This is a genomic window from Kitasatospora sp. NPDC005856 (assembly GCF_040629945.1).
Classification (GTDB): Bacteria; Actinomycetota; Actinomycetes; order Streptomycetales; family Streptomycetaceae; genus Kitasatospora.
In genome coordinates, this window is record NZ_JBEXWT010000047.1 from 1 (window position 1) to 57,671 (window position 57,671).

42 protein-coding genes and 3 tRNA genes (1 of these 45 running past the window's edge) are annotated in these 57,671 nt (G+C 73.2%); 24 read left to right on the forward strand and 21 right to left on the reverse strand.

The genetic code is table 11. The features are described from left to right. Window positions 1–159: 159 nt before the first annotated feature. Complete coding sequence (gene pgi / locus ABZ449_RS25470; RefSeq protein WP_360350094.1) at window positions 160–1,821, reverse strand: glucose-6-phosphate isomerase; 1,662 nt, start codon at window positions 1,819–1,821, stop codon at window positions 160–162. Between the two features lie 174 nt (window positions 1,822–1,995). Beyond that, on the reverse strand, window positions 1,996–3,579 hold the full coding sequence (locus tag ABZ449_RS25475; protein WP_360350096.1) for a Na+/H+ antiporter: 1,584 nt from the start codon (window positions 3,577–3,579) through the stop codon (window positions 1,996–1,998). 190 nt (window positions 3,580–3,769) lie between these two features. On the opposite strand from ABZ449_RS25475, the gene ABZ449_RS25480 reads away from it, so the two are divergent. The 4 genes from ABZ449_RS25480 (at window position 3,770) to ABZ449_RS25495 (ending at window position 6,609) form a co-directional block, all read left to right on the forward strand. Continuing rightward, window positions 3,770–4,678, forward strand: a complete 909-nt coding sequence (locus ABZ449_RS25480) for an NADP-dependent oxidoreductase (RefSeq protein WP_360350098.1) — start codon at window positions 3,770–3,772, stop codon at window positions 4,676–4,678. 74 nt (window positions 4,679–4,752) lie between these two features. Then, window positions 4,753–4,826 (forward strand) — tRNA-Lys (locus tag ABZ449_RS25485). A gap of 182 nt (window positions 4,827–5,008) precedes the next feature. Beyond that, complete coding sequence (locus ABZ449_RS25490; protein ID WP_360350101.1) at window positions 5,009–5,980, forward strand: GlxA family transcriptional regulator; 972 nt, start codon at window positions 5,009–5,011, stop codon at window positions 5,978–5,980. Further along, window positions 5,980–6,609: a DJ-1/PfpI family protein gene (locus ABZ449_RS25495; protein ID WP_360350103.1), complete on the forward strand. Its 630-nt coding sequence runs from the start codon at window positions 5,980–5,982 to the stop codon at window positions 6,607–6,609. The genes ABZ449_RS25490 and ABZ449_RS25495 overlap by 1 nt, the downstream gene beginning before the upstream one ends. A gap of 34 nt (window positions 6,610–6,643) precedes the next feature. On the opposite strand, the gene ABZ449_RS25500 is transcribed toward ABZ449_RS25495, so the two are convergent. Both ABZ449_RS25500 and ABZ449_RS25505 read right to left on the reverse strand, forming a co-directional pair. After that, a complete protein-coding gene (locus tag ABZ449_RS25500) occupies window positions 6,644–7,846 on the reverse strand; it encodes an MFS transporter (RefSeq protein WP_360350106.1) in 1,203 nt (400 codons plus the stop codon). Window positions 7,847–8,020: 174 nt separating this feature from the next. Continuing rightward, the gene (locus tag ABZ449_RS25505; RefSeq protein WP_360350109.1) at window positions 8,021–9,721 is read right to left on the reverse strand and encodes a glycosyl hydrolase family 18 protein; all 1,701 of its coding nucleotides are present in this window, start codon (window positions 9,719–9,721) and stop codon (window positions 8,021–8,023) included. Window positions 9,722–9,921: 200 nt separating this feature from the next. On the opposite strand from ABZ449_RS25505, the gene ABZ449_RS25510 reads away from it, so the two are divergent. Beyond that, the gene (locus ABZ449_RS25510) at window positions 9,922–13,143 is read left to right on the forward strand and encodes a S41 family peptidase (protein WP_360350112.1); all 3,222 of its coding nucleotides are present in this window, start codon (window positions 9,922–9,924) and stop codon (window positions 13,141–13,143) included. A gap of 112 nt (window positions 13,144–13,255) precedes the next feature. On the opposite strand, the gene ABZ449_RS25515 is transcribed toward ABZ449_RS25510, so the two are convergent. After that, complete coding sequence (locus tag ABZ449_RS25515; RefSeq protein ID WP_360350115.1) at window positions 13,256–13,468, reverse strand: hypothetical protein; 213 nt, start codon at window positions 13,466–13,468, stop codon at window positions 13,256–13,258. 187 nt (window positions 13,469–13,655) lie between these two features. On the opposite strand from ABZ449_RS25515, the gene ABZ449_RS25520 reads away from it, so the two are divergent. From ABZ449_RS25520 to ABZ449_RS25530, 3 genes are all read left to right on the forward strand, one after another. Beyond that, window positions 13,656–14,462, forward strand: coding sequence for a phosphoribosyl-dephospho-CoA transferase MdcG domain-containing protein (locus tag ABZ449_RS25520; RefSeq protein WP_360350118.1), 807 nt, complete (start codon window positions 13,656–13,658; stop codon window positions 14,460–14,462). A gap of 152 nt (window positions 14,463–14,614) precedes the next feature. After that, window positions 14,615–15,154, forward strand: a complete 540-nt coding sequence (locus ABZ449_RS25525; RefSeq protein ID WP_360350121.1) for a carboxymuconolactone decarboxylase family protein — start codon at window positions 14,615–14,617, stop codon at window positions 15,152–15,154. Between the two features lie 247 nt (window positions 15,155–15,401). Beyond that, complete coding sequence (locus ABZ449_RS25530; RefSeq protein ID WP_360350124.1) at window positions 15,402–16,385, forward strand: hypothetical protein; 984 nt, start codon at window positions 15,402–15,404, stop codon at window positions 16,383–16,385. 128 nt (window positions 16,386–16,513) lie between these two features. Here ABZ449_RS25530 and ABZ449_RS25535 read toward each other — a convergent pair whose 3' ends face one another. The 3 genes from ABZ449_RS25535 to snpA form a co-directional block, all read right to left on the reverse strand. Further along, complete coding sequence (locus ABZ449_RS25535; RefSeq protein WP_360350127.1) at window positions 16,514–18,592, reverse strand: phosphocholine-specific phospholipase C; 2,079 nt, start codon at window positions 18,590–18,592, stop codon at window positions 16,514–16,516. Window positions 18,593–18,771: 179 nt separating this feature from the next. Next, on the reverse strand, window positions 18,772–19,431 hold the full coding sequence (locus tag ABZ449_RS25540) for a pentapeptide repeat-containing protein (protein ID WP_360350129.1): 660 nt from the start codon (window positions 19,429–19,431) through the stop codon (window positions 18,772–18,774). Between the two features lie 254 nt (window positions 19,432–19,685). Then, the gene (gene snpA / locus ABZ449_RS25545) at window positions 19,686–20,312 is read right to left on the reverse strand and encodes a snapalysin (RefSeq protein ID WP_360350132.1); all 627 of its coding nucleotides are present in this window, start codon (window positions 20,310–20,312) and stop codon (window positions 19,686–19,688) included. Between the two features lie 435 nt (window positions 20,313–20,747). On the opposite strand from snpA, the gene ABZ449_RS25550 reads away from it, so the two are divergent. Then, the gene (locus tag ABZ449_RS25550; RefSeq protein WP_360350135.1) at window positions 20,748–21,725 is read left to right on the forward strand and encodes a LysR family transcriptional regulator; all 978 of its coding nucleotides are present in this window, start codon (window positions 20,748–20,750) and stop codon (window positions 21,723–21,725) included. Here ABZ449_RS25550 and ABZ449_RS25555 read toward each other — a convergent pair. Next, entirely contained in the window at window positions 21,722–22,945 is a 1,224-nt protein-coding gene (locus ABZ449_RS25555) for a low temperature requirement protein A (protein WP_360350138.1), read from the reverse strand. The two genes, ABZ449_RS25550 and ABZ449_RS25555, sit on opposite strands and share 4 nt — an antisense overlap. 499 nt (window positions 22,946–23,444) lie before the next feature. Further along, the gene (locus ABZ449_RS25560) at window positions 23,445–25,148 is read right to left on the reverse strand and encodes an ABC transporter family substrate-binding protein (RefSeq protein ID WP_360350141.1); all 1,704 of its coding nucleotides are present in this window, start codon (window positions 25,146–25,148) and stop codon (window positions 23,445–23,447) included. A 328-nt stretch (window positions 25,149–25,476) separates the two neighbouring features. Between ABZ449_RS25560 and ABZ449_RS25565 the strand changes: the two genes are divergently transcribed. From ABZ449_RS25565 to ABZ449_RS25580, 4 genes are all read left to right on the forward strand, one after another. Continuing rightward, the gene (locus ABZ449_RS25565; protein WP_360350149.1) at window positions 25,477–26,457 is read left to right on the forward strand and encodes an ABC transporter permease; all 981 of its coding nucleotides are present in this window, start codon (window positions 25,477–25,479) and stop codon (window positions 26,455–26,457) included. A 16-nt stretch (window positions 26,458–26,473) separates the two neighbouring features. Continuing rightward, window positions 26,474–27,466 (forward strand): ABC transporter permease, encoded by a 993-nt coding sequence (locus tag ABZ449_RS25570; RefSeq protein ID WP_360350152.1) that lies wholly within the window; start codon window positions 26,474–26,476, stop codon window positions 27,464–27,466. Beyond that, a complete protein-coding gene (locus tag ABZ449_RS25575; protein ID WP_360350155.1) occupies window positions 27,463–29,544 on the forward strand; it encodes an ABC transporter ATP-binding protein in 2,082 nt (693 codons plus the stop codon). Before ABZ449_RS25570 ends, ABZ449_RS25575 begins: the two co-directional genes overlap by 4 nt. A gap of 60 nt (window positions 29,545–29,604) precedes the next feature. Further along, window positions 29,605–29,678 (forward strand) — tRNA-Lys (locus tag ABZ449_RS25580). A gap of 181 nt (window positions 29,679–29,859) precedes the next feature. Here ABZ449_RS25580 and ABZ449_RS25585 read toward each other — a convergent pair. Continuing rightward, window positions 29,860–30,744: an alpha/beta hydrolase gene (locus ABZ449_RS25585; RefSeq protein ID WP_360350158.1), complete on the reverse strand. Its 885-nt coding sequence runs from the start codon at window positions 30,742–30,744 to the stop codon at window positions 29,860–29,862. A gap of 178 nt (window positions 30,745–30,922) precedes the next feature. Between ABZ449_RS25585 and ABZ449_RS25590 the strand changes: the two genes are divergently transcribed. From ABZ449_RS25590 to ABZ449_RS25600, 3 genes are all read left to right on the forward strand, one after another. Beyond that, window positions 30,923–30,996, forward strand: a tRNA-Lys gene (locus ABZ449_RS25590). 223 nt (window positions 30,997–31,219) lie between these two features. Further along, complete coding sequence (locus ABZ449_RS25595; protein WP_360350161.1) at window positions 31,220–33,640, forward strand: transglycosylase domain-containing protein; 2,421 nt, start codon at window positions 31,220–31,222, stop codon at window positions 33,638–33,640. A 202-nt stretch (window positions 33,641–33,842) separates the two neighbouring features. Beyond that, the gene (locus tag ABZ449_RS25600) at window positions 33,843–34,919 is read left to right on the forward strand and encodes an EamA family transporter (RefSeq protein WP_360350164.1); all 1,077 of its coding nucleotides are present in this window, start codon (window positions 33,843–33,845) and stop codon (window positions 34,917–34,919) included. On the opposite strand, the gene lepB is transcribed toward ABZ449_RS25600, so the two are convergent. Next, complete coding sequence (gene lepB, locus ABZ449_RS25605) at window positions 34,882–35,667, reverse strand: signal peptidase I (protein ID WP_360350167.1); 786 nt, start codon at window positions 35,665–35,667, stop codon at window positions 34,882–34,884. The genes ABZ449_RS25600 and lepB overlap by 38 nt on opposite strands. Window positions 35,668–35,878: 211 nt before the next feature. Beyond that, window positions 35,879–36,214: a chorismate mutase gene (locus ABZ449_RS25610; protein ID WP_360350169.1), complete on the reverse strand. Its 336-nt coding sequence runs from the start codon at window positions 36,212–36,214 to the stop codon at window positions 35,879–35,881. Between the two features lie 273 nt (window positions 36,215–36,487). Here ABZ449_RS25610 and ABZ449_RS25615 point away from each other — a divergent pair, with 273 nt between their 5' ends. Together ABZ449_RS25615 and ABZ449_RS25620 are read left to right on the forward strand one after the other, a co-directional pair. Next, on the forward strand, window positions 36,488–36,913 hold the full coding sequence (locus ABZ449_RS25615) for an OsmC family protein (protein ID WP_360350172.1): 426 nt from the start codon (window positions 36,488–36,490) through the stop codon (window positions 36,911–36,913). A 433-nt stretch (window positions 36,914–37,346) separates the two neighbouring features. Next, a complete protein-coding gene (locus ABZ449_RS25620; RefSeq protein ID WP_360350175.1) occupies window positions 37,347–39,473 on the forward strand; it encodes an EAL domain-containing protein in 2,127 nt (708 codons plus the stop codon). 332 nt (window positions 39,474–39,805) lie between these two features. On the opposite strand, the gene ABZ449_RS25625 is transcribed toward ABZ449_RS25620, so the two are convergent. Beyond that, window positions 39,806–40,897 carry an LLM class flavin-dependent oxidoreductase gene (locus ABZ449_RS25625; protein WP_360350178.1) on the reverse strand — a complete coding sequence of 364 codons (1,092 nt, stop codon included), beginning with the start codon at window positions 40,895–40,897 and terminating at the stop codon, window positions 39,806–39,808. Between the two features lie 628 nt (window positions 40,898–41,525). Here ABZ449_RS25625 and ABZ449_RS25630 point away from each other — a divergent pair. Together ABZ449_RS25630 and ABZ449_RS25635 are read left to right on the forward strand one after the other, a co-directional pair. Further along, entirely contained in the window at window positions 41,526–42,113 is a 588-nt protein-coding gene (locus tag ABZ449_RS25630; RefSeq protein ID WP_360350246.1) for a VTT domain-containing protein, read from the forward strand. Between the two features lie 476 nt (window positions 42,114–42,589). Then, window positions 42,590–43,864, forward strand: coding sequence for a hypothetical protein (locus tag ABZ449_RS25635; protein WP_360350181.1), 1,275 nt, complete (start codon window positions 42,590–42,592; stop codon window positions 43,862–43,864). Window positions 43,865–43,987: 123 nt separating this feature from the next. Here ABZ449_RS25635 and ABZ449_RS25640 read toward each other — a convergent pair whose 3' ends face one another. From ABZ449_RS25640 to ABZ449_RS25665, 6 genes are all read right to left on the reverse strand, one after another. Then, complete coding sequence (locus ABZ449_RS25640) at window positions 43,988–44,893, reverse strand: alpha/beta hydrolase (protein WP_360350183.1); 906 nt, start codon at window positions 44,891–44,893, stop codon at window positions 43,988–43,990. Then, on the reverse strand, window positions 44,890–45,975 hold the full coding sequence (locus ABZ449_RS25645; protein ID WP_360350185.1) for a branched-chain amino acid ABC transporter permease: 1,086 nt from the start codon (window positions 45,973–45,975) through the stop codon (window positions 44,890–44,892). The genes ABZ449_RS25640 and ABZ449_RS25645 overlap by 4 nt, the downstream gene beginning before the upstream one ends. 251 nt (window positions 45,976–46,226) lie before the next feature. Further along, the gene (locus ABZ449_RS25650; RefSeq protein ID WP_360350188.1) at window positions 46,227–47,093 is read right to left on the reverse strand and encodes a branched-chain amino acid ABC transporter permease; all 867 of its coding nucleotides are present in this window, start codon (window positions 47,091–47,093) and stop codon (window positions 46,227–46,229) included. Next, complete coding sequence (locus ABZ449_RS25655; RefSeq protein ID WP_360350249.1) at window positions 47,093–47,896, reverse strand: ABC transporter ATP-binding protein; 804 nt, start codon at window positions 47,894–47,896, stop codon at window positions 47,093–47,095. The genes ABZ449_RS25650 and ABZ449_RS25655 overlap by 1 nt, the downstream gene beginning before the upstream one ends. Before the next feature lie 56 nt (window positions 47,897–47,952). Then, window positions 47,953–48,786 (reverse strand): ABC transporter ATP-binding protein, encoded by an 834-nt coding sequence (locus ABZ449_RS25660; protein WP_360350190.1) that lies wholly within the window; start codon window positions 48,784–48,786, stop codon window positions 47,953–47,955. Between the two features lie 5 nt (window positions 48,787–48,791). Continuing rightward, entirely contained in the window at window positions 48,792–50,063 is a 1,272-nt protein-coding gene (locus ABZ449_RS25665; RefSeq protein WP_360350193.1) for a substrate-binding domain-containing protein, read from the reverse strand. Between the two features lie 553 nt (window positions 50,064–50,616). Between ABZ449_RS25665 and ABZ449_RS25670 the strand changes: the two genes are divergently transcribed. From ABZ449_RS25670 to ABZ449_RS25685, 4 genes are all read left to right on the forward strand, one after another. After that, on the forward strand, window positions 50,617–51,378 hold the full coding sequence (locus ABZ449_RS25670; RefSeq protein WP_360350196.1) for a CoA transferase subunit A: 762 nt from the start codon (window positions 50,617–50,619) through the stop codon (window positions 51,376–51,378). A 4-nt stretch (window positions 51,379–51,382) separates the two neighbouring features. Further along, window positions 51,383–52,102: a 3-oxoacid CoA-transferase subunit B gene (locus tag ABZ449_RS25675; RefSeq protein WP_360350199.1), complete on the forward strand. Its 720-nt coding sequence runs from the start codon at window positions 51,383–51,385 to the stop codon at window positions 52,100–52,102. Between the two features lie 600 nt (window positions 52,103–52,702). Further along, window positions 52,703–54,850, forward strand: coding sequence for a glycosyltransferase family 2 protein (locus ABZ449_RS25680; RefSeq protein WP_360350202.1), 2,148 nt, complete (start codon window positions 52,703–52,705; stop codon window positions 54,848–54,850). Between the two features lie 173 nt (window positions 54,851–55,023). Continuing rightward, window positions 55,024–56,883, forward strand: a complete 1,860-nt coding sequence (locus ABZ449_RS25685; protein WP_360350252.1) for a kelch motif-containing protein — start codon at window positions 55,024–55,026, stop codon at window positions 56,881–56,883. A gap of 24 nt (window positions 56,884–56,907) precedes the next feature. On the opposite strand, the gene ABZ449_RS25690 is transcribed toward ABZ449_RS25685, so the two are convergent. Then, window positions 56,908–57,671 carry the 3' portion of a glycoside hydrolase family 6 protein gene (locus ABZ449_RS25690; RefSeq protein WP_360350205.1) on the reverse strand. Its footprint extends 304 nt past the window's final position, so 764 of the gene's 1,068 nt are visible here — the last part of the coding sequence; its start codon lies beyond the right edge, outside the window — the gene reads right to left on this strand; it ends in the stop codon at window positions 56,908–56,910.

The window sequence follows — 57,671 nt, forward strand, 5'->3', positions numbered from 1 at the left end:
GCACCCCGGCGGAGCAGGCCGAGCCCGTCGAGCACTCGATGCCCTGGGTCGAGAGCGAAGGGCCTTCCGGCGTTTCCGGGTCCGTCCCGCCCGGCGCGGTTCCGGGCGGGACACCAGGCCCGTCGGGCCGACCGCCGGAGCGGACGGCCCGACCCGGGCTCAGCGGCCGCGCAGCGCGCGGTAGCGGGCGACCAGCTCCGCGGTGGAGCTGTCCAGCTGCTCGGTTCCCTCGCCGGTGAGCAGCACCGGCTCGATCCGCTTGGCGAGCACCTTGCCCAGCTCGACGCCCCACTGGTCGAAGGAGTCGATGTTCCAGACCGCGCCCTGGACGAACACCTTGTGCTCGTAGAGCGCGACCAGCTGGCCGAGCACCGAGGGGGTCAGCTCGCCGGCCAGGATGGTGGTGGTCGGGTGGTTGCCCTTGAAGGTCTTGTGCGGGACGAGCTCGGCGGGCACGCCCTCGGCCACGACCTCCTCCGGGGTCTTGCCGAAGGCCAGCGCCTGGGTCTGGGCGAAGAAGTTGGCCAGCAGCAGGTCGTGCTGGGCGACCAGACCGGGGAGCAGGTCGGCGACCGGCTCGGCGAAGCCGATGAAGTCGGCCGGGATGACCTTGGTGCCCTGGTGCAGCAGCTGGTAGTAGGCGTGCTGGCCGTTGGTGCCGGGGGTGCCCCAGACCACGGGGCCGGTCTGCCAGCCCACCGGGGTGCCGTCGCGGGTCACCGACTTGCCGTTGGACTCCATGTCCAGCTGCTGGAGGTAGGCGGTGAACTTGGACAGGTAGTGCGAGTAGGGCAGCACCGCGTGGGCCTGGGCGTCGAAGAACGCGCCGTACCAGACGCCGAGCAGTCCGAGCAGCAGCGGGACGTTCTGCTCGGGCGGGGCGGTGCGGAAGTGCTCGTCGACCAGGTGGAAGCCGTCCAGCATCTCACGGAAGGCGTCCGGGCCGATGGCGATCATCAGCGAGAGGCCGATCGCCGAGTCGTAGGAGTAGCGGCCGCCCACCCAGTCCCAGAACTCGAACATGTTGGCGGTGTCGATGCCGAAGTCCTGCACGCCCTGGGCGTTGGTGGACAGCGCGACGAAGTGCTTGGCCACCGCGTCGGTGTCGGCGCGCAGCCCGGTGAGCAGCCAGTCGCGGGCGGAGACCGCGTTGGTGATGGTCTCGATGGTGGTGAAGGTCTTCGAGGCGACGATGAACAGCGTCTCGGCCGGGTCGAGGTCGCGGACCGCCTCGTGCAGGTCGGCGCCGTCGACGTTGGAGACGAAGCGGACGTCGAGGTCGCGCCTGGCGTACGAGCGGAGCACCTCGTAGGCCATCGCCGGGCCGAGGTCGGAGCCGCCGATGCCGATGTTGACGACGGTGCGGATCGGCTTGCCGGTGTGGCCCTTCCACTCGCCGCTGCGGACCCGGTCGGCGAAGGCGGCCATCTTGTCGAGGACCGCGTGCACCGCGGGCACCACGTTCTCGCCGTCGACCTCGATCACGGCGCCGCGCGGGGCGCGCAGCGCGGTGTGCAGGACGGCGCGGTGCTCGGTGTTGTTGATCTTCTCGCCGCGGAACATGGCGTCCCGCAGCTCGGCGACGCCGGTGGCGGCGGCCAGCTCGCGCAGCAGCGCCAGCGTCTCGTCGGTGACCAGTTGCTTGGCGTAGTCCACGTGCAGGTCGCCGACCTGGAGGGTGTAGCGGCGGCCGCGCTCGGGGTCGGCGGCGAACAGCTCGCGCAGGTGGGTGTCGCCCAGTTCGGTCCGGTGCTTGGCCAGGGCGGCCCACTGCGGGGTGCGGTCCAGCGGGGTGCGGGCGTCGGCGCGGGTCTCCGACATCGGTGGGTCCTCGATTCATCTGGGTGCAGAAACCGGCAGGGCCAGGCGTGAGGGTTCGCCGAGGTCGTGCGGGTACTGGTGGTGCGCCGACTCCGTTGACGGCCTGCCCGGGTTCAGCCTATGCAACCCCGGAGCCGGTCCCGCACATTCCGCCCCGCGGGCGCGGACAGTCCGTCACTTCCGTTCGGACCGCAGGTCGAGTCCGCGCAGCACCTGGTCGACCAGCTCCGGATCGGCGCCGAGTTCGCTGCGGGCGGCGAGCATCTCGCGGCGGGAGGCGGCGATCATCTCCTGTTCGACGTCCCGGGCGGCGCGCCACTGGGCCATCCGCAGCTTGGCCTCGGCGGCCTCCTCCTCGGCGTAGTTCTCCGGGCAGAGCCGGGCCAACCGGTCGTGCTGACGGTCCCGCAGGCGGTCGGCGACCTCGGCGGGCAGCCGGTCCTGCTCCTCCAGCTCGCCGAGCCGCTTGAGCCCGGCCTTGGCGGCCCGCCACCAGAGCCGGCGCACGGCCTGCTCGTGCTGGTCCTGGTCGATGTCCAGTTCGAACCGCTTGGCCAGCCAGGGCAGGGTGAGGCCCTGCACCAGCAGGGTGAAGAGCACCACGCTGAAGGCGATGAAGACCAGTCGGCCGCGCTCGGGGAAGTCCTCGCCGGAGTGCAGGGTGAGCGGGATGGCGAGCGCCAGGGCGACGGTGGCCACGCCGCGCATGCCGGACCACCAGAGGATCACGCTCTCCTTCCAGCTGAACGGCGTGTCCTCGTCGTCGCCGGAGCGCAGCTTCTTCGACAGCCAGCCGGCCGGCAGCAGCCAGAGCAGCCGGACCAGGACGACCACCGCGATGACCACGGCGGCGTCGCCGAGGAACCCGGTCCAGCCGCTGCCGGCCTCCTTGAGGACGGTGGCCAGCTCCAGGCCGATCAGGCCGAAGGCGACGCCGGTGATCAGGATCTCGACCACCTCCCAGAAGGCGTTGCCGACCAGCCGGTAGGAGACGGCGTCCGCGTCGGAGGCCCGCTCGGCGAGGTAGAGCGCGCAGATCACGACGGCGAGCACGCCGGAGCCGTGGATCTCCTCGGCGATGGTGTAGGCGGCGAAGGGCACCAGCAGGTTGAGCGCGACCTGCTGGGTCGGGTCGTCCAGGCGCTCGGCGAGCTTGGTGTTGACCCAGCCGAGCGCGACGCCGACCACCACGGCCAGCACCGCGGACAGCACGAAGCGCAGCACCGCGTCGCCGGCCGAGAAGTCGCCGCTGACCATGGCCTCGATGGACAGCGAGTAGATGACGATCGCGGTGACGTCGTTGAACAGCCCCTCGCTCTCCAGGATCGCCACCAGGCGGCGGGGCAGCCCGACGCTCCCGGCCACCGCGACGGCGGCGACCGGGTCGGGCGGGGAGACCAGGGCGCCGACCGCGATGGCGGCGGCCAGCGGCAGGGTGGGCAGCAGCCAGTGCACGGTGCCGGCCACGGCGATCGTGGTGACCGCCACCAGGGCGACCGCCAGCAGCAGGATCGAGCGGGCGTTGGCCTTGAAGTAGCGCACCGAGGAGCGCCGGGCCACCGCGAAGATCAGCGGCGGCAGGACCAGCGGCAGGATCAGCTCGGGCTCGATCGTGACGTCCGGGATCTGTGGGACCAGCGCCATGACGATGCCGAGCAGGGTCATCAGCACCGGCTGTGGCACTCCGGTCTTCCGTCCGAGCGGCATGGTCACCACGGAGGCGAGCAGCACCAGGAAGAACAGGGGCAGCTGGCCCACGGGGAGGTTCCTCTCGTCGACGGACGGCTGAGCGCCGCCCAGGATAAATCTGACAATGCGCCCATCAGTGTCGACACGCCGAACGAGGGCTTGACCTCAAGTGCACTTCAGGTCCGAGCATCGTCGACGCCGGAAGGATCGAAAGTGATCGACGGGGATCAACAGCGGTCGAGAAGGGGCGGGAACAGGCATGAAGGCGGTCACCGTGACAGGGAAGGGCGGCCCGGAGGTTCTGCGGGTCGCCGAGGTGCCCGACCCGGAGCCCGGGCCGGGCGAGGTGCGGGTACGGGTGTACGCCGCGGGCGTGCAGCCGGTGGACCTCGCGATCCGCGAGGGGTTCCGCCCGCCGGGACTGGCGGTCGAGCCGCCGTTCGTCCTCGGCAACGAGTTCGCCGGGGTGGTGGACGCCCTCGGACCGGACGCCGGGGGCTGGAGGATCGGGGACGAGGTCCTGGGCTTCCGGGTGCTGGGCTCCCAGGCCGACCTGGTCGTGGTGGACGCCGGTCGGCTGGTGGCCAAGCCGGCCGGGATGCCGTGGGAGCAGGCCGGCTCGCTCTCCGCTTCCGGCCAGACCGCGCACGTGGCGCTCGGCGCGCTCGGCGTCGGCCCCGGCGACACCGTGCTGGTGCACGGCGCCGCGGGCGGGGTCGGCACGGTCGCCGTCCAGCTGGCCCGGGCCCGGGGCGCCACGGTGATCGGCACCGCGAGCGAGCGCAACCACGGCTACCTGCGGGAGCTGGGCGCGGTGCCGGTCACGTACGGCGACGGGCTGGTCGAGCGGGTCCGGGCGGTGGCGCCGCAGGGGGTGACCGCGGCCTTCGACGCCGCCGGGCGGGGCGCGCTGGAGGCCTCCGTCGAGCTGGTCGCCGACCGGGACCGGATCGGCACCGTGGTCGACTACCCGGGCGCCGAGCGGCTGGGCGTCCGGGGGTTGCGGGGCGAGCGGACGGCCGGGCGGCTGGCCGAGCTGGTGAAGCTCTGGGAGGCCGGCGGGCTGCGGCTGGAGGTCGAGGAGTCGTTCCCGATCGAGCGGGTCGCCCAGGCCCACCGGCTGGTCGGCGCCGGGCACGTCCGGGGCAAGGTCGTGCTGACCATGTGAGCGCGCCCGGCACCCCGCTCCGGGCCGATTGTGAGTTTCGGCCGCTGACCAGGTAATGTTCTCCACGTCAGCAGGCGCCGCTAGCTCAGTTGGTTAGAGCAGCTGACTCTTAATCAGCGGGTCCGGGGTTCGAGTCCCTGGCGGCGCACAGACAGCCGGAAGGCCCTTCGCGAGAGCGAAGGGCCTTCCGGCGTTTCCGGGTCCGTCCCGCCCGGCGCGGTTCCGGGCCGTCGGCGCCGCGCGGTTTCCGCGTCCAGCCGCGCCGCGGATGGCAGGAAAGGTGGGAAACCGGTCATTGCTGCCACCGCCTCCCGTTGGGAGGCTGGTCGCATGAGAGCGCGCAGCGTGGTCATCGTCGTCTTCGAGGGCGTGCAGAGCCTGGACGTGACCGGCCCCCTGGAGGTCTTCGCGGGCGCGGTCCAGGCCTCCGGGCAGCGGGACGCGTACCGGGTGATCACCGCCTCCCCGGGCGGGGGCCCGGTGCGCAGCCACAGCGGACTGCGGCTGCTGCCGGACACGGACCTGGCCGAGGTCGGGCCGGTGCACACCCTGGTGGTTCCCGGCGGGGAGGGCACCAGGCTCGTGGACCCGGCCCTGGTGGCGCGGATCCGGGAGCTGGCCGGACGGGCCGAGCGGGTGGTGTCGGTGTGCACCGGCGCCTTCCTGCTCGCCGAGGCCGGACTGCTGGCCGGGCGCCGGGCCACCACCCACTGGGCCTACGGCGAGGAACTGGCCCGGCGGTTCCCGGACGTCGAGGTGGACCCGGACCCGATCCACGTCCGGGACGGGCGGATCGCCACCTCGGCCGGGGTCACCGCCGGGATCGACCTGGCTCTGGCCCTGGTCGAGGAGGACCTCGGGCGCAAGACGGCCCTGCTGGTCGCCCGCCACCTGGTGGTCTTCCTGCGCCGGCCGGGCAACCAGGCCCAGTTCAGCACCCAGCTGGCCGCGCAGGTGGCGGCCCGGCAGCCGCTGCGCGAGGTGCAGCGGTGGATCGCCGAGCACCCGGAGGCCGACCTCTCGGTCGAGGCGCTGGCCGGCCGGTCGGCACTGTCCCCGCGCCACTTCGCCCGGGCCTTCGCCGCCGAGGTGGGGGTGACCCCGGGCCGGTACGTGGACGGAGTGCGGCTGGAGGCCGCCCGCCGACTGCTGGAGGACACCGACGACGGCATCGAGGAGATCGCGCGCTCCTGCGGCTACGGCACCCCGGAGGCGATGCGGCGCGCCTTCGTCCGGGCCCTGGCCGCCCCGCCCGCCGAGTACCGACGCCGCTTCCGACCCGAACCCACCGGAGGACACTGATGCGCATCGCCATCCTGCTCTACCCCGAGTTCACCACCCTGGACGCGGTCGGCCCGTACGACGTGCTGTCCCGGCTCCCCGGCGCCGAGGTCGTGTTCACCGCCGCCGAACGGGGGCCGGTGCGCAACGACGTCGGCAGCCTGGCGATCACCGCCGACGCCGCCCTGCACGAGGTGGACTCGGCCGACCTGCTGCTGGTGCCCGGCGGCCCCGGCACCCGGGCCCAACTGACGGACCGGACCGTGCTCGACTGGGTGCGGCGGGTGGACGCGACCACCACCTGGACCACCTCGGTCTGCACCGGCTCGCTGATCCTCGGCGCCGCCGGGCTGCTGGAGGGCCGCCGGGCCACCAGCCACTGGGGCGTCCTGGACGAGCTGCCCCGGTACGGGGCGGAGCCGGTCGCGGACGAGCGGGTCGTCATCGACGGCAAGTACGCCATCGCCGCCGGGGTCTCGGCCGGCATCGACCTCGCACTGACGCTGGCCGGCCGGATCGCCGGGGACACCGTCGCCCAGGCGATCCAGCTGCTGATCGAGTACGACCCGCAGCCGCCGTACGCCTCGGGCTCGCTCGCGAAGGCGTCACCCGAGGTGGTCGAGGCGGTGAACCGGCTGATGCAGGACTGAGGGGCCTGCCCGGCAAAGGTCCGCCGGACAGGCCTCAGGACAGCCCCTGGCCGCGCACCGGGGGGAAGGCGTGGCGGCGGGCGGCGGTGGCCACGGCGAGGACGGGGAGCATCAGCGCGAGGACCGTCCAGGGCAGGGCGCCGGTGCCCAGGCCGCTCAGGACCAGGCCGCCGACCACGCCGCCGCCCGCCATCGCGGCGTTCCACAGGGTCACCAGGACGGCCTGGGCGGCGTCCGCCCGCTGCCCGCCCGCGTCGCCGAGCGCGGTCTGCAGCAGGGTCGGGGCGCCGCCCCAGCCCAGGCCCCAGAACAGCGCCGCCACGTACACCGGCGGCGCGCTGCCGGACCACACCGCGAGGACGGCCGCCGTCAGCGCGACCAGCAGCGCGCTGCCGATCGTCAGCCACCGCAGCCGGCGGTGGATGTGCGCGCCGATCAGCCAGACGCTCGCCAGCGAGGCCAGCCCGAAGACCAGCAGCACGGTGCCGGTGGCACCGCCGAGGCCGGCCCGGTCCAGGAAGGGCGCGATGTAGGTGAACAGGATGGTGTGCGCGAGCACCCAGAGCACCGTCACGGTGAGCACCGGCCGCACGCCGGGCACGGCGAGCGCCTCCCGGACCGGCGCCCGCCCATCGGCGGGCTGCCCGGGCTGGTCCGGCAGCAGCGCCGCGATCCAGCCGATCACGCCGACCGCCAGTGCCGTCATGGCCAGAAAGGGCACCCACCAGGCGAGCACCTGCCCGAGGAAGGTGCCGACCGGCACTCCCAGCGACAGCGCGACCGGCACGCCCGCCATCGCCACCGCCATGGCACGGCCCTGCTGTTCCACCGGCACCAGCCGGCGTGCGTAGCCCGCGAGCAGGGCCCAGGCGAGGCCGGCCGCGACGCCCGCGAGGAAGCGGGCGGCCAGCGTGAGCGGGTAGCTGGTGGAGACCGCGGTGACGGTGTTGGCCAGCGCGAAGCCCGCCATCGTGGTGAGCAGCAGCCGCTTGCGGCCCCACGCTGCGGTGGCCGCGCTGAGCGGGATCGCGGTGACGGCGGAACCGATGGCGTAGACGGTGACGGTCTGCCCGGCCGCGGACTCACCGACCCCGAGCGCCTCGCCCATCCCGGGCAGCACGCCGGCGGGCAGGGTCTCGGTGAGACCGGTGACGAAGACGGCGGTGGCCAGGGCGAGCAGGGAAGCGAGCGGAAAGGGCTTGCGGGGTAGCGGAGTTGTGAGCTGCGTAGTCGCCATGGGGACCATGCTCGGACCTCACACCGGTGTCAGGTTCAAGCATGGTCCCGCAGGCCGTCGGCCCGTCGGCCCGTCGGCCCGGCGGCTCGGCGGCTCGGCGGCTCGGCGACTCGGCGACTCGGCGGCTCGGCGACTCGGCGGCTCGGCGGCCCGGAAGCTCACCGGATCACCGGATCACCGGCCGAAGTAGGCGTTGAAGTTCCTGGAGAACTCCTGACCGCCGAACCGGTCCCAGTTGATCGACCAGGCCATCAGCCCGCGCAGGTTCGGCTGGGCACCCGAACGCGGCACGTACGAACCGCAGTTGGCCAGCTTGGTCAGGCAGTCGAGCGCCTTGTTCACCTCGGCCGGGGCGACGTAGCCGTTGCCCGCGTTGGTGGTGGCCGGCATGCCGATGGCGACCTTGGAGGCGGGCAGCGCCGGGAAGACGTTGTTGGTGTTGCCCGCCACCGGGAAGCCCTTGAGCAGCATGTCGGTCATCGCGACGTGGAAGTCGGCGCCGCCCATCGAGTGGTACTGGTTGTCCAGGCCCATGACGGAGCCGGAGTTGTAGTCCTGGACGTGCAGCAGGGTGAGGTCGTCGCGCAGCGCGTGGATGACCGGCAGGTACGCCCCGGCCCTCGGGTCCTGACCGCCCCAGGGGCCCGATCCGTAGTACTGGTAGCCGAGTTGGACGAAGAAGGTCTCCGGCGCCATGGTCAGCACGAAGCCCGGACCGTACTTGGCCTTGAGGGTCTTCAGCGCGGAGATCAGGTTGACGACGACCGGGCTGGTCGGGTTCTTGAAGTCGGTGTCACCGGTGTTGAGGGAGAGCGAGTGCCCCTCGAAGTCGATGTCCAGGCCGTCCAGGCCCCACTTGTCGATGATCGCCGAGACCGAGCCGACGAAGGCGTCCCGGGCGGCGGCGGTGGTCAGCTGGACCTGGCCGTTCTGGCCGCCGATCGAGATCAGCACCTTCTTGCCCTGGGCCCGCCTGGCGGCGATGGCGGCCTTGAACTCCTCGTCCGACTCGACGCCCGGGCACTCGGTGGCAGGACAGCGGTTGAAGCGGATGTCGCCGGAGGTGACGGAGGTGGGCTCGCCGAAGGAGAGGTTGATGAAGTCCCAGGAGTTCGGGACGTCGGCCATCCGGGTGTAGCCGGCGCCGTTGGCGAAGCTCGCGTGCAGGTAGCCGACCAGGGCGTGACTGCCGGCGGGCGGGTTGGTGGGCGTCCCCGTCGGGGTGCCCGTCGGCGTCCCGGTGGGGGTGCCCGTGGGCGTGCCGGTCGGCGTGCCCGTCGGGGTCGCGGTCGGCGAGGCGGTGGCGGTGGCGGTGGGTGTCGGCGTGGGCGTCGGGCTGGGCGCGCCCGGGCCGTCCAGCGAGACGTCGTCCGCGTAGTAGGTGCCCTGGCCGTACCAGCCGTGGGTGTAGACGGTGGCGCTGGTCTGGCTCGCACCGGTGGTGAAGCTGAGGCTGAGCTTCTGGTACGAGCCGCCGGTGCCGGGCGTCCAGGTGCTCGGGCCGCCGCCGTCCACGCCCAGGTAGACGTACGAGCCGTTGACGAAGGCGCTGAGCGTGTAGGTGGTGTTCGGGGCGACGGTGACGGTCTGGCCGCACTGGGCGGTGTCGCCGGCCGTGGCGGCCGCGGCGAGCGCGCGGCCGCCGCCGTGCACCGGGGAGGTGACGACGCTGCCGGAGTTGCCGGTGCAGCTCCAGGGGCCGAGCGAGCCGGATTCGAAGCCGCCGTTGACCAGGAACTCGCCGGCCGAGGCGGCGGGCGCCAGGCCCAGCGTGACGCCGACCAGGGTGGCCGCGGCGACGGCGGAGGCGGTACCGGCGGCGACGGCCGCGCGGCGGCTCCTGACGGGGGTTCCGGGGGTGGGTGTTCTGCGCATGCGGGCGCTCCTGCGATGGCGTGGTCGTGGGGGACGTCCGAGGGCACGCCGGAGCACGCGCCAGTGGGGGGAACGGCCCGGCCTGGCACCCAAGTTGGACTAGACCACTGAAGTGGATCCGGCAGGGCGGTGTCAATGGTCCAGACCGGTTCCCGGCTTCTCCGGTTGCCGGGGGTGACAGCCCGTCGAAGGATGGAGGGGTGACCCCGCCCGGCTACCTCCGCTACCCCCACCTGCACGGTGGCCTGCTCGCCTTCACCGCCGAGGACGACGTCTGGGTCGCCCCGCTGGACCCCGACGCCGCCGGCACCGGCCGCGCCTGGCGCGTCGGCTGCGACCGCACCAGGGTCAGCCACCCCCGCTTCTCCCCCGACGGCACCACCCTCGCCTGGACCAGCTGGCTCGGCCTGACCCCCGAGGTGTGGACCGCCCCGGTCGAGGGCGGCGAGACCTCCCGGCTCAGCTTCTGGGGCAGCCAGGACACCCGGGTACGCGGCTGGCTGCCGGACGGCGAGGTGCTGGCCGTCACCTCCTACCACGAGCCCTTCGGCCACTACACCTGGGCGCACGCCCTGCCGCCGGACGGCTCCCCCGGCCGCCGGATGCCCTGGGGGCCGGTCGGGGACGCCCAGATGAGCCACGAGCGGACGGTGCTGCTCACCGGCGCCGCCCCGCACGAGCCCGCCGCCTGGAAGCGCTACCGGGGCGGCGCCACCGGCCGCCTCTGGGTGGACGGCGAGCGGATCCTGCCCGGACACACCGGGCACCTCGCCGCGCCCATGCCGGTCGGCGGCCGGGTCGCCTTCCTCTCCGACCACGAGGGCGTCGGCAACGTCTACTCCTGCCGCCCCGACGGCACCGACCTGCGCCGGCACACCGACCACGCCTCCTACTACGCCCGCGAGGCCGCCACCGACGGCACCCGGATCGTCTACCAGCACGCCGGCGACCTCTGGCTGCTCGACGGCCTGGACGCCCCCGCCCCGCGCCGGCTGCACGTCCCGCTCGGCGGCGCCCGGGCCGGCCGCCGCCCGTACCAGGTCGGCGCCGCGAGCCAGGTCAAGGACCTCGCCTGCGACCAGACCGGCCGGGCCGGGGTGATCACCGTGCGCGGCAGCCAGTACTGGCTCACCCACAAGGACGGCCCGGCCCGCGTGCTCGCCGACACCCCCGGGGTGCGCACCCGGCTGCCCGTGGTGCTCGGACACACCGGCGAGGCGGCCTGGATCACCGACGCCGAGGGCGCCGACGCGATCGAGGTGACACCGCTGCCCGGCCACGCCGAGCCGCCGGGCCGCGTCGGGCCTCACAAGCACCGCCACCGGGTGCTCGCCGCCGGGCGGATCGGCCGCGTCCTGGAACTCACCGCCTCCCCCGACGGCAGCCGGCTCGCCGCCACCACCTCGAACGGGCGGCTGCTGCTGGTCTCCGCCGCCGACGGCGAGGTGCGCGAGGTGGCCGCCTCCGGCTACGGGCCGGTCTCCAGCGCCCGCTTCTCCCCCGACTCGCACTGGATCGCCTGGTCCGAGCCGGTCGCCGGGCGTTCACTGCGCCGCATCCGGCTCACCCGCGCCGACGCGCCCGCCGCGACCACCGACGTCACCGACGGCCGCTTCGAGGACGAGCAGCCGGTGTTCACCCGGGACGGCCGCTACCTGGCCTTCCTGTCCTGGCGCGGCTTCGACCCGGTCCACGACGTGCACACCGGCGACCTCTCCTTCCCGCTCGGCTGCCGCCCGTACCTCGTCCTGCTGGCCGCCGACACCCCGTCGCCGTTCTCCGCCCCGGCCGAGGACGGCGCCCCGCACGGCGACGGCGACGGCACCGTGCGGGTCGACCCGGACGGCCTCGGCGAACGGCTGCTCCAGTTCCCGGTGATCGCCTCCAAGTACTCGGCCACCGACGCGGTGCGCGGCGGCCTGGTCTGGCTGCGCTGGCCGATCTCCGGCACCCTCGGACAGACCTTCGCCAGCCCGGAGGACACCTCGGGGCGCCCCTCACTGGAGCACTTCGACCTGGCCCGGGGCACCCGCAGCACCCTGGCCGACAGGCTGGACGGCTACGCGGTCTCCGGGGACGGCGGCTCGATCGCGGTCTACTCGGCCGGGACGCTGCGGGTGATCCCGGTCGGCGCCCCCTCCGCCGGGACCACCGTCGACCTGCGCCGGATCACCCACACCGTGCACCCGGCCGCCGAGTGGCGCCAGGCCTACCACGAGGCGGCCCGGATCGTCCGGGACCAGTTCTGGGACGAGCGGATGTCCGGCCTGGACTGGCCCGCGCTGGTCGCCCAGTACGAGCCGCTGCTGGACCGGGTCTGCTCCCCCGACGACTTCGCCGACCTGCTGCGCGAACTCCTCGGCGAACTCGGCACCTCGCACGCCTACGTCACCCCGTCCCGCCGCGCCGAGGGCCCCACGCTCGCCCAGCAGCCGCTCGGCCTGCTCGGCGCCAACGCCCGCCACGCCCCCGACGGCCGCTGGCTGGTCGACCGGGTGCTGCCCGGCGAGACCTCCGACCCGCGCGCCCGCGCCCCGCTGGCCGCCCAGGGCGTCCGGGACGGCGACGAGGTCCTGGAGGTCGGCGGCCGCCCGGTGGACCCGGTGCGCGGACCCCTGCCGCTGCTGGCCGGCACCGGCGGCTCGACGCTCGAACTGGCCCTGCGCAGCGACCCGGACGGCCCGGTGCGGCGGATCGTGGTCACCCCGCTGACCGACGAGCGGCCCATCCGCTACCAGGACTGGGTGAGCAGACGACGCACCCTGGTGCGGGAGTTCAGCGACGGGCGGTGCGGCTACCTGCACATCCCGGACCTCGGCGGCTCCGGCTGGGCGCAGTTCAACCGGGACCTGCGGCGCGAGCTGGACAAGCCCGCGCTGGTCCTGGACGTGCGCGGCAACGCCGGCGGCAACGTCTCCGAGCTGGTGCTGGAGAAGCTCTCCCGGCACGTCCTGGCTTGGGACTTCAGCCGGGACCGCAGGCCGGTGCGCTGGCCCCGGCACGCACCGCGCGGACCGCTGGTGGCCCTCGCCGACGAGGCCACCAGCTCCGACGGCGACGTGATCATCGCGGCGATCAAGCTGCTCGGGCTCGGCCCGGTGATCGGCACCCGCACCTGGGGCGGGGTGGTCGGGATGACCGGGCGCCACACCCTCGGCGACGGCACCCAGATCTCGGTGCCGAAGAACGCCTCCTGGTTCGGCGGCGGGCTGGGCTGGTCGGTGGAGAACCGGGGCGTCGAGCCGGACGTGCACGTGCTGCGCACCCCGCGCGACTGGGCCCGGGGGCGCCATCCGGAACTGGTCGCGGCCGTCCAGCTGGCCCTGGAGCTACTGGAGGACGCGCCCGCCGCGGCGCCCCCGCCGGAGTCCACGCCCCGGCCGGACCTGCGGCGACCGCCGCTGCCGCCGCGTACGAGGTGACCCCGGCGTGCGGGGACGCCCGGCACGAGGTGATCCGCGCGCCGGGGTTGGTCCGCGCGCCGGGGTTGGTCCGCGCGCCGGGGTGATCCGCGCGCCAGGGTGGTCCCCGCACTCAGCCCCAGGGATCGCCCTCGGCGGTCATGTTCTCGGCGGCGCGCCGGTCGTCCTCCTCCTGGGCGAGCCGCTCCTGCTGCTCCCGGGTCCGCTCGACGTCGTTGCTGTACGCGTCGGCGGCCTCGTCGTGGGCGAGGGCGGCGCGCTGGGCGGGCTCCTGCCCGGAGGACTCGTGCTGCTGCCGGTGGAACAACCTGTCGAAGATGCCCATGACTCCTCCAAACGGGACGGACGGGAGGTCGGAATACCGGGCTGCCCCCACTCTCACACCGGGTGCCCACGGGCGCACCTTGAGCCTTTGGTCCCTGGTGGACGCGCCCAACGGCCGTAGCCGCGGGCCCCCGGACGGCGCAGATTGGGACCGTCGGCGAAATCGACGCCACCCTCTGGAGCCCGCTGTGACCGTCGTACATCCCGGAAGCCACGCCCGGCGCACCGCCGAGGACCCGCACGACGGACCGCGCCGGCGGGTCGGCCCGCTGGCCGCCCTCGACGGCCGGCTGCCCGGCGCCCACGACCTGCTGCTGATGCAGTGCCCCAGCTCGCTGCGGCCCCTCGCGGGCGGCGAACTGCCGGACTGGGCACGGGCGGTGCTGCGGGCGCACCCCTGGGTGACGGTCGGCCGGGCGCCCACTGTGGTCGGCAACCCGGTGGACCTGCCGCACCCGCAGCGCTGCACCCGGGACCCGGAGGCGGCGCCCGAGCTGTGGTTCCCGGTCACCGTGCGCGGCCCGCGCCCCGGGCAGCGGCTGGACGCGCTGGCCCCCTGGGCGGCGGTGGCCCGGACGCTGCGGCCCGAGCAGCTCGTCGAACGGCGCGAGCGCCTGGCCCCGGAGCGGCTGGCCGGCATCCCGGCGCTGGCCCTGCTGCCGGAGGTCGGCCGGCTGGTCGCGGACCACCGGCTGCCCTGGGGCCCGATCGGCGCGGTCGGCTACGAACTGGGCAGCGGCGTACCCGTGAGCGGACCGCTCAGCCCACTGCGGCTGGTGCTGCGCTGCCCGCAGCCGATCAGCCGGCGCGACGCCCTGCAGCTGCGGCGGGCACTGACCAAGCTGCCGGTCCCCGTGCAGGCCGAACTGGAGACCCGGCACGGCTCGGTCCAGCTGGCCGAGTACGCCTCCGGCGCCCACACCCTCACCCTGCTCACCCCGGACGGGCCCCGGGAGGTCCACGACCCGTGGTTCCCCCGGGGCCCGTTCGTCTGACCGGCCGGACGGCCGCGGGCGGGCGGGCGGCTGCGGACGGGCGACTGCGGGCGGCTCCCGCCGGGGTCAGGGCAATCTCGGAGTTGGCGCGGCGGCGTGGCACTCGTGAGGATGGAGTGTCCTCCGTCCTTCCCACACAAGGGAGTTGCCCCGTGCCGCACATCGCGATCGACAACGGACAGCCGGGAATCAGCGGCCTGCTGGCGCTGCGTCCGGACACCGCGGCCCCGCTGGGGATGCTCGCCAACGCGCTGCTGCGGGACCCGGCCCCGATGAGCCGGGGCGAGCGCGAGCTGGTCGCCGCCTACGTCTCCCGGCTCAACGGCACCCGCTTCTGCGAGGGTTCCCACAGCGCCTTCGCCGCGGCGCAGTTGGACGGCGGCGAGGATCTGGTGAAGGCCGCCCTGACCGACCCCTCGTCCGCGCCGCTCACCGAGCGGATGCGGGCCCTGCTGCGGATCGCGGCGGAGGTGCAGAAGCAGGCCAAGCCGGTCTCCGAGGAGGCGGTGGCGGCCGCCCGCGCGGCCGGCGCCGGTGACACGGAGATCCACGACACCGTGCTGATCGCCGCCGCGTTCTGCATGTACAACCGGTACGTCGACGCTCTGGACACCAACCTCCCCGAGGACCCGGGCTACTACGCCGAGGGCGCGAAGCACATCGTCGAGTCCGGCTACGGCCGCGAGAGCTGAGCCCCGGGAGACCGGGCCGCCCGGGCGGCGCGTCCTCGGACTTCGAGGACTTCGAGGACTTCGAGGAGGGCGCCGCCCGGGGCCGTCGAGAGGCACGACGAACAGCGCCCGGTGAGCAGGGCGAGGCGGACGGCGCAAGGCGAACGGCGCACCCCGAACAGGGCACGGCGGAAGAAGCGTCCGGCCGACAGGGCCACCAGGATGTCAGCGCTCGCGCACCGGTCCCCTGTCGAAGAGAGACACCGCCATGAGCACTTTCGCGTCGGGTCAGCCGAAGGCACTGGCCGACCCCGCCCCGCGCACCCCCGCCTCCCGCACCTCGCTGTTCGTCACCGGGGACTTCCCCCGGCGCCGCTGGCTCACCCTGCTGCTCGGCACCGCCGGCGGACTCCTGCTCGCGTACGCCTGGAACGCGAAACTCGTCGACGACGAGATCGGCTTCACCAGCGCCGACGCCCTGCTCGGACACGACGCCCACGGCACGCCGATCACCGGGGTGCTCTCCGGCATCCTGTTCGCGTTCGTCACCGGACTGGCCGGCTCGTTCACCGCCTGCAACATCGCGGCCTTCGGCGCGGTCGGCCCGCTGGTCGGCCAGGCGCCGTCGCTGCGCGGCCGGCTTCTGCACGTCGCCCGCCCCCTGGGCTGGATCTTCGCGGGCATGGCCCCGGTCTCGGCCGCCTACGGGGCCCTGGTCGGCCTCGTCGGCACGCACATGCCGCAGTTCTCGACGGCCGCGAGCAAGGGCCTCACGCCCCGCGCGATCCAGTCGATGACGACCTTCGGCCTGATCGGGCTCGTGATGATCGTGCTCGGCCTGGCCGCCGTCGGCCTGGTCAGGGACCCGCTGGCCGGCCTCTCCCGCCGCTTCCCGAACGCCCCGCTGGTGCTCGTCGGCGTGCTGATCGGCGGCTTCCTGGTGGGCCGGCCGTACCCGCTCTTCCGCGACCTGTTCCGGCACGCCGCCAAAACCCACGACCCGCTCTACGGCGCCGGCGCGTTCCTCCTGCAGTCGGTCGGCAACATCGTGGTCATGGCGCTGCTGTTCGCGCTGCTCACCTACGCGGCGGGCGGACGGCTGCAGCGCCGGCTGGCGGCCGTGCCCGCCCGGATCAGCGTGCTGACCGCCTCGGCCTTCCTGGTCGCCGGGGTCTTCACCGTCGTCTACTGGGACCTGCGGATCCTCGGCAAGCTCGGCTACATCTGGTTCCCGGCCTCCCCCTGGACCTGAGGCCCGTCCGGAACCTGAGGCCCGTCCGGACCCGGGGCCTGTCCGAACCCCAGGCCCGACGTGCCGCGGGCCCCGGCCCCCCCGGGAGGGGTGGCCGGGGCCCGCGCCGCGCTCGCCGCGCCCGGCCGTCAGCCGGTGACGCTCGGCGCGCCCGTCTCCAGGTGGCCGGTGAACCGCTGGGACCAGCTGCTGTCGGCGTCCACCGTGACGGTGAAGTCGTACCAGCCGTTGGTGAAGGCCACCGCGTTGAAGAAGTCGCTGACGCTGCCGCCGGCCGGCACCTGGTACGTCCAGGGACCGTCCGTCCGGTAGTTGTTCGAGGCGATGGTGAAGGTGATCGGCGTGCTGCCGGAGTTGGCCAGCTTGAACCAGAGCGCGAGCTTGCCCGTCCCCGGCTCGACCGCGTACGAGGCGGTGACGGCCGCGTTCTTCCCCGCCTTGGTGAGGTCGCCGGTGAAGCGGCGCAGGAAGCGGTTCGGGCCGACGACGGTCAGGTCGTACTTCCCGTTGCCGAAGCCGTTGGTGCCGCAGTTGAAGAAGTCGGTGACGGGGCTGCCGGAGTCCACGGTGTACTGCCAGGGGCCGCCGCCGCGGTAGGCGTTGGCGTAGGCGGCGAAGTGCGAGGCCCGGGCGGCGCCGTCGTTGGACATCTTCACCCAGACGTGCATGACACCGCCGGCGTCGGCGTCCCAGCGGTCCAGGTTGGCGTTCGGCTGGTACGGCAGGGCGCGCGCCGGGCGGGTGCCGGACTCCTGCACCGGCAGCTGGTTGTTCACCGGGGCCGGGTTGGGCAGCGGGCCGCAGGCGGACAGTCCGATGGTCTGCGAGGTGTCGGGCAGCGCGGGCAGACCGTACACCGGGTTGGCGAAGTCGAACACGCTGGTCAGGTCGCCGCAGACGCGGCGGCGCCAGTCGCTGATGTTCGGGCAGGTGGCGGGCTTGCCGAGGGCCGCCGTCCAGACCTCCAGGAAGCGCAGCACCGAAGTGTGGTCGAAGGTCTCGGAGTTGACCCAGCCGCCGCGGGTCCAGGGGGAGACGGCGATCAGCGGGACGCGGAAGCCCAGGCCGATGTTGGTGCCGTTGTAGAACTCGCCCGGGGTGCCGGCCGGGGCGGCCGGCGGCGGGACGTGGTCGAAGAAGCCGTCGTTCTCGTCGTAGTTGAGGAACAGGACGGTGGAGTCGAAGACGTTCGGGTCCGCGTTGAGCGCGTCGATCACCATGTGGACGAAGTGCGCGCCGTCGGCCGGGGTGGCGTAGGGGTGCTCGGAGGAGGCCTGGTCGGCGACGATCCAGGAGACCTGCGGGAGGGTTCCGGCCAGCACGTCGGCCTTGATCGCGGCGGCGATGTCGTCCGGGGTCCTCCCGGTGACCTTCGGCACCGAGCCCATGCCCTTGACCGCCAGCGGGCTGCCGGCCGGGGCACCCGTGAAGTTCGTGAAGTACGCCAGGGCGTTGTCGCCGTAGTTGTCGGCGGCGTTCTGGTAGACTTTCCAGCTGACGCCCGCCGTCTCCAGCGCCTCGGCATAGGTCTGCCAGCGCAGGCCCTTCTCCTCGCCGCCGTCGTAGGCCGGACCGCCTGCGGCACCGGACGGGTCGATCTGGCCGGACCAGTGGTAGGTGCGGTTGGGGCCGGTCGCGCTCAGCACGGAGCAGTGGTAGGCGTCGCAGATGGTCCAGTTCTCGGCCAGCGCGTAGTGGAACGGGATGTCCTGGCGGGTCATGAAGCCGAGCGTGCGGACGTTGCCCTTGGCGGCGACCCAGGAGTCCATCTTGCCGCCGTTCCAGGCCTTGTGCTGGTCGGACCAGCCGTGGCTGAGGTCCCCGTTGCACTGGGCGAGGCGCTCCGGGTCGGCGCCGCCGGCCGGCTTGGTCTGGCTGAACTGCCACGGGTACTGGCGGCCGAACAGGCCGTTGGGCTGGTTGAAGACGCTGTAGCCGCCGGATATCTGGATGGCGCTGCGGTCGGCGAAACCGCGCACGCCGCGCAGCATGCCGAAGTAGTGGTCGAAGCTGCGGTTCTCCTGCATCAGGATCACCACGTGCCGGGCGTCGGTGATGGTGCCGGTCGTGCTGAGCGCGGTGGTGGTGGTCGCGGCCGGGCCTCCCGGGGCGGCCCCCGCGGCGCCGGCGCCGGTGCCGGCCACGGCGAGGCCCGCCGCGGCGGCACCGGACAGCGTGACGAACTTCCTACGACTCAACTCGGCCATCAGCCCGGCCCGTCCCTTCGCTGGCGGTGTTGTGTACACAAGTCGGGGCTCACTCGATCGCGCAGCAGTCTCCACCGCGCGCGGAGCGGCCCACCAGATGCGCGCGGCAGGATTGGCGGACTGTTCGTCCGGGCGTCACCGAGCGACTCCCGGCTGAACGGGCGAAGGGGGTCGAGTGCTCAGCGGTCCTTGACCTCGATCCCCAGGGCGTGGGCGAACTGCGGCGCCAGCTCCAGCAGTTGGGTGGAGCTGATGACCGCGCCGCGCAGCCCCTGGTGGCCGTCGGCCAGGCCGAGCCGGACGGCGCCGCGCAGATCCGTCCCGCTCAGCTTCGCGCCGCGCAGGCGGACCTCCTCCAGGGTGGAGCCGGGGAAGGACACCCCGGTCAGCTTCGCCTCGCCGAAGTCCACGTCGCGCAGCAGGCAGTCCTCGAAGACGACGTCCCGCAGGACGGCCGAGCGCAGGTTGACCGCCTCCAGCTTGCAGCCCCGGAACACCACCCGGCGCAGCGCCGAGCCGTACCCGGCGACCCCGGCGAGCACTCCGCCGACGAAGGAGCTGTCCTGCCACTCGGAGTCGCTCAGGTCGCAGGCGACCCAGCGGCCGGCCTGCACCCACACCTCGTTGAACCGGGCCTGGCGCAGCTTGACGCCGCTGAGCGCGACACCGGTGAAGGCGCACTCCAGGAAGGCCGCTCCGGCGCCCGACTCGTCGGTGTGCTCGCCGCCGTCGAAGTGCGCGGTGTCGTACCGCCCGTCGCTGCGCAGCGGCCCGGTGTGCGGGCGCAGCAGCTCGGCGTACGGGAGGTCGGCGAGCCGGTCGGGGACGGCACGGGACATGGCGGCGGCTCCTGGCGGTCGAGGGCATTGGGGTCTCGCCCGCATGCTCGCACGCGGCACCGACAACGCCCGGCAGCGACGATGCCCGGCATCGACGGCATCCGGCATCGACGGCATCCGGCAGTGACCGCGCCCGGCAGCCGTGACGGCCCGACGGCACCCGGTTGGCCTCGACGCCGCGCTGACGCGCTGACGCGACGACGCCCCGGACCGACCGCGCCGGGGCGGCCGGTCCGGGGCGCTCACCGCTCGGGTCAGCCGCGCGCCCAGAGCGAGTTGACGCGGCTGCGCTCGGTGCCGTTCGGGTAGGGGTTGGTGCAGGAGGTGCCGGGGCCGCCGCCCGACATCAGCTCGCTGCACGGACCGGTGTAGTGGTCCGGCAGGCCGAGCACGTGACCGGTCTCGTGCGCCACCACGCGCACCGAGCTGTACTGCTGGTTCTGCTGGTAGTCGAGGAAGATGTAACCGCGCCCGTGGCCGTCGGTGCTGGCGTAGGAGCCGCGGCTGTCGTTGCCCTCGTAGTAGCGGAAGTCGGCGGCCGAGCCGGACCGCAGCTGGACGTTGGCGACCGAGCTGTTCCAGATCTGCGCGGCCTGGGATATCTGGTTGCGGAAGGACGGGGCGGAGCTGGCGTCGTAGGTGACGGTCACGGTCGCCAGGCCCGGGTTGGCGGCCTGCTTGGCCTTGGCGGAGGCCATCACGGCCTGGAAGAAGGCCTGGTTGTCCGCGGTCTCCGCGGCCGAGCCGGCGTACGTCGAGGCGGTGTAGCCCTGGACGGCGGCCGGGGCGGCCGGCGCCGCGGCGGCGGCCGTGGTGGGCAGGATGGCGAGGCCGGCCGCGAGGGCGAGGCCGAGGGTGGCGGACAGCACGGATCGCTTCATGTGGGGGCTCCGGTTCCTGAGGTGACGTGGCCGGTTGGGGGCCGGCCGGGGGGCACCTGGTCAACGGGTGGTGTCCCCAGAGCTTCGGGCAACCCGGTGCGCGCGCGGATGATGCCAACCCGCGATAGCCCCGTCCAATACCCCTGCCCCGGAACCGAATTGAGCCGCCTTTTCCCTCGCCTTGACCCAATCGCGCCCCTGGCTTTCCGTTCCGGCGGCGACTAGGCTCCCGTCCGGGGAAGTACCCGGAGCGGCGGGTCGCCCGATTCCGGCCGAGCGGCCCGCCGCGCCGAACCCGGCCGCGCCGGTTCCGCGCCGCGGGTCCCTTCGCCCGGGAGGCGTTGGGCCCGGCCACGCCCCCCACCCTGGGAACACGCCGCTTGATTGCCTGTCATGTCCTTGGCGAGTCGGCGTGACGGAGTTTATGCTCCGGACGTGGAGCTCGACGTGAGACACCTCCGGGTGCTGTGCGCGATCGCCGACAGCGGCAGCCTCCGCAAGGCCGCGCTCCGGCTCGGCATGACCCAGCCCTCCCTCACCACCCAGCTGCACCGCATCGAACGGGCCATCGGCGGCACCCTGTTCACCCGCGAGCAGACCGGCAGCCGGCCCACCGCGCTCGGCCACTCGGTGCTCTCCCGGGCCCGGCCGGTGATCACCGAGATGGCCGCCCTGGTGACCGCCGCCCGCCAGGAGGCCCGGGACGCGGCCGGGCCCGGCCGGCAGCGACGGCTGCGGATCGGCAGCGTCGGCAGCCGGGCGGTCGCGGCCTGGCTGCGCCGGGTGCACGAGCGGCTGCCGGACACCGACACCACCATCCACGTGGACGTCTCGGCCAGCGCGCTGCTGCGGATGGTCGCCGCCGACCAGCTGGACGTGGCCTTCGTGCACGAGAGCGAGGGCTTCCCGCTGCGGGTGCCGCCGGACGCCGAGCAGCGGGTGCTGATGGCCCGGGAGCCGCAGTTCGTGGCGCTCGCGGCCGGGCACCCGGCAGCCGCCCGGCCGGTCGTCCATCTCGCCGACCTCGCCGAGGACACCTGGATGGTCGACCCGACCGCCGACCACGAGTACGCGGCGATGCGCCGGGTGTTCAGCGAGGCCGGGCTCAACCCGCGGGTGGTGCAGGTGCGGGACAACGCCACCGCCGCCGAACTGGTCGCCTCCGGCGAGGCCGTCCGCCCCTGCCAGCCGACCTCGCTGCCCGGGCCCGGTACGGTGGTCCGCCCGGTGCACGGCGACCCGCTGGCCGTCCGGCTGCTGTTCACCTGGCGTCCGCGCGTGCTCAGCCCGCCGGCGCTGGACGCGCTGTACGGCGAACTGCGGGCCGCCTACCTGGACCTGGCCAGGGTCAACCCGGACTACCTGGACTGGCTGGCCCGGCACGAGCCGGTGCTGCTGGAGCGGGTCGGCTAGTCGGCGCTCACCCGGCCGCTCTCCCGCCCGCTCTCCCGGCCGTGGATCAGCACGCCCACCGCGACCATCAGCGCGCAGACCAGGCCCGCTGCGAGCACCCCGGAGCCGCCGAGCGCGGTGCAGCCCAGCACCAGCACGGCCCCCGTCGGCGCCATCGCCTGGACCACCGCCCCCCGCTTGGTGTGCCGGGAGTGCAGGAACCAGACGGTGAGCAGGTAGAGCGCGGTGGGCACGGTGACGGTCGCGGTGGCGGCGGTCTGCGAGATGTGCGCCTTGTGCACCGCCGACTCCACCGCGACCTCCAGCCCGGCGCCGATCGCCGCCGCCGAACCGAACACCAGGTAGTGCCCGTACCCCCAGACCAGCGCCTGCCGGTTGGACCGCAGGTGCTCGTGGACGGACCGGGCGAAGTAGATCCACCAGGCCGAGAAGCAGATCAGCAGCCCGCCGACCGCGACCGGCACCAGCCGGCCCAGGTCCTCGTGCTCGTCCACCGCCGACTGCACCGCGACCGTCGCCGCCGCCACCGTCTCGCCGAGCACGATCAGGGTGAACAGCCCGTACCGCTCGGCGATGTGGTGCGGGTGCCAGGAGGTGCGCATCCGCAGCTCGGCGATCACCGGGACGGCCAGCTCGCACAGCACCCCGACCGGGATGACGTACGGGCGGACGTCCTGCGGCAGGAAGAGCATCACCACCCAGCCGACCTGGCAGAGCGTGATCCCCACCGCGTAGCCCAGCGCGACCCGGCGCGCCAGGCCCTGCTCGCTGGCGGCCGCGCGCAGCCACTGGGTGACCATCGCCAGGCGCATCACCACGTAGCCGGCGATCACCAGCGCCAGGTCCTGGGTGGCGAACAGCCGCGGCACCCCGGCCGCGAGGATCAGCACCCCGGCGATCTGCACCAGCGTGGTGATCCGGTACGGCACGTCGTCGACGTCGTACGCGGAGGCGAACCAGGTGAAGTTCATCCAGGCCCACCAGATCGCGAAGAAGGCCAGCGCGTAGCCGCGCAGGCCCTCGCCGTAGTGCCCGGCCGCCAGCGAGTGGGCCAGTTCGCGCCCGGCCTGGCCCACCGCGACCACGAAACAGAGGTCGAAGAAGAGCTCCAGCGGGGTGGCGACCCGGTGCGGCTCGTGCCGGTCGCGCGGGACCATCCGGCGCACCGGCGGCGGGTCGACGGGGTGGCTTCGGGATGCCGCGGCGGGGTCACTGGCCATCGGAACTGCTCCGGGAGTCGGAAGGGGAGGGGGACGGGAAGGGGGACCGTCCCGCGCATCCTGGCAGCGCTCCCGGCCCGGTGCACGCACCGGCGCGGCAGGTGTGCACGCACCGGCACGGCGGTGTGCACTCTCGGGCCCGAAGCGGGGACACCCCGCACACCCCCGGCCACAATGGCCCCGTATGTCCCTTTTTTCCTTGCCGTCAGCCGCAGTTGACGCTTCGGTGCGCGAACCGGGTGACAGCTCGGCGGGTTTCCGGGCGTGCCCCGCGCGCTGACTGGCGGGTGACCCGGGCGCCGCTAGATTCTTCCCCGGTTGGAACAGCGCGGGCCCTGCCGGGCCCCACGACACGGGCGGCCTGCGGGCAACGCGGAAGGTCAAGGCGGGTGGCGGGACAGCGGGGGCGGCAGAGCCGATCCTCCCGCGTCCGCACCACCGGCCTCGTGATCACCGCGCTGCTCGCCAGCGCCTGCCGTGCGACCCGCCCCCGCGGCGGCTACTTCTCCCAGCCGACCTTGCCGTAGTCCTCCCCCGCCAGGCCGAAGGCCCCGTAGTTGGCCAGCCCCTTGCGGGTCGCCACCACCTCCGGCCGCTGGTAGAGCTCGACGGTGTGGCCGAGCTCCCAGATCCTGGCGTCCGCCTGGTTGTAGAGCTTCGCGGCCTCGGCCGGGTCGACCGTCCCGGCCGCCTTCTTCAGCAGGTCGTCGATCTCCTGGCTGCCCAGGCGCGAGGGGTTGCTGAAGCTGTTGTCGCCCACCGGCAGCCGGAAGTTGGTCAGGCTCTTGGACAACGGGAAGGAGTCGGTGTTGCGCCAGCTCGCGATCTCGAACTTGCCCGGGTTCACGTACTTGGTGAAGAAGTCGTTGGCGGGCACCTTGTCCAGGCTGACCTTGACGCCGGCCGCCTGCCACATCGCCACCGCCGCGGTGGCCAGGTCGATCTGGGCCTGCGGGGTGGAGTCGTTGAGCACCCAGTGCAGCTCCAGCGCCCCGCCGTCCTTGGTCCGCGGCTGACCGCTGCCCGATTCCTTCCAACCCGCCTCGTCCAGCAGCTTCTTGGCGGCGGCCAGGTCGAACTTGGCCCAGTCGCCGGAGGTGTCCTGGTAGCCGGTCTGGTTGGGCATGAAGATGTGGTTGCCGAGCGGTTTGAACTCCACCGGCACCCCGTTGTTGGCGATCTTGATCAGTGCCGAGCGGTCCAGCGCCCTGCCGAGCGCCTGGCGGACCTTCCGGTCCGCCAGCGCACCGGTGCCGCCGAAGGAGATGTGCACCTCGTCCCACGGGCTGGCCGCCCGGATCGCGGTGTCCTTGGCGTTCTTGAGCTGCCCGTAGGCGGCGGCGGTACCGGCCGCGGCGTAGTCGATCTCGTTGTTGAGGTAGGCCTGGGTCGTCGCCGACTGGGACATCACCCGGAAGGTGATCTTGTCGGCCTTCGCCCGGGTGCCCCACCAGGCCGGGTCCGGGACGAGGGTCAGGGTCTGCGCGGTCTTGTCCGCCGTGCCGACCTTGAACGCGCCCGCGGTGATCGGGATCTTCTCCACCCAGCCCTTGTTGAAGTCCTCCGGGGTGGAGATGCCGGCCGCCGGGATCAGCGGGCGGAACAGGTTCTGCCAGTCGGCGTACGGCTCGGCGAAGGTGACCTTCACCTCGGTCGGATCGGCGCCCTGTTCGACCGCGGAGATCTGCTCGTAGCCGGAGGAGTCGGAGACGAGGTACGCCGGGTCCTTGCCGCCGGCGGCCTGCCAGTCGGCCTTGAAGTCCAGGTAGCCCAGCGGCTTGCCGTCCGACCACTTGGCCTTGGGGTTGAGCTTGTACGTGACCACCTGCGGCGAGGTCGAGGTGACCTTGGCGTCCACCAGGTAGTCCGGGTCGGGCACGAAGGTGCCGGCGGCGTCCGTGTTGAAGAGCGAGGGCTCCAGGTTGCGCATGATCGAGACCGCGGAACCGTAGTAGCCGTCCACCTGCAGCGGGTTCCACTGGGTGATCCACTGGTACAGCGGGAAGCGCACCTCCCCGCCGTCCTTGACCTGGTCCAGCGGCTTGGGGTTGAGGTCGTTGGCGCCCTGCCCCGGCGGCTCGCTCTTGGCCGCGTTGTCGGCCGAACCGGCCCCGCCCGAGGTGCACGCGGTGACCGCGAGCGCGACGGCGACGGCGAGGGCGGCCGCCCGGCCGAGACGGCGGGCCGTGCTGGAAGCGTCCATGAGGGTCCCCCTGGGATCGATGACGGGAGTTGGGGCACGGGAGGTGTGACGGGGCTTGAGCGTGGGCAGCCAATTCGGCACCGAGCGAGCAGAAGGTAACAGCGGATCAGATCCACCACCAGGGGGAGGAACGCACGCCTGATCCAGACGTCACACGCGGCAACACGGGCGCAACACCACCTCAGCGCCCCGGTGCTTCACTCTGACCTGCGCATTCCCAACTCGCCCGCGACACCACCCGACTGACGCCCGAACGGGCCCGGACCGAAGGCCACTCGATGCCCACCAGACGCATCGGCCCCACCCGCACCATGACGGACGGCCGTTGATGCTCCGCTACCTGGCGAAACGGCTGGGCTACTACGCGGCGCTGCTGATCGCCGCCGTCTTCCTGGCGTACGCGATATCCGCGACCGCCCTGCAGCCGCGCACCTACTTCGACGCCAAGGTGCCCCGCCCGGCCGCCGAATCGGTCGAACGCCAACTCACCGCGCTCAACCTGAACGACCGCACCCCGGTCGTCGAGCGCTTCGGCCACTGGGCCGGCGGACTGCTCCACGGCGACCTCGGCCGCACCATCCACGACACCCCGGTCACCGACGACTTCGGCCGCCGGGTCTGGGTCTCGCTGCGGCTCCTGCTGGTCGGCAGCCTGCTCGGCATGGTCCTCGGCGTCGCGGCCGGGGCGTGGAGCGCCGTGCGCCAGTACCGGATCTCCGACCGGCTGCTCACCGTGCTGTCCTTCGTGCTGCTCTCCACCCCGGTCTTCCTGGTCGCGCTGTTCCTCAAGAACGGCGCGATCGCCGCCAAGGACGCGGTCGGCCACGAGGTCGTCCCGTTCACCGGCTACGAGACCCCCGGGCTCACCGGCGGCCTCGGCACCCACCTCGCCGACTGGGCGCTGCACCTGCTGCTGCCCACGATCTCGCTGGCCCTCGGCGGCCTCGCCACGTACAGCCGCTACCAGCGCGGCACCATGCTCGACGTGCTCGGGTCCGACTACCTGCGCACCGCCGAGGCCAAGGGCCTGACCCGCGGCCGGGCGCTGCTCAAGCACGGGCTGCGCACCGCGGTGATCCCGATGTCGACCATGTTCGCCTACAGCTTCCTGGGCATCTTCACCGGCGCGATCTTCACCGAGACGATCTTCGGCTGGCACGGCATGGGCGAGTGGCTGATCCAGTCGATCAACGAACAGGACGTCAACTCCGTGGTGGCCGTCAACCTGTTCACCGCCGTCGTCGTCCTCGCCTCCGGCTTCCTCGCCGACACCCTGCACGCCGCCCTCGACCCGCGCGTGCGGTCCTGACCGGAGGTGACCTGAGATGACCACCACCGTCGCCGACTCCGCCGCCCCGGCCACCGCCGCCCGGGCCACCGGCCGCGGCCGGCTCGTCCTCGGCCGGCTGCTCGCCGCCCGCGGCGCCGTCGCCGGGACCGTCGTCGTGCTGCTGCTTTTCGCGCTCGCCTTCGGCGGCCCGTACCTCACGCCCTGGGACTACGCCACCCCCGACTTCTCCGCACTGCACCAACCCCCCTCCGCCGAGCACTGGTTCGGCACCAACGGGGTCGGCCAGGACGTCTTCGCGCAGACCGTCCGCGGCCTGCAGAAGTCGCTGGTCATCGGACTGCTGGTGGCCCTGTTCTCCACCGTGCTGGCCTCCGTGGTCGGCGCCTGCGCCGGCTACTTCGGCGGCTGGGCCGACCGGACACTGATGTTCCTGGTGGACCTGCTGCTGGTCTTCCCCTCCTTCCTGATCATCACCATCGTCTCGGCCCGACTGAAGAGCGCCGGCTGGATCGCCTTCGTCCTGCTGCTCGCCCTGTTCAACTGGATGATCACCGCCCGGGTGGTCCGCTCGATGACCATCTCCCTGCGCGAGCGCGAATTCGTCCGCGCCGCACGGTTCATGGGGGTGCGGCCACTGCGGATCATCAGCCGGCACATCCTGCCGAACGTCGCCTCCTTCCTCATCATCGACGCCACCATCGCGGTCGGCGGCGCCGTGATGAGCGAGACCGCGCTCTCCTACTTCGGCTTCGGGGTCAAACCGCCGGACGTCTCGCTCGGCACCCTGCTCGCCGCCGGAACCGGTGAGGCCCCGGTCTTCCCCTGGCTGTTCTACTTCGCCGCCGGGCTGCTGGTGCTGTTCGTCCTCGCCGTCAATCTGATCGGGGACGGGCTGCGCGACGCGCTCGACCCCACCTCCGGGGCCGAGCCCCGCCGTTCACGCCGCACCCCTCGCATCCGCCGCACCCGCCGTACCGCTCGATCGCGCCCCGCCACCGTCTCCGCCGGCCGTAGGAAGCTCCCGTGACCACCACCGTCGAAACCCCGCTGCTCGCCGTCCGGGACCTGCGGGTGGACTTCGCCGGGCCCGACGGCCCGGTCCCCGCCGTCCGCGGGGTGGACCTCACCCTGCGGCGCGGCGAGACCCTCGGCATCGTCGGCGAGTCCGGCTCCGGGAAGTCCGTCACCGCGCTGTCCGTGCTCGGGCTGCTGCCCGGCACGGCGAGCGTCAGCGGCTCGGTGCGGCTGGACGGACGGGAACTGGTCGGGCTGCCGGGCCGGGAGCTCGCCGCGATCCGCGGCCGCCGGATCGCCATGGTCTTCCAGGACCCGCTCTCCGCCTTCACCCCGGTCTACCGGATCGGCGACCAGATCGCCGAGGCGGTCCGCGTCCACCAGCGGGTGGACCGGGCCGCGGCGCGCCGCCGGGCCGCCGAGCTCCTCGACCTGGTCGGCATCCCGGCACCCGACCGGGCCCTGGACAGCTTCCCGCACGAGTTCTCCGGCGGCATGCGCCAGCGCGCGATGATCGCCATGGCGGTCGCCAACGAACCCGACGTCCTGCTCGCCGACGAACCCACCACCGCGCTCGACGTCACCATCCAGGCCCAGGTGCTGGAGGTGCTGCGCACCGCCCGGCGGGAGACCGGCGCGGCGCTCGTCCTGGTCAGCCACGATCTCGGGGTGATCGCCGGAACGGCCGACCGGGTCGCCGTGATGTACGCCGGACGGGTGGTCGAGACGGCCGGGGTCGACGAGCTGTTCGCGGCCCCCCGCCACCCCTACTCGCTGGGCCTGATCGGCGCGGTGCCCCGGCTGGACGGGCGCGGCGGTCCGCTCGTACCGATCCCCGGCACCCCGGCGCCGATGGCCGAACTGCCCCCGGGCTGCCCGTTCGCGGCGCGCTGCCCGCTGGCGGAGGAGCGCTGCTCGACGGCCGAGCCCGTCCTGGAGGGGACGGACGGCCACCTGTCGGCGTGCGTGCGGTCGGCGGAACTCGCCGAGCGGCGGCCCGCTCCGGCCGAGGTCTTTCCCGTCCCGGAGCTGCCCGTCGGCTCCTCCGGGGTGGGGGACCGCTCCGCCCGGACGCCGGTGCTGTCGGTGAGAGGCCTCGGAAAAACGTTCCCTCTCCTCAAGGGCACCGTCTTCAAGCGCAAGGTCGGCGAGGTGTACGCGGTGGACGGCGTCGACCTGGACCTTCGGGAGGGCGAGACCCTCGGCCTGGTCGGCGAGTCCGGCTCCGGCAAGTCCACCACCCTGTTCGAACTGCTGCGGCTCGGCGCCCCGGAGACCGGTCGGATCGAACTGTTCGGCCGGGACACCGCCGCACTCGGCCGGGCCGAGGCCCACCGGCTGCGCGCCCGGGTGCAGATCGTCTTCCAGGACCCGATGGCCAGCCTGGACCCCCGGATGCCGATCGGCGACATCGTCGCCGAACCGCTGCTCGCCCAGCGCGTCCCGCGCGAGGAGATCGCCCGCCGCGTGCCCGAGCTGCTGCACCAGGTCGGCCTCGACCCGGAGCACGCCGTCCGCTACCCCCACCAGTTCTCCGGCGGCCAGCGGCAGCGCGTCTCGATCGCCCGCGCGCTCGCCGTCCGGCCCGGGCTCCTCGTGCTGGACGAACCGGTCTCCGCGCTGGACGTCTCCATCCAGGCCGGCGTGCTCAACCTGCTCCAGTCGCTCAAGGCCGAGCTGGGCCTGTCCTACCTGTTCGTCTCGCACGACCTCTCGGTGATCCGGCACCTCGCCGACCGGGTCAGCGTGATGTACCTCGGCCGGACGGTCGAGCAGGGCGAGGTGTCCGCCGTCTTCGACCGCCCCCGCCACCCGTACACCCGCGCCCTGCTCTCCGCCGTCCCGCTCCCCGACCCCGCCGCCGAGCGCGCCCGCGACCGCGTCCTGCTGGCCGGCGACCCTCCCCCGCCCACCGAGCGCCGCACCGGCTGCGTCTTCCGCACCCGCTGCCCGCGCTACGCCGCGCTCACGGCTCCGGCGGACCGGGCCCGCTGCGAGCGGGAACGGCCGGCCCTGGTCGGCGGCGCGCCGGGAGCGGACCACCAGGCGGCCTGCCACCACCCCGAACCCGGAGACGACTACGCGGAGTGATCACTCGAACACGATTCGGTGAATCCGGGCGGCGCCGTGTAGAGTCTTCGACGTCAGCAAGCGCCGCTAGCTCAGTTGGTTAGAGCAGCTGACTCTTAATCAGCGGGTCCGGGGTTCGAGTCCCTGGCGGCGCACATGGCAAGGTCTCAGGCCGTCCACTCCAGTGGGCGGCCTGAGGCGTTTTCCGGACGGGAACGAGGGTCGCCCCGACCCCGACACCGCCCAGGAGCGGCTCGGCGGTGGTTCGGCCGTGCTTCGGCGGCTCGGCACGGCGTCGGGGGCTCGGCAGCCCCGCGGCCGCGCCCCCGTGGCGCCTCAGCGGGTGTCGAGCACGGCCGAGGCCACCGCGTCCGGGCGGTCGAACATCACCAGGTGCCCGGCCGGGGCGGTGGTGCGGAAGTCCGCCCCGAGCAGCGCCGCCAGCTCCCGCTGCCGGTCCAGCCAGTCCTCGGTCCGACCGGTCCGGCAGCCGTCGTCGGCGGCCAGCACGGTGACCGGCAGGTCCTCCGCCAGCGGCCGGGTGCTCCGCAGCTCGTCCAGCTCCGCGGCCGTGTCGAGGTAGCGCCCGTTCTCCCGCAGCAGCGCGCGCAGGGCCCGCCCGGTGCGGTAGCAGTGCCGGACCAGCAGCGCCGGGGCGAGGTCCTCGCGGCGGACGGTCGACAGCCGGGCCGTGGCCCGGCGGACGGTCGGGCCCAGCAGGTAGGGCACCGCGAGGGCGGTGGCGGCACCGGCCAGCGCGCGGGCCGCCAGGTCGCGCGCGCCGGGCGCCGGGTACGGCCGGGCGGCCGCCTCCACGCTGCCGTCCACCAGCACCAGCCCGGCGGTCCGCTCGGGGTGCAGCCGGGCGAAGGCCTCCACGTGGAAGCCCGCGAGCGAGTGCCCGACCACCGTGCAGGGCTCCCGCAGTCCGAGGCCGTCCAGCACCGCCCGGATGCGTCCGGCCTCGCCGGCCGCCGTCGGCGCGGGCCGCCCGGTGGCGGGCTCGGGGGCGCTCAGCCCGTAACCGGGCCGGTCGAAGCGGACCACGGTGCGGTACGGGGTGAGGAAGGGGACGACCAGGTCCCAGTCGAACCAGCTGCTGCCGAGGCCGCCCGAGAGCAGGCAGACCGGGCCGCTGCCCTCGGTGCGGACGTGCAGCGGGACACCGCCGACGCGCAGGAAGCGCGCCCCGCCGGTGCCCTCCGCTCCGGGCGGGCTCATGCCGGCCTGCCACGCTCTGGCCTGCCGGGTCGTATCCGGGGGTGTGCTGGCTGGGGACTGGGCACCGTTCCACCCTAACCAGCGGCGAACTCCGGCCCAACCGGAAGGAAAGGGGCGGATCGGGCGGCGACGGTACGAGGCATCCCCCGGAAGCGTGTATTGTTTTCCAGGTCAGCAAGCGCCGCTAGCTCAGTTGGTTAGAGCAGCTGACTCTTAATCAGCGGGTCCGGGGTTCGAGTCCCTGGCGGCGCACAGACAGTTGGGGAGCCTCTCGCAGCAGCGAGGGGCTCCCCGATTTTTTGGCCTCCGACGTCCGATTTGCGTGTGATGTCGGTCTCGATTGGCGATCCGCCGGAGCCATCCGGCCCGTTCTGCTCGTCCAGGGCAGTAGAACCGGAATCGGGACAAAGGTCCCCAACCGCCGATGTCCCCGTCCGTGCAGGCTGCTCGACGCGCCCGCAGGAAAGGCCGCGCTTTGTCCAGGAACGCCCAGAGCGGCCGTGGCACGCCGTCGATCAGTCTCCGCCCGGTCAAGCGGTTCAAGCGCTCTGCCGGCCCGGCCGGCGGGGCGGGTCGCTCCGCCGGGTCCGGCGGGTCCGGCGGGTCCGGCGGCAAGAAGTCGCGTCGCCCGAAGCGCACCGGCTGGCGCCGGCTGATACCCACCTGGCGGATGACCCTGCTCGGCTTCGGCACGGCACTGCTGCTCGGCATCGGCCTGTTCGCACTCGGGATCGCCCTGGTGAAGGTGCCGGACGCGCACGCCGCCGCGACCGCCCAGAGCAACACCTGGCTCTACTCGGACGGTTCGGTGCTCACCCGCACCGGCCAGACCAACCGGCAGAACGTCGCCCTGGACAAGGTCTCCCCCGCCGCCCAGCACGCCGCGCTGGCCGCCGAGGACCGGAACTTCTACAACGAGGGCGCGGTCAACGTCCAGGGCCTGGCCCGGGCCGCGATCAACACGGCCAAGGGCCAGGGGACCCAGGGCGGCTCCACCATCACCCAGCAGTACGTGAAGAACACGTACCTGAACCAGAAGCAGTCGATCACCCGCAAGGTGAAGGAACTGTTCATCGCCATCAAGGTGGACGCCACCGAGAGCAAGGACGACGTCCTCGCCGGCTACCTGAACACCTCCTACTACGGCCGCGGCGCCTACGGCATCCAGGCCGCCGCCCAGGCGTACTTCGGCATCGACGCGTCCGCCCTCAACCCCGCCCAGGGCGCCTACCTGGCCACCCTGCTGAACGCCCCGAGCGCGTACGACGTCGCCACCGCGACCGCGGCGGGCAAGCAGAACGCCGTCAACCGCTGGAACTACGTGCTCGACGGCATGGTCAAGGAGGGCTGGCTCTCCGCGGAGGAGCGGGCCGCGACCACCTTCCCGGAGGTCCGGGACCCGCAGCCCAACCCGGGCCTGTCCGGCCAGGCCGGCTACCTGGTCGACGCGGCCACCCAGTACCTCACCTCCAGCGGGGTGATCAACGAGACCGAGCTGGCCAAGGGCGGCTACACGATCAGGCTGAGCATCGACCCGGCCCGCCAGCAGGCCCTCCAGGACTCCGTCCAGGCCCAGCTGCACGACACCCTGAGCCCGGACAAGCGGAAGAAGGACGCGGTCGCCCAGGCCGGCGCCGCCTCCGTGGACCCGAAGACCGGCGCGGTCGTCGCCCTGTACGGCGGCACCGACTACGTGAAGCACTACGTCGACAACGCCACCCGGCGCGACTACCAGGCCGGCTCGACCTTCAAGGCGATCGCGCTGGCCGCCGCGTTCGAGAACGGCGCCAAGACCCAGGACGGCCGCACCATCACGCCGCGCACGGTCTACGACGGCACCAGCGGCCGCAAGGTCCGCGGCGGCAAGGGCACCCCGTACGCGCCGCCGAACGAGGGTGACAAGAGCTACGGCCAGATCAGCCTCCAGCAGGCCACCGACTGGTCGGTCAACTCGGCGTTCGCGCAGCTCGCGCAGGACACCGGGCTCCAGAAGGTCAAGGACACCGCCATCGCGATGGGCCTGCCCGGCAACACCCCGGGGCTCGACCCGGTGCCGTCCATCCCGCTGGGCGCGGCCACCCCGAGCGTGCTCGACATGGCGGGCGTGTACGCCACGCTGGACAACGGCGGCAAGCAGATCACGCCGTGGCTGGTGCAGTCGGTGGACCGCGAGGGCGAGAACGTCGCGCTGCCCGCGCACAAGACCACCCAGGCGATCAGCGAGGACACCGCCAACCAGGTCACCTCGATGCTCCAGGGCGTGGTGAACGACCCGGGCGGCACCGGCTGGCGCGCCAAGGCGCTCGGCCGCCCGGCAGCCGGCAAGACCGGTACCACCGACGACCAGAAGTCGGTCTGGTTCGTGGGCTACACCCCCGAGCTGGTCACCTCGGTCGCCCTGTTCGGCCAGGATCCGGGCACCGGTGCCCAGGTCAGCCTGAGCGGCGTCGGCGGCATCGACGGCGCGGCCGGCGGCCAGTACCCGGCCCAGATCTGGACCGGCTACATGAAGGCCGCGCTCAAGGGTCAGCCGGTCGGCGACTTCCCGACCCCGGCCGACGGCGGCTCCTCGGGTGCCACCGACCTGCCGGCCGCCCCGAGCACGCCGAGCGGCACCCCGTCGACGAGCGCCCCCACCGGCACTCCGAGCACCGGCCCCACCACGGCGCCGAGCGACGGCTCGGTCCCGTCGGGCGGCACCGACGGCGGTGCGACCACCGCGCCGACGGCTCCGCCGACCAGCCGGCCGACCACCCAGCCCACCCGGCCGCCCCGACCCACCACGAAGCCGACGCCGACCACCCAGCCGACCGCGCCCCCGACCTCCCAGCCAACCGGCCAGCCCACGGGCGGGACGGACGCGTTCGCGGGGGCGGGTGCCTCGTCCGGCGGCTGACGCTGACGGGGACCGTTGCGGGGGTCCTTGCGGGGGTCGTTGCGAGGGGCTGTTGCGGGGGTCGTTGCGAGGGGCTGTTGCGGGGGCCGTTGCGGCCCCCGCTCCGGTTCGGGTGATTGCGCCATTGCGCACAGTCGAGGGCAGGACCAAATGACGGAATGGCGCCTTACCCGATCATCAATGTGACTGTCACAATGCGGCGGTGCACAGATCAACGGCCTCGCCCACCCTCCCCTCGGGCAGAACCCTCGGCCTCGGCCTCGCGCTGGTCTCCGCCATCGCCTTCGGCGGCTCCGGTACCGCGGCCAAGCCGCTGATCGAGGCCGGGCTCTCCCCGCTGCACGTGGTGTGGCTCCGGGTCACCGGGGCGGCGGTCGCGCTCCTCCCGGTCGCCTACCGGCACCGGCACGCCGTACTGCGCCGCCCCGGCCTGCTGCTCGGCTTCGGCCTGCTCGCCGTGGCCGGCGTCCAGGCCTGCTACTTCGCGGCGATCTCCCGCATCCCGGTCGGCGTCGCCCTGCTCATCGAGTACCTCGGGCCGCCGCTGCTGATCGGCTACGTCAAGTTCGTCCAGCGCAAGCCGATCACCCGCGGCGCGGCCGTCGGCGCCGGCGTCGCGGTGGCCGGGCTGGCCTGCGTGGTCGAGGTCTGGAACGGCCTGAGCTTCGATGCCCTGGGCGTGCTGTTCGCCCTCGGCGCGGCCTTCTGCCAGGTCGGCTACTTCGTGCTCGCCGACGCCGGGCGGCGCGGCGAGCGCCCGGTCGACCCGCTCGCCGTCAGCGCGTTCGGGCTGCTCATCGGCGCCGTACTGCTCACCGCCCTCACCCGGCCGTGGCAGGCCGACTGGAGCCCGCTCGGCGGGTCGGTGGTGATGAACGGGCACAGCCTGCCCGCGTTCCTCCCGGCCACGTGGATGGTCCTGATCGCCACCGTGCTCGCCTACGTGACCGGCGTGATCTCGGTCGGCTACCTCTCGCCGCCGATCGCCGGGGTGGTCGCCAACCTGGAGGCCGTGGTCGCCACCGTGACGGCCTGGGTGCTGCTCGGCGAACACCTCGGGCTGCCGCAGATCGCGGGCGGCCTGCTGGTGCTGACCGGGGCCTTCGCGGCGCAGGCGAGCAAGCCCGCGGAGGCGGGCGCGGTTCCGCGGGCCGACGGCCCTGAAGCTTCCGGGCCCGGGGCTGCCGGATCCGGGGCTGCCGAGCTCGGGGCTGCCGACCGGGTGGCCGCCGAGCGTGGGGTCAGCGGCCGGTCCAGCCGAACCAGTCGAGGTGATTGAGCGGCCACACGACGGCCGACACCGGGCCGACCACGTTGTCCACCGGCACGGCGCCGCCACCCGGGCCGTGCTGGTGGTAGCGGGAGTCCGCGGAGTCGCTGCGGTGGTCGCCCTCGACCCAGACGTAGCCCGACGGCACCTTCACCGGCCCGAAGTCCAGCCCCGCGCAGGAGTCGTCCCCGGGGTGCAGGTACGGCTCGTCGACCTTCCGCCCGTCGACGGTCAGCGTGCTGCCCTCGCACTGCACGGTCTGTCCACCGGTCGCGATGACCCGCTTGACCAGGTAGTTGTCGTCCTTCGGCGGCACCAGGCCGACGAAGCTGAGCGCCGAGCTCGCGGCGTTGGTGACCGGGTTCGGATCGGTCGGCTGCGGCGGCAGCCAGCCCCCCGGGTCCTTGAACACCACCGGCTGACCCGGCTCCGGCTCCCAGCCGGTCAGCGGCGCCAGCTTGTTCACGCCGACCCGGTCGCCGATCCGCAGGGTGTTCTCCATCGAGCCGGACGGGATGGTGAACACCTGGAACAGGCAGGTCTTGATCAGCAGCGCGACCACCAGGCCGACCGCCGCCATCACCGGCAGCTCGATCCACCACGGCCGCGGACGCCGCCCCGAGCGGGCCTTGCGGCCACGCTCACCGCGCGCCCGGCGACGGGCCTCGGCACGACCGCCGGACACCTCGTGGGCGTTCGACGCGGAATCGCCGGGGGCTCCGGTTCCGCTGGGCGTTTCGGGCAGGTTCACCGCCATCGTCGCTGCTCCACCTCTCCGGCTGGGGAAGTCTGCACGCTACGCCAACCGTGGGGCCTGACGAAATCGGTCATTTAGCCGCCGCCGACATCGCCGGACGTCCCGATGCCCCGGAACCGCTCGGGCCCGGATTCCGGGTCCGGACTCCAGGCCCGGGTTTCGGGCCCGGCATTCCAGGCCCGCGTTCCAGGCCCGGCTTCGAGGCCCGGGCTCAGGAGCGGGCGATGGCCTCGTGGTGGCGGATGACCTCGGCGATGATGAAGTTCAGGAACTTCTCGGCGAAGACCGGGTCCAGCTTCGCCCCTGCCGCCAGCTCCCGCAGCCGCTTGATCTGGTCCCGCTCGCGCGCCGGGTCGGCCGGCGGCAGCTTGTGCTCGGCCTTGAGCCGGCCGACCCGCTGGGTCGCCTTGAAGCGCTCGGCCAGCATGTGGACCACCGCGGCGTCGATGTTGTCGATGCTCTCGCGCAGGCTGGTCAGCTCGGCCCGTACGGCGTCGTCGATCCCCTCGGGCAGGCCGACGCTGGGGGTCGTGGAGTGGTCCGTCATCGGGGCGGCTCCCGGTGTCTGCGGTGGGCGCCCGACCGTACGGCGGCCGGGCTCGGGCCCGGGCAAATCTAACAGGGCCCCCGCTCCGGCCCCGCACCGTCGGACGGAACCGTCCACGATCCGGACGGCGGGCCGGAACCGGACATCGGCCCGGGGCTCCGTCCGGCCCGCGCGGCGTGACGCACCGGAGCCGGAGTGCTCTGCCCGTAGGCTGGGGCGTGCATGACCGGAAGTGACCGCTCGAACACTCCCTCAGCACTGGAGGAACCGATCGTGGCAACCACCCGTACCGCCACCACCGCGTGGGAGGGCAACCTCCTCGACGGAAAGGGGCTGGTGACCTTCGCCTCCTCCGGGATCGGCGAGTACCCCGTCTCCTGGCCGTCCCGCGCGGAGGCTCCCAACGGCAGGACCAGCCCCGAGGAGCTCATCGCAGCTGCCCACTCGGCGTGCTTCTCGATGGCCCTCTCGCACGGTCTGACCGGCGCCGGCACGCCGCCCACCAAGCTGGACACCCGGGCCGACGTGACGTTCCAGCCCGGCACGGGCATCACCGGCATCCACCTGACCGTGGTCGGCCAGGTCCCCGGACTCGACGAGGCCGGCTTCGTGAAGGCCGCCGAGGACGCCAAGGCGAACTGCCCGGTCAGCCAGGCCCTGACCGGCACCACCATCACCCTCACGGCCTCGCTGGCCTGAGCCCCTTCTCCCCTCCTCTCTCCTCTCCTTTCTCCACCACCGCATCCGGCCCGTCCGGCCCCGTCCGGCCCTGGGCTCTCGGCCCGCCCCGTTGCACGTCCGGCGCGCGACCAGCGCCCAGGGGCGCGGCTTCGGCGCACGCGCCCCTGGCGCACATCATGTGATGTGCACCGGGGGCGTCTGCACGTACCGCCATCCATGATCACAAAGCGGGCGAATCACCCTGCCGGCGGTCACCGCGCGTTGCCGTCGCGGCCTATGATCGGCCGCAGCGCCCTGTCCTTCAGGCGGGTCCCCGCGCACCGGCGCCCCACGACGGGCGGCCCCGCAGCGGACCGACTCCGAGGACCACGACAGAGTGCGGAGCCGGCCGCCGGGTCCCGACTGGTCGGCCGGACCATCGTCAAGCGTCAGCAGCGGACGGGAGCATGCCGTGCCGGGCCAGAACGAGGGGGCCGACGCACACCACCCGGGGGTGCGGCACGAGGAATCGCCACGCCACCGCCCCCTCGCCTCGCCGCTCCTGGACCCGACCGCCGGCCCCGGTGGCCCCGCCGCCGGCCCCGTCACGGGAGCCGTCACGGCCCTCAGCGCCTGCGGGACGCTGACGGAACCGGAGCTGCTGCTCTGCCCCACCTGCTCGACCCCGCTCACCGACTCCGCCCACCGGAACCGGGGGCTCACCGGCGACCTCGGCCGGTCGGACGGCGGCACCGGCCGGGAGGGGAACGGCACCGGCCGGGAAGGAGAGGGCTCCGACCGGACGGCGGACAGCTCCGACCGGCTGCTGGCGGCGCTGCGGGCCAGCGAGTCCCGGTTCCGGGCAGCCTTCTGCGACGCCGTCATCGGCATGGCCCTGATCGACGCCGAGGACCGGATCATCGAGGTCAACCCCGCCTTCGCCGCGCTGATCGGACGGGGCGTCGGCGAACTGGTCCGCACCCACCTGCACGAGATCATCGACCCGGAGGGCATGCCGGACCGGCTCTTCTCCGAGCTCGTACGCGGGGAGCGGGAACGGTTCCGCGTGGAGAAGCAGCTCAAGCACCGCGCGGGCCACACGGTCTGGAGCAAGGTCACCGTCTCGCTGATCCGGGACGGTGCCGGCGATCCGCTCTACACCCTCGCCCTGGTGGAGGACATCACCGAGCAGCGCCGCCTCGGCGACCGGCTGGAGTACCAGGCGCTGCACGACCCGCTGACCCGGCTGCCCAACCGGGCCTACTTCTTCGAGCGGCTCGACGCCGCCTGCCTCGCACCGGTCGAGCGACCGGGCCCGGCCGCGGCCGAACGCCGGGTGGGGGTCTGCTACCTGGACCTCGACGGCTTCGCGGCGATCAACGAGGCGCTCGGCCACCACATCGGCGACCAGCTGCTGATCGCCGTCGCCACCCGGCTGCGGCGCGGCTTCGACGGGCGGGACACCCACCTGGTGGCCCGGATGGGCGGCGACGAGTTCGCCGTCCTGGTCACCGACAGCGCGGGCAGCGAGCAGCTGACCGAGCTGGCCGCCCGGATCCTGGAGGTGCTGGAACGTCCCTTCGACGTCGCCGGGCACCGGCTGGTGATCACCGCCAGCGTGGGCGTGGTCGAGCGGTCCGTGCACGAGACCACCCCGACCGACCTGGTCAAGGACGCCGACTCCACCCTCTACTGGTCCAAGGCCGACGGCCGCGCCCGCTGGACCCTCTACGACCCGGACCGCGGCGCCCACCAGCTCACCCGGCAGCTGCTCGCCACTTCACTGCGCCCGGCCCTGGAGCGCGGGGAGTTCACCATCGAGTACCAGCCGCTGGTCGGTCTGGCCGACGGCACCGTGCACGGCGCGGAGGCACTGGTCCGCTGGCGCCACCCCCGCTACGGGACGCTCTCCCCGGACCGCTTCATCCCGCTCGCCGAGGAGACCGGCGCGATCGTGCCGCTCGGGACCTGGGTGCTGGAGGAGTCCTGCCGGCAGGCCCGGCAGTGGCTCACCGAGTTCCCCGAGACCGAGACCTTCGTGAGCGTCAACCTGGCCGCCCGCCAGATCTGGGACTCCGACATCGTCGCCGACGTCGCCCGGGCCCTGGAACGCGCCGGCCTGCCGGCCCGGCTCCTCCAGCTGGAGATCACCGAGAGCGCCCTGCTCGGCCCCGGCGGCCGCCCGCTCCAGGCCCTCCAGTCGCTCGCCGACATGGGCGTGCGGATCGCGATCGACGACTTCGGCACCGGCTACTCCAACCTGGCCTACCTCTCCAGGCTGCCGGTGCACGTGCTCAAGCTCGACGGCACCTTCATCGAGGGCTTCCGCGAGCCCGCCCCGACGGACCGTCCCGGCCGCCCGGGGCTCGGCTCCCGCCGCAGCGACGCGGACGAACAGATCGTCGGCGCGATGGTGCAGCTCGCCCACACCCTCGGACTGACCGTCACCGCCGAGGGCATCGAGAACGCGGCCCAGGCCGAACGCCTGCGGCTGACCGGCTGCGACACCGCCCAGGGCTGGTACTTCGCCCGCCCCGGCGAGGCCGAACTGGTCGCGGCCATACTCCGCGAGGGCCGCCCCGCCCTGAACGGCCGGTAGCCGCAGGGCGGGGGCGCGGGAGGGACAGGGGTGGGGCGAGGCGGGCTCAAGGCCGCCGACCGCCACCTCGCGGCGCCCGGCCCGTGGCCCGCGGCCCGGTCCGGCGATGTGCGGCGCCGGGGCCGGGGGCCGCAGCAGGGCGGTGGCCGTCAGTCCCCTCCCCGTCCCGGCCCGTCCGCGATCACGCCGTCGCCGCCAGGCGGTAGGCCCCTGCGATCAGGACCCGTCGGCGGCGGCCAGCCTCCCGGGACGCACGGTCGCCGCCGTCGGGACGACCGGCCGGCGGTTCCGGTACCCGGTCACTCCGACGTCACGCCGTCACGGCATCGCTGTCACACGGTCGCCGTCAGGCCGTAGGCCTCGGCGATCAGGCCGTACGAGCGGAGCCGGGCCTCGTGGCCGTGGATGTGCGAGGTGACCATCAGCTCGTCCACGCCGGTCCGCTTGCGCAGCGCCTCCAGCCCGTCGGCGACCTGGCCCGGGTCGCCGAGCACGACGTTGTCGAGCCAGTTGTCGATGAAGTCGGCCTCGACCGGGCTGTACGGGTACTCCTCGGCCTCCTCCGGGGTGGGGATCGGGCCGGGGTTGCCGCGCCGCAGGCGGAGCATGCCGAGGGCCGCGGAGCGGGCGAGGCGCCGGGCCGAGGGCTCGTCGTCGGCGGCGACCGCGCTGACGCCGATCAGCGCGTACGGCTCGGCGAGCACGGCGGAGGGGCGGAAGGACGAGCGGTAGAGGTCCAGCGCCGGGATGGTGTTGGCGCTGCTGAAATGGTGGGCGAAGGCGAACGGGAGGCCGAGGCGGCCCGCCAGCTGGGCGCTGAAGCCGGAGGAGCCGAGCAGCCAGACCGGCGGGCGGTCCTCGCCCTTGGGCACGGCGGTCAGCCGGGCGTACGGGTGGCCGTCCGGGAAGTCGCCGTCGAGGAAGTGGGTCAGCTCGGCGAGCTGCTGCGGGAAGTCGTCCGCGCCTTCGGTGAGGCCGCGGCGCAGCGCTCGGGCGGTGGCCTGGTCGGTGCCGGGAGCGCGGCCGAGTCCGAGGTCGATCCGCCCCGGGTGCAGGGCCTCCAGCAGGCCGAACTGCTCGGCGATGGCCAGCGGGGCGTGGTTGGGGAGCATGACGCCGCCGGAGCCCAGCCGCAGCGTCGTGGTGTTGGCCCCGAGGTGGGCGAGCAGGACGGCGGGGGTGGAGCTGGCCACTCCGGGCATGCCGTGGTGCTCGGCCACCCAGAAGCGGTGGTAGCCCCACTGCTCGGCCCGGCGGGCCAGCTCGGTGGTGGCCGCGAGGGCCTCGGCGGGCGTGTAGCCGACGCCGACGGTGGCCAGGTCGAGGATCGAGAGCGGAGCGGGCGCCGTTCCGCGGGCGGTGCCCCGGATCGCCGTCCCGGCCGCCGGTTCGGTCCCGTGCTCCTGGTGGTCCTCGGTGGTCATCCCGTCCGCCCTCCTGACTGCCGTCCTTGAGCCGGCCGTCATCGGTGACCGCGCGGTCCCGGATGGCCCGCCGGTCGCTGTCGCCGACCGGGGTCAACCACGGCCGGGGGCTCGCTGTTCCCGCCTCAGCAGTGTCGTCCGGCCACGGTCCAGGCGGGTTTCGGCCATTTCGCACGGAAGCCCGACCGGTGGATCGGCTGACGCAGAGCCAGTGGGCGAACACGGATGGCGACTTCCCGCCAGCGCCGGAAGTCGCCAGCGCCAGGTCTCGCGGCCGGGGACCGACGTCCGGCAGGCTGGGTCCGGGAGCGGGTCGCCGGAGCGGGATCCGCACTCCACCAGCAAGATCGTCGGGCTGGACCAGCACCGGACGATCACTGCGAGCCCTCGGCGCGGCACCCCGCCCCGGGGGCTCGTTCGGCTTCGGCGGCGGTCCGCCGCGCCGGCTCCCCGGCTCGCCGGGGGGCGGGCGCACGGTTCGCCGCCTCGGGGCACGGCCGGAATCAGCAGTCGTGAGCTGTGCCATACCGGGGTGCTTCATGACATGAAAAGTCGAGGCGCTAGCGTTGACCCCTGCAGCCACCTGCTCCCTCGGGAGGCGTGGAGGGAGTAAAGGGCCTTGAACTTCGTGGCGGCGATCGGATCCCCGTGGATCTGCGCGCTGGCGCTCGTCGCCGTACTCGGGGACGCCCTCCTTCCGTTCATCCCCAGCGGGACGCTGGTCATCCTGGCGGTGCTCAAGACCGCGCAGATCAACGGTGCGCCCCTGATGCTGGGGCTGGGCGTGGCGGTGGCCTCCTTCCTGGGCGACCTGCTGCTGCTCAACCTTGCCCGGCGCGGTGCCCCGGTGCTGCACCGTCGGCTCGCCCGACGCCCGAAACTGGCGGCCAGCGTGACCCGGGTCCAACAGGCCCTGGTCGAACGCCCCCACGGGACGGCCGCCGCGATGGTGGTGGTCGCGCGGTTCGTTCCGGCCGGGCGGACCGTCCTCGACCTGGCCATCGGCCACTCCCCCGCCCACCCGCACCGGTTCCTCCACTGGTCGGCACTGGCGGCGCTGGTCTGGGCCGCCTACATCGTGACGCTGGGCTGGCTGAACAGCCACTGGTTCAACACCGCCTGGCTGAGCCTGGTGGTCTCCTGCCTGGCGGCCACCGCCATCAGCACCGCGATCGCGCGCATGGTGCGCCGCACCCGGCGGCTCGCCGCACTCTGACGGCGCGGCCGGCGGCCGCTCCCCGACCGGCCCCGAAGCCTCCCCCGACGGTCCCGCCGCGGCCGGCACACCCCTTCTCCGTCCGGCTCGGACCGTTGCCCTCCGCCCTGCCCGGACCGGCCGACCCTCTTGCCGGCGGGCTTCGGGCCGTCCGACCCAGCAAGGGGCAAAAGTTTTCCCAAAAGGGCGACCAATCGGGCCGGACGATGACGAACCCCGCCGGTGGGCCGACCGACCGGCGGTACCGTACTGACCGGGCCGCACAGGGTGGAAAGCGTCACAGGACGGCAACAGTCGACGCATCCCCGCAGCCCAGCCGGATGCGTCAGGCGTGTTGAGAGTCGTCAGCGCTCGGCGACCTTGGAGGCCGCCTCGGCGACATGACATGCTAGCGGCGGAATAATCATCAATTGCCCGATTTGACCGGTGCGGCTGCAGGCCGCCCTCACCACCGGCGTCGGCACCCAGGGGAGACCATGACCAGCATCTCGCGCAGGACGGTGCTCAGTGCAACCGCCGCGACCGCGGCCCTCGGCGCGGTCGCGGCCTGCTCCAGCGGCGGATCCGGCTCGGGAAACGGCGCCACCTCCCCCGGCCCCGGCGGCGCGAGCACCACCCAGGGCGGCAGCCCCGGCCCCCAGGCGGTGGCGCCCAAGGGCACCCCGATCGGCGACGGTTCCAACGCGGACACCGGGCCGCAGCCGAACCAGCCCAAGCCCGAGAAGCTCAAGCCGGGCGAGCGGCCGCCGCAGTTCGTGGTCTTCTCCTGGGACGGCGCCGGCGGCACCGAGGACGGCCAGTTCCCCCGCTTCCTGAAGCTGGCGGAGCAGCACAAGGCCACGATGACCTTCTTCCTCTCGGGCATATACGCCCTCCCCAAGGGCAAGGCCGACCTGTACCACCCGCCGAAGCACTCGGTGGGCGCCTCCGACATCCCGTACCTGTCGGACGGCGCGGTGAAGAGCACGCTCAAGCTCATCAGCCAGGCCTGGCTGGCCGGGCACGAGATCGGCACCCACTTCAACGGGCACTTCTGCTCCAGCCGTCCGGACAAGAACGGGGTCAACATGTGGACCCCCGAGGACTGGCAGAGCGAGATCGACCAGGCGATCGGCTTCGTCACCCAGTGGCGGACCAACACCGGCTTCACCGACGTCGACCCGCTCCCCTTCGACTACAAGAAGGAGCTCATCGGCGGCCGCACCCCGTGCCTGGAGGGTCAGAAGGCACTGCTGCCGACGATCGCCAAACTGGGCTGGAAGTACGACGCCAGCTCCTCGGGCGGCCTTCAGATATGGCCGCAGAAGGTCCAGGACGGCAAGGTCTGGGACTTCCCGCTGCAGTCCATCCCGTTCCCCGGGCACACCTTCCAGGTCCTGTCGATGGACTACAACATCCTGGCCAACCAGTCCAGCGGCAGCACCAAGGGCGACCCGGCCAAGTACGGCGACTGGCGCACCCAGGCCACCCAGTCCTACCTGGCGGGCTTCGAGCGCGCGTACAACAGCAACCGCGCACCGTTCTTCATCGGCAACCACTTCGAGCAGTGGAACGGCGGCATCTACATGGACGCCGTCGAGGAGACGCTCAAGACCATCGCGAGCAAGCCCGAGGTCCGGCTGGTCTCCTTCAAGCAGCTGGTCGAGTGGCTGGAGGCGCAGGACCAGTCCACCCTGCGCAAGCTGCGCTCGCTCAACGTCGGCCAGGCGCCGACGGGCGGCTGGGAGGGCTTCCTCGGTACGGCGGGCTGACGCACCGAGGGGCGGAGGAGCGCGGCAGCGGCACGGACACCGGCAGCGACACGGACACCGGCCGGAGGGGGTGCGAGCCCCCGCCGGCCGCTGTCGTCCGGGCCGGTTCCCGGGGCCGGCCGGCTACCCGGCGGTGCGGGCGTCCGCGAGCAGGATGCGGACGATGCGGTCCGCCCCGGCCTCGCCCCAGAGGATGGAGTAGTGGTTGGTGCCGGGCACCGGCGAGGCGGGCACCCGCTCCTGGTCCAGCCGCGCCAGCGCGAGGCGCGACCGGTCGTAGAGGCCCTGCGGCTCGTCGAGCAGGCCGCGCTCGGCCCAGAGCAGTTCGGCCGGGCAGGGCAGCCGGTGCACGGCGGCGGCCGCGTCCTCGTCCAGCAGGACCTGGGCGCCGTCGGTCTGCACGGCCTCCAGCACGCAGGAGGAGCGCAGTTCGGGCTCCGTGCCGACGAGGTCGCGCTGGGTGTAGGCGTCGATCCCCTCGGTCCACTCGCCGACGAAGGCGGGATGCCCGCGCCAGAACTCCCGGTAGGCGTCCCGGTCCGGGAAGGTCGTGGACAGCCGGGCCAGCGCGGGGCCGAGCACCGCGGCCAGGGCGTCCTCCTCGCGGACGCCCTGGGGCAGCGGGAAGGTCACCGCTCCGTCGACCAGCAGCACCCGGCGGACCAGCTCGGGGTGCCGGACGGCGGCCAGGGCGGAGACCCAGGCCCCCATCGAGTGGCCGACCACCGTGACGGGCCCCGGGCCGAGGGCGCCGATCAGCGCGGCCACGTCGTCGGCGTGCCGGGCCAGCCCGTACGGGCCGGCGACCGAGCGGCTGGCGCCGCGGCCCCGCAGGTCGGGCGCGAGCAGGGTGACCCGGCCGGCGAGCCGGCGGGCGACCTCGTACCAGGCGAGGCCGTTGGCGGTGATGCCGTGCACCGCCACGATCGTGGGGGCCCGCGGATCGTCGGCGGGCCAGCGCAGGACGGCCAGGTCCCCACCGGGCACGGGGACGGTCAACTCCTCGGGCTTCAGCGGCGACTGGCTCACGCGGGGGTACCTCCGGTCGGGTGGGCGGTTCCGAGACCGGCCGGCGCCGCGGCGGAGCGGGCGGACCGGGCGGCGCGGATGCGGGCAGGCAGTCTAGCCAGGCCGCCGGGCAGCAGGTAGACCACGGCGACGAACAGGGCACCCAGCAGGAACAGGGGCTGGGAGAGCGGTACGCGCAGCACCGCCGGCAGGTCGGCGACGGCCGACGAGTTGGCGAGGTCGCCGAGCCGGTGGCTCGCCCAGGTGTACAGGACACCGCCGAGCAGCGGTCCCCAGCGGGTGCCGGAGCCGCCGAGGACGACCATGACCAGGAGCGCGAGCGTGGCGTCCGAGGTGGCGGCCTGCGGGGTGGCGCCACCGGTCAGCAGCAGGTAGACCACACCGCCGAGCCCGGCGAGCCCGCCGGCCAGCACGAAGGCGACCAGCTTGTAGCCGTAGGGCCGCAGCCCGAGCACCTCGACCCGGCGCTCGTTCTCCTTGATGCCCTCCCAGACCCGGCCCATCGGCGACTTGACGGCCCAGTGGACTGCGGCGACCGTCAGCACCAGGTAGCCGACGGCGATCCAGTACAGGTTGGCGGTGTTCTCGATCCCGAGCAGGCCGGAGGGCAGCAGCTCGGCCGGGGCGGAGCGGCCCTCCTCGCCGCCGGTGACGCCACCGGGGTTGCGCTGCACGAGGATCGAGCCGGCCTGGGCGAAGGCGAGGGTGACCATGGAGAAGCCGATGCCCGTGACGCGCAGGCTGACCGAGCCGAGCAGCAGGGCCAGCAGCACGGAGCAGGCGACGCCGAACACCGCGGCCGCGGCGAAGGGCAGTTGCAGTTCCAGCATGCCGAGGTCGGTGGCGTACAGGCCGGTCGCGAAGTAGAGCGCGTGGCCGAAGGAGAGCAGTCCGGTCCGGCCGAGCAGGAGGTCGTAACCGGTGGCGAGGGCCCCGTAGAGCACGCACAGGGCGAGCAGTTGGAGGCTTCCGGGGCTGCCGAGCGGGCCGTCGAGCAGTCCCGGGACGGGAAGCGCACTGTATGGGGCGACAAGGAGCGTGATCAGCAGAGCGATCGGCCACCAGCGTAGCGCTCTGTGCACACCTGTCCAGCGATTAGTGACTGAATCACCTGTTCGAGGGATGGCGCCGGACTCGGCCTTGTGTTCACAATGGGTCTCGGCAAGGCCGGTGTCAGTCCCCCTTGCCACAGTGGCGGTGTCGGCGGAGCTGGTGTCAGTCCCCTCCTCCGGCAGGGTGGTCACGGCAGGGCTGGTGTCAGTCCCCCCTGCCGGAGCGGCCGCGCCGCGGCCGGCCGCGGGGCCACCGGTGCTCGTGATCGGTGTTTCGGCGCTCACGCGAGCCTCCCGGTGAGTCCACGGGGTCGGACGAGAAGCAGCACGGCGAGCAGGACGACGACCGAGAGGTCGCCGAGCCCGGCGCCGGTGTAGTAGTTGGCGAACTGCTGCACGAGGCCGACGCCCACGGAGGCGACGGCGGCCCCGGTCACGGAGCCCATGCCGCCCATGACCACGACGACGAAGGCGAAGATGAGCAGGCCGGTCCCCTGGCCGGGATTGACCGAACCGAAGTAGAGACCGCCGAGGGCGCCGCCGAGGGCGGCGGCAGCCCCACCGAGGGCGAAGACGAGGGTGAACGCCTTCCGGACGTCGATGCCGAGCGCCGTGACCATCGCCCGGTCCTCGACGCCGGCCCGGACGATCAGCCCGTAGCGGGTGCGGGCGAGGAACAACCGAAGAGCGAGCAGCAGGAGTGCGGCGGCAGCCACCAGCACGAAGCGGTTGACCGGGACGGTCGCCCCGAGCACGTGCCAGGTGCCGGACAGAAGTTCCGGCTGGGGGAACGGGCGGGAGTCCGCGCCCCAGATCCCCATCAGCAGGGCGGGTACGGCCAGCCCGACCCCGACGGTGGCGAGGATCTGGTCGCGCGGGCGGCTGTAGAGCGGCCGGATCAGGAAGAGCTCCAGCAGGACGGCGGCGGCCGTCCCGACCAGGGTGCCGAACGGCACCGCGAGCCAGAAGGAGAAGCCGGCCTCGGCGCCGGCCCACCAGGTGGCATAGGCGCCGATGGAGAGCAGGGCGCCGTGGGCGAAGTTGAGCACGTCCATCAGACCGAAAATCAGCGACAGGCCGGAGGCGACCAGGAAGTACAGCGCACCGAGACCGAGTCCGGTACAGGAAAGGAGGACGACGGTGTCCATCAGGGCTTCACCTCGGCGGTGACGACAGGGGTGGCCGGGGAGGCGGCGGGCCGGGGCCCGCCGGCGAGCGGGTGGCGGGAGCCGACGCCGAGCAGGCGGCGGGCGGCTTCCTCATCAGCCAACAGCTCGGCGGTGTCGCCGCGGTGGGCGGTACGGCCGTCCGCCAGGACGGCGCAGGTACCGGCCAGCCGGCGGACGAGGGCGAGGTTCTGCTCGACCAGCAGGACGGGCACGGCCTCGGCCGCACGCGCCAGCACCTCGGCAACCTCGGCGACGATCTTCGGGGCCAGGCCCTTGGTGGGTTCGTCGGCGATGATCAGCCGGTTGCGGTTGAGCAGCGTCCGGCCGATCGCCACCATCTGCTGCTGGCCACCGGAGAGCGTCCCGGCCAACTGTCCGGCTCGCTTCTTGAGTTCGGGGAACAGCTCGTGGACGAGCGCGTAGTTCGGCTCGCCGGTCTCGTCCCCGCTCCCGGCGGCGCGCTCGGCGAGACGGAGGTTCTCGGCGACCGTCAGGCCGGCGAAGATCCCCCGGTCCTCGGGCGCGTAACCGATGCCGTGACGAACGACCAGATGCGTGGGAAGGGAGGAGAGTTCGACGCCGGAGAGCCGGATGCTACCGGTGCGCGGCACCAGGCCCATGACGGCCTTGACGGTGGTGGTCTTGCCGGCGCCGTTGCGGCCCAGCAGCGCGGTCACCCCGGCGGGGGCCACGTCGAAGTCGACGCCGTGCAGGATGTGCAGCCCGTCGATGACCACCCGCAGATCGCGGACGGAGAGGAGGGGTCCGACAGCGGAGGGCAGCGAGGAGGAGGAGCGCGCCGAGGAAGTGGGGCGCCGAGCGGAGAACGGAGAGGAGGTCACAACGCCTCACCCAGGTAGGCCTGTTGCACGGTCGGGTCGGCCATCACGGCCTCGGGGGCGTCCAGGGCGAGCAGCGTGCCGTGGTGCATCACCGCGAGCCGGTCGGCCAGGCCGAGCAGGACGTCCATGTGGTGCTCGACCATCAGGACGGTCCGGCCCAGGTCGCGGTGCACGGAACGGATCAGCTCGGTGAGGGCGGGCACCTCCTCCGCGCTGACACCGGCCATCGGCTCGTCCAGCAGGATCAGCCGGGGCTCGGAGACCAGCAGGACGGCCAGCTCCAGCTTGCGCTTCTCCCCGTGCGAGAGCGCACCGGCCAGGGCGTCCGCGCGGTGGGTGAGGTCGGTGCGTTCCAGGGTGTCGGCCAACTGCTGCTCGTAGCGGTCGGCGCGGCGCCAGAGCCGGTACGAGGCGCGCGGCCCGGCGGCCGCCTGGGCGGCCAGGCGGACATGGTCGGCGACCGTCATCCCCGGCCAGAGGGAGGAGGTCTGGAAGGTGCGCCCGAGCCCACGGCGGGCCCTGGCGTGCACCGCCTCGGCGGTGATGTCCGCACCGTCGAGGCGGAGGCTGCCGTGGGTCGCCGGGTAGATGCCCGAGATCAGGTTGAAGAGGGAGGTCTTGCCGGCGCCGTTGGGCCCGATGAAGGCGATGAACTCGCCTTCATCGACCGAGAAGGAGACGTCCTCGACGATCGGCACGCCGCGGACGGCCCAGCCGAGCCCGTCCAGCCGCAGCACCGGAGAAGGGGGCGAAGAGGACGAGGAGGAACGCGCGGGCGAGGAGCCCGGAGCGGAGGAAGCGGAAGGAGTGGAGGCGGTACGGGCGGTCATCGGGATCAGCCCGCCATCGGGGTGACCGGGGGTGCGGCCTCGTCCGCGGTGAGGGTCTTCTCCACCGAGGGCTTGGCGGCGGCACCACTGCCGGTCAGTCGCACCTGGAACATCGGCTGGAGCAGGGCGTGGTCCTCGGCGCGGACCGTGGTCTTCCCCTTGACCCCGTCGAAGCTCCAGCCCTCCAGGGCCTTGATCAGCGCCGAAGTGTCGTCGGCGGAGCCGTGGTTGGACTCGACGGCGTGCACGATCATCTGGGCGGCGGTGAAGCCGTCCGGGGTGAAGATGTCCGTCTTCCCTCCGGCGGCGGTGACGGCCTCGGTCATGGCCTTCTCCGCCGGGGTGCCGGCGGCACCGTCGAAGTAGTGGTTCAGGAAGGAGATCTTCTCGGCCGCCGGGCCGAACAGCGGGTAGGAGGCGGCCAGGTCGAGGCCGGTGACGACCTTGGTGTCGGCGAACACGTCCTGCTGGGTGAGCGCCGTCCACAGGGCCGAGGCGGTGTCGCCGGCCCAGGCGACGAACAGCAGGTCGGGCTTGGCGGTCTTGGCCTGGGTGGCGAAGGGGGTGAGGTCGGTGGCGCTCGGCGGGGCGAGCACCTGGTCGACGGTCGCGCCCTCACCGCCGAGCACCGCCTTCACCGCGGCCACGTTGGCCTGGCCGAAGGCGTTGTCCTGAGCCAGCACGGTGACCTTCTTGCCCTTGGCGTCACCGACGAACGAGGCCGCGGTCTTGATGTCCTGGTAGGACTGGCGGCCGGAACGGAAGGTGTACTTGTTCAGGCCTGTGGCCTTGTCCGCGGCGGCCGGGCCGCTGATGAAGAGCACCTTGTTCTGGGCGGCGATGGGGCCGACCTGGAGCGCCACACCGGAGGCGGTGGAACCGGCCAGCACCTTGTAGCCCTTGCCGATCAGGTCCTTGGCGGCGGACACCGCCTTGGCCGGGTCGCCGGCGTCGTCCTGCTCCTCGAACTCGATCTTGTGCCCGTCGACCGCTCCGGTGCCCTTGGTCGCGTAGCTCAGGCCGGCCTTGAAGCCCTCCAGGTACTGCTTGCCGTAGGCGGCCAGCGGTCCGGTCTTGGAGTACACCAGGCCGACCTTGATCGGGCCCTTCGCACCACCGTCCGCCGCGCTCGTCCCGGCCGTGCCGGCCTTGGCACAGCCCGAGGCGAGCAGGACGCAGGCCGCGAGCGCAGCGAGCTTCCGGGTCGGGCCACCGGTCAGGGCGTCGCCCGGGCGGGCACCGGAGGCGATCCTGGAGGGGGCTGTCGAGCTGCGCATGGTGACCGACTCCTGACGTACGGCGGGGGGATTGCGGGAACCGTAGGTGTGCGGTGGGAGCGGCGATATGTGCCCGGCCGACGTATCACCCCGTCGGGAAGTGGTCTCGGCCGACATACCGCCGGCCCTCCGCCGCCCTCCGGGGGCCCGAATGTGGCCTGGCGACACGTTTGCCCACTCGCCCATGGGGGTGGCCGCCATGGCCTCGGCGGCCCCCGCCCGGTGACGGTGGAGGGGCGCGGAGCCCGTCCGGCGGCAGCCACCTCAGCGGCATGCCCGCCCGGTCCGGCCCAGGCAGGACCCCAGCACAGCCCGGTACGGCCAGGGGCTCCGCGCGACTCCCGAGCCCGCCGGCCGTCCCCGTCCGACTCCCGACTCCCGCTACCCGCATCCCCTGTCTCGCCGCACCCTCGTCATCGCCTCCACCCGCCCTCGGGCCGTCCTCGTCGCCCCGTCCTCGTCGCCCCGGCCTCGTCGGCCCTCCCTCGTCGCCCCGGCCTCGCCGCTCCCCTCGCCGCTCTCCCTTCCTCCCACTCCTTCATGAGGTGACCCCTTGGACAAGGTCCTGGACTCCCCCGCCGACGCGGTCGGGGACATCCCCGACGGCGCGGTGCTGGCCGTCGGCGGCTTCGGCCTCTGCGGCATCCCGAGCACGCTGATCGGCGCCCTGGTGGACTCCGGCGTCACCGGACTTCGGGTGGTCTCGAACAACTGCGGGGTGGACGACTGGGGGCTGGGCCTGCTGCTGCGGGCGGGCCGGATCACCCGGATGACCTCCTCGTACGTCGGGGAGAACAAGGAGTTCGCCCGGCAGTACCTCTCCGGCGAGCTGGAGGTGGAGCTGACCCCGCAGGGCACGCTGGCCGAGCGGCTGCGGGCGGGCGGCGCCGGCATCCCCGCCTTCTTCACCCCGGCCGGGGTCGGCACCCAGGTCGAGGAGGGCGGGCTGCCCTGGCGCTACGCGGCCGACGGCTCGGTGGCCCTGGCCTCCCCGCCGAAGGAGGTCCGGGAGTTCGGCGGCCGCCGGTACCTGCTGGAGGAGGCGATCACGGCGGACTTCGCCCTGGTCCGGGCCGAGGTGGCGGACCGGCACGGCAACTGCGTGTTCCACGCCGCCGCCCGGAACTTCAACCCGCTCTGCGCGACGGCGGGCCGGATCACCCTGGTCGAGGCCAACCGGATCGTCGAGCCCGGCGAGCTGCCTCCGGACGCCGTGCACCTGCCCGGGGTGTACGTGGACCGGGTGGTGGCCGCCGACCCCGAGGACCGCCGTGTCGAGCGCCGCACCGTCCGCCCCGCACTCCAGGAGGCCTGACCCGATGCCCACCGAGACCGCCGCCCCCGCTCCGGCCCCCGCCCCCGCGTCCGCGCCCACCGGCACCCACACCCCAGCACCCACCCCCGCCCTCGACCCGCGCAACGCCCTCGCCGCCCGCGCCGCCCGCGAGCTGCGCGACGGCCAGTACGTGAACCTGGGCATCGGCCTGCCCACCCTGATCCCCAACCACCTCCCGCCGGGTGTCGAGGTGGTGCTGCACTCGGAGAACGGCATCCTCGGCGTCGGCCCGTACCCGGAAGAGGGCACCGAACACCCCGACGTGATCAACGCCGGGAAGGAGACGGTGACGCTCGCCCCCGGCTCCTCGTACTTCGACTCCGCCTTCTCCTTCGGCATGATCCGGGCCGGGCGGATCGACGTCTCGGTGCTCGGCGCGATGCAGGTCTCCGTCACCGGGGACCTCGCCAACTGGATGATCCCCGGCAAGATGGTCAAGGGCATGGGCGGCGCGATGGACCTGGTCCACGGGGCCCGTCGGCTGATCGTGGTGATGGAGCACACCGCCAAGGACGGCACCCCGAAGATCGTCGAGGAACTGTCACTTCCGGCCACCGGCCGAGGAGTTGTGGACCGGATCGTCACCGACATGGCGGTGGTCGACGTGACCCCGGAGGGGCTGCGAGTGGTGGAGACGGTGCCGGGTGTGAGCTTCGCGGAGGTCCAGGCCGCGACCGGCGCCACCCTGCTGCCCCCGCGCTGACCGGCCCGGTCCGTACAGACGGCCGGATCGCCCTCGGGGCGGTCCGGCCGTCGCGCTGTCCGCGCGCCCCGCTCCCCTCGACCACCACCGACACCGCCGCTCTCCGACAACCCCGACACCTTCGACGCCTTCGGCACCTCCGAGTTCAACGGATCGCCCGAGGCAAGGGCCGAATTCGCCGCAATAGCATCAACGCCCGCCGGACCGTCCGGGAACCGCGGCATCTTCATGCCTGGGCGCCGGCGATCTCCCGGATTGCTTGCGATCACCGTTGCACTCGGGGAGAGTTGATGGGGCCAAGGATCCCGGAGCGCCCGGAGGGGGAGCTGGAATGCATCGGGATCCCCGATTCGAAGCCCCCGTACCGACGCGCAACAGAACCGGTCGCACCCGGCGAATGTGCTGGACGGCCCGGGAACTGCCCGAGAACCGCAGTTCGCCGGGCCGCGCTCCAGCGGATTCCGGCCGATTCCGGCCGGTTCCCCCACGGTCCACCCGGACGGCTCCGAGTCGAGGCAGGCCCACGCAGAGCCGAACGTGCCGGGCAAGGCGAGCGAGCCGAGCGAGCCGAGCCAGGCGCGAACTCCGGGGGGAGCAGCTATGACCACGCCGTTCTCGCGACGCAAGGGCGTCGGAACGGCCCACGGGCGAGGTACCGGGCAGCTGGACGAGGCCGCCCTCAGTGCCGTTCCCCTACCCGAGGCCCCGTACGACTACGGCCACTTCAGCCGTCTCGCGGGCCCCGCGTACGACCCGGACGAGGACGACGACCTCGGTGGCGGCGTCTACTGGCCCGAACCGCCCGGCCCCGCTTCGACGGCTTCGCCACACGGCCTCGCCGCCGGCCCCCATGCCGGTCCCGATACCGATCCCTATGCCGCTCCCGCCGCCAGTCCCCATGCCAGTCCCGCACCCCCCTACCGCGTCCGGTACCGCAGCCTGCTGCGCCGAGAGCCGCACCGGATCCGCGCCGCGCTGCTGATGGCCGCCGCCCCCGTGGTGGAGGCGGTCCTGCTGGTCTGGCTGCTGCTGCCGGAGCACTGGCCCGAACGGCTGGACGAAACGAACTCCCTGGTGCTGCTGGGCGACAAGGTGATGATCGGCATCATCGCCGTCGTCGAGGTGTTCCGGCTGGTCAACGTCGTCTCCAACACCCACGCCACGCTGGTGGCCCGTGACCCGGTCCCGGTGACACCGGTGCCCGGCACCCGGGTCGCCTTCCTCACCACCTGCGTGCCGGGCAAGGAGCCGCCGGAGATGGTCCGGGCCACGCTGACCGCGGCCCGTGCCGTCCGGCACAACGGACCGTACGACGTCTGGCTGTTGGACGAGGGAAACGATCCTGCAATGCAGGCGCTCTGCACCGAGCTGGGCGTACGCCACTTCAGCCGCGCCGGCCGGTCGCACTGGAACCGGCCGAAAGGGCGGTTCCGCGCCGGCACCAAGCACGGCAACTACAACGCCTGGCTCCAGGCCCACGGCGACGACTACGAGTTCTGGGTGTCCGTGGACACCGACCACGTTCCGCTGCCGGACTTCTGCGAGCGGATGCTCGGCTACTTCCGCGACCCCGACGTGGCATTCGTCGTCGGCCCCCAGGTGTACGGGAACTACCGCAGCTCGGGCTCGGCCGTCACCAAATTCTCCGAGAGCCAGCAGTACCTCTTCCACGCCCTCATCCAACGCGCCGGAAACCGTTACGGGGCACCGATGTTCGTGGGAACCAACAACGCCGTCAGAATCAGCGCGCTCCAGTCGATCGGCGGGTTGTACGACTCCATCACCGAGGACATGGCGACCGGCCTGGAGTTCCATCGCAGCCGGAACCCGGAGACCGGCGAACGCTGGAAGTCCGTGTACACCCCGGACGTGCTCGCGGTCGGCGAAGGACCGTCCTCCTGGACCGACTTCTTCTCCCAGCAACTGCGCTGGAGCCGCGGCACCTACGAGACCCTGCTCACCCGGTACTGGCGGGTGCTGTGGCAGCTGTCCCCCGGGCGGCTGCTCAACTACACGCTGATGGTGGGCTTCTACCCGATGGCGGCGCTCACCTGGCTGCTCGGCGGCCTCTCCAGCGTGCTCTACCTGGGCTTCGGCGCGTCGGGCGTGCACGTCTCCTCGGAGATCTGGATGATGCTCTACAGCGACGCCGCCGCGCTCCAGCTCCTGCTCTACACCTGGAACCGCAAGCACAACGTGAGCCCGCACGAGCCGACCGGTTCCTCCGGGGTCGCCGGGATGGTGATGTCGGCGCTCTGCGGCCCGGTCTACGCGGCCTCGCTGCTCCAGGCGCTGCTGCGGGTGCGCAGCCGCTTCGTGGTGACGCCCAAGGGCCGCTCGGCCAGTTCCGACCGGCTCGGCACCTTCCGTTTCCACCTCTTCTGGACGCTGGTGTTCGGCGGCGCGATCACCGCCTCCTACTTCACCGGCTACGACCACGCCGCGATGCGCACCTGGGCCTGGATCGCCCTGGTGCTCACCCTCCTGCCGGTCCTGATCACCGCCGGCGACGCCGTCCGCCGCCGCCGGACCCGCCCCACCGCCACCCTCACCGTCACCGGCGGGCCGTCGGCCACCCCGACGGTCCTCCTGGAGAAGCGCCGCCCGCGCCACGCCCGTGACCGCCGGGCCGCGCCGCCCACCCCGGCACCGATGGCCGAACGAACCACACCGGACCGGTCCTTCCCCCGGCCCGCACCCGACCGGCCCGCACCCGACCGGGCCGACAGCGGCACGCACCTCCGCTGAGACCTGCCCGCTCACCCCCGAGCAAAGCCCCCGACCAAGCCCCCCGAGCAGCGCAGCCCCAGAGCCCCGCCCCCGACCGCCTCCCGAGGGGAGCACCCACCGTGAAGATCCACAAGGCCGGCCGCACCAAGCGCCTCGCCCTCGGCAGCACCGTCGCACTGACCGTCGCCGGGATGAACGCGCCGGCCGTCCTCGGCTTCGCCTCCCAGCAGTACCACCACTACGTGATCAACCGCCCCGAGTACAAGGCGCGGTACGGCCACTGGCAGACCCTGTCGCTGCCCTCCGAGTTCCGGGTCAACGCCGTCCACGCGAGCCTGCTGCGCACCGGCAAGGTCCTGATCGTGGCCGGATCCGGCAACGACGAGAAGCAGTTCAACGTGGGCACCTTCAAGAGCCTGCTCTGGGACCCCGCCGCGAACACCTACAAGCTGATCCCCACCCCGGCCGACATGTTCTGCGGCGGCCACACCTCGCTGCCGGACGGCCGCGTCCTGGTGGCCGGCGGCACCCAGCGCTACGAGAAGCTGGCCGGCGCCGTGAAGAAGGCGGCCGGCGTCATGCGGGTGCGCAACGAGAGCCCGGAGCACGACCGGACCTTCCCCAAGGGCACCGTCTTCGTCGCCCCGGACGGCCACGAGTACGCCAGCACCGCCGCGGTGACCGTCCCGGCCGCGACCAAGACCGGCTCCGGCAAGCAGACCGTGGTCACCGCCGGCGAGCAGCGGGTGTACGTGGAGGCGGTCGGCGCGGGCCCGGACTACGTCGCCGACGCCCCGGCCCAGTACCGGATCAAGGGCCTGAGCGGCACCGACGCCCACAACCTGTACGGACAGAACGAGAAGCTCACCCTGGACAAGCAGGAGTACCAGGGCATCCGCTCCGCCTTCGAGTTCAACCCGGACACCGAGCTCTACGAGCCGGTCACCGACATGGCCCACGCCCGCTGGTACCCGACGCTGACCGGGCTGGGCGACGGCCGGGTGGTCACCGTCTCCGGCCTGGACGAGACCGGGGAGATCCTCGACGGCAACGACAACGAGATCTACGACCCGGGGACCAAGTCCTGGTCCAAGGGCCCCGACCACTACTTCCCGACCTACCCGGCGATCTTCCTGACGGCCTCCGGCAAGCTCTTCTACTCCGGCTCTAACGGCGGCTACGGCCCCGGTGACAAGGGCCGCGAGCCGGGTCTGTGGGACGTGTCGAGCGGGGCCTTCCAGCCCGTCCCCGGCCTGCGCGACCCCGGTCTCACCGAGACCTCGTCCTCGGTGCTGCTGCCACCCGCGCAGGCGCAGAAGGTGATGGTGCTCGGCGGCGGTGGCGTCGGGGAGTCGCCGCTGTCCACGGCCCGCACCGACATCGCGGACCTGTCCTCCGCCGGTCCCGCCTTCACCCCGGGCCCGGACCTGCCGGCCGGCGGCACCCGCTACCTCAACAGCGTGATCCTCCCGGACGACACCGTCTTCACCACCGGCGGCTCCAGCGGCTACCGCGGCCGGGGCGACAGCGACCTGCTCAAGGCGCAGGTGTACCACCCGGACACCAACAGCTTCAGCACCGCCGCCGAGCCGACCGTCGGCCGCGACTACCACTCCGAGGCGCTCCTGCTGCCGGACGGCCGGGTCGCCGTGCTGGGCTCCAACCCGCTCTTCGCCGACAAGGCCGAGACCCAGCCGGGCGGTTTCGAGCAGCGCATCGAGATCTACACCCCGCCGTACCTGTACCGCGGCGAGCGCCCGCAGGTCGGTGCCGTTCCACAGGCGGCCCGGCTCGGCGCCACCCTCGCCGTCGGCACCGCGCTGCCGGAGGCGGTCGCCGGCGCCAAGCTGATCCGGCCGAGTTCGGTCACCCACGTGACGGACGTCGAACAGCGCTCGGTGGCCCTGGACATCGCCGGACGGACGGCGGACGGCGTCTCGCTCACCCTGCCCGGCAACCCCGACCTGCTGCCGCCCGGTTGGTACATGCTGTTCCTGACGGACGCCGCCGGCACCCCGTCGGTCGCCCGCTGGATCCAGGTCACCAGGTGACGCCCGCAAGCGGCGCGGGCGGCCTCAGCGCGCCGCCTGCGCCAGCCCGAGCGCGTACGGCAGCCAGAACTCGCCCGCGCGGGGCTCGCCCCGGCCGCAGTCGCCGTCCGACTCCCCCGGGTTCTTGATCCACAGGTAGGCGTCCACTCCGGGCCGGCCGGTCTCGGTGGTCGGCCGCTCGCCGAGCGCGCGCCCGGACGGGTTGCACCAGGCCTCGCCGCCCAGCGCCCCGTTGCCGCTGCGGCTGGTGTCGATGACGAAGTTCTTCCCGCCCAGCGCCGCGGAGAGCCTGGCGCCGTACGCCGCGTTCCGCTCGGTGTCGTAGAAGTTGGCGACGTTCACGGCGAAGCCGTCCGCCGCCGCGATGCCCGACTTGCGCAGGGCGGTGGCGAGTTCCTCCGGGTCCTGTGCCCAGCCGGGGTTGCCCGCGTCCAGGTAGACCCGCGCGTTCGGGTTCTTCTTCAGCTCCTGGACGGCGAAGGCCAGCAGTCCGTACCGCTCGGCGGCCAGGTCGCCCTTGATCCCGCAGTTGTCCAGGGTGTGCGCGACGGCGTCCGGTTCCAGCACCACCCAGGCGCGGCGGTCGCCGAGGGCCTGGGCGACGCCGGTGATCCAGGCGCGGTAGGCGGCCGCGTCGGGGGCGCCGCCGGCCGAGTACTGGCCGCAGTCGCGGTGCGGGATGTCGTAGGCGACGAAGACCGCCGTCCGACCCGCCTCGGTGGCCCGCCGGCTCACCTGCTCGGCGATCTCCTTGGCGCCCTGCTCGCCGAGCCACTGCGAGGAGGGCT

Excerpts from the sequence above, each read along its gene's own strand:
- ABZ449_RS25555 (WP_360350138.1), bottom strand. The coding sequence starts at position 22,945 with ATGGCCAGTGACCCCGCCGCGGCATCCCGAAGCCACCCCGTCGACCCG.
- ABZ449_RS25490 (WP_360350101.1), top strand. The coding sequence starts at position 5,009 with ATGAGAGCGCGCAGCGTGGTCATCGTCGTCTTCGAGGGCGTGCAGAGC.
- ABZ449_RS25565 (WP_360350149.1), top strand. The coding sequence starts at position 25,477 with ATGCTCCGCTACCTGGCGAAACGGCTGGGCTACTACGCGGCGCTGCTG.
- ABZ449_RS25665 (WP_360350193.1), bottom strand. The coding sequence starts at position 50,063 with ATGCGCAGCTCGACAGCCCCCTCCAGGATCGCCTCCGGTGCCCGCCCG.
- ABZ449_RS25635 (WP_360350181.1), top strand. The coding sequence starts at position 42,590 with ATGACCAGCATCTCGCGCAGGACGGTGCTCAGTGCAACCGCCGCGACC.
- ABZ449_RS25685 (WP_360350252.1), top strand. The coding sequence starts at position 55,024 with ATGAACGCGCCGGCCGTCCTCGGCTTCGCCTCCCAGCAGTACCACCAC.
- snpA (WP_360350132.1), bottom strand. The coding sequence starts at position 20,312 with ATGAAGCGATCCGTGCTGTCCGCCACCCTCGGCCTCGCCCTCGCGGCC.
- ABZ449_RS25515 (WP_360350115.1), bottom strand. The coding sequence starts at position 13,468 with ATGGGCATCTTCGACAGGTTGTTCCACCGGCAGCAGCACGAGTCCTCC.
- ABZ449_RS25675 (WP_360350199.1), top strand. The coding sequence starts at position 51,383 with ATGCCCACCGAGACCGCCGCCCCCGCTCCGGCCCCCGCCCCCGCGTCC.
- ABZ449_RS25480 (WP_360350098.1), top strand. The coding sequence starts at position 3,770 with ATGAAGGCGGTCACCGTGACAGGGAAGGGCGGCCCGGAGGTTCTGCGG.
- ABZ449_RS25495 (WP_360350103.1), top strand. The coding sequence starts at position 5,980 with ATGCGCATCGCCATCCTGCTCTACCCCGAGTTCACCACCCTGGACGCG.
- ABZ449_RS25560 (WP_360350141.1), bottom strand. The coding sequence starts at position 25,148 with ATGGACGCTTCCAGCACGGCCCGCCGTCTCGGCCGGGCGGCCGCCCTC.
- ABZ449_RS25680 (WP_360350202.1), top strand. The coding sequence starts at position 52,703 with ATGACCACGCCGTTCTCGCGACGCAAGGGCGTCGGAACGGCCCACGGG.
- ABZ449_RS25660 (WP_360350190.1), bottom strand. The coding sequence starts at position 48,786 with ATGACCGCCCGTACCGCCTCCACTCCTTCCGCTTCCTCCGCTCCGGGC.
- lepB (WP_360350167.1), bottom strand. The coding sequence starts at position 35,667 with ATGGCGGTGAACCTGCCCGAAACGCCCAGCGGAACCGGAGCCCCCGGC.
- ABZ449_RS25570 (WP_360350152.1), top strand. The coding sequence starts at position 26,474 with ATGACCACCACCGTCGCCGACTCCGCCGCCCCGGCCACCGCCGCCCGG.
- ABZ449_RS25625 (WP_360350178.1), bottom strand. The coding sequence starts at position 40,897 with ATGACCACCGAGGACCACCAGGAGCACGGGACCGAACCGGCGGCCGGG.
- ABZ449_RS25585 (WP_360350158.1), bottom strand. The coding sequence starts at position 30,744 with ATGAGCCCGCCCGGAGCGGAGGGCACCGGCGGGGCGCGCTTCCTGCGC.
- ABZ449_RS25610 (WP_360350169.1), bottom strand. The coding sequence starts at position 36,214 with ATGACGGACCACTCCACGACCCCCAGCGTCGGCCTGCCCGAGGGGATC.
- ABZ449_RS25505 (WP_360350109.1), bottom strand. The coding sequence starts at position 9,721 with ATGCGCAGAACACCCACCCCCGGAACCCCCGTCAGGAGCCGCCGCGCG.
- ABZ449_RS25650 (WP_360350188.1), bottom strand. The coding sequence starts at position 47,093 with ATGGACACCGTCGTCCTCCTTTCCTGTACCGGACTCGGTCTCGGTGCG.
- ABZ449_RS25500 (WP_360350106.1), bottom strand. The coding sequence starts at position 7,846 with ATGGCGACTACGCAGCTCACAACTCCGCTACCCCGCAAGCCCTTTCCG.
- pgi (WP_360350094.1), bottom strand. The coding sequence starts at position 1,821 with ATGTCGGAGACCCGCGCCGACGCCCGCACCCCGCTGGACCGCACCCCG.
- ABZ449_RS25530 (WP_360350124.1), top strand. The coding sequence starts at position 15,402 with ATGAGCACTTTCGCGTCGGGTCAGCCGAAGGCACTGGCCGACCCCGCC.
- ABZ449_RS25540 (WP_360350129.1), bottom strand. The coding sequence starts at position 19,431 with ATGTCCCGTGCCGTCCCCGACCGGCTCGCCGACCTCCCGTACGCCGAG.
- ABZ449_RS25535 (WP_360350127.1), bottom strand. The coding sequence starts at position 18,592 with ATGGCCGAGTTGAGTCGTAGGAAGTTCGTCACGCTGTCCGGTGCCGCC.